The organism is Alteromonas sp. MMG017, from assembly GCF_018100795.1.
In the GTDB taxonomy this organism is placed as follows: Bacteria; Pseudomonadota; Gammaproteobacteria; order Enterobacterales; family Alteromonadaceae; genus Alteromonas.
This window is the reverse complement of sequence record NZ_JAGJDY010000011.1, coordinates 1-57,671: the sequence shown is the minus strand read 5'-3', so window position 1 is coordinate 57,671 and position 57,671 is coordinate 1. Positions and strand designations below refer to the sequence as shown.

The window sequence follows — 57,671 nt, the reverse complement described above, 5'->3', positions numbered from 1 at the left end:
GTTGGCATGAAGTGTTGCCACACATAAATGCCCCGTATCAGCAAAAGACATGGCGTATTCCATTGTCTCCATTGAACGAATTTCACCAATAAGGATGACATCAGGCGCTTGTCGCAACGAGCTTTTTAATGCGTCGTCAAATGAGTGGGTGTCTATGCCCACCTCACGTTGAGTTATCACGCAAGATTTATGCTCGTGCACAAATTCAATAGGATCTTCAATAGTTAAAATATGCCCAAAAGAGTTACTATTTCGATGGCCAATAAGTGCTGCCAAAGAGGTTGATTTACCGGTACCGGTACCACCTACAAAAAGCACCAAACCCCGTTTTGACATAATGATATCTTTTAGCACCGAAGGTAACCCCAGGTCATCGACCTTAGGAATTTCGGTCACAATACGACGTACCACCATTCCGGCTTGATCTCTTTGCCAAAATGCTGAACAACGAAAACGCCCTAGGCCTTCTCGTACAATGGCAAAATTACATTCCTTGGTAGTATGAAAAGCCTCTTTTTGCTTTTCATTCATGGCTTCATGAACAAGTGCTAATGCATCTTCATCATTAAAAGAATTTTCCGAAATTGGGGTAAGCTTACCGTGCACCTTCGCGCTGACGGGAAAGCCCGCGGTAACGAATAAGTCAGAAGCAGATTTCTCTACCATTTTTTCTAAAAAGCTATCTAACATTACCCGTCCTTAAAAATTACTCATCGATTGCTTGTCTTTCGATTTAGCAGCGGCGTCTTCTTTAGAAATTGCACCTAATGCCAACAAGCGCTGTAAACACTGATCCATAGTTTGCATACCCGTAGCTTGCCCCGTTTGAATAACGGAATACATTTGAGGCACTTTATCTTCACGGATAAGATTTCGAATTGCTGGAATACCTACCATGATTTCATGCGCTGCTATTCGCCCTCCCCCCACTTTTTTCAGCAGAGTTTGAGAAATTACCGCTCTTAGCGATTCAGATAACATCGAGCGCACCATCGCTTTTTCTTCGGCGGGGAACACATCAATAATTCGATCTATAGTTTTAGGTGCTGAATTAGTATGTAAGGTACCAAATACTAGATGCCCCGTTTCCGCAGCTGAAATGGCTAAGCGAATAGTTTCTAAATCACGTAATTCACCCACTAATATCACGTCCGGATCTTCACGTAATGCAGAGCGAAGTGCGTTACTAAAAGAGTGGGTGTCTCTATGCACTTCCCGTTGGTTTACTAAACTCAATTTATTTTCGTGCACAAACTCGATAGGATCTTCAATAGTGAGAATGTGCTCGCGCTTGTGCGAATTGATATGATCAACCATCGCGGCAAGAGTTGTACTCTTACCCGACCCCGTGGCGCCAGTGACTAGAACAATTCCGGTAGGTTGGTTGATTATTTCTTTGAATATTTCAGGCGCACCTAAATCATCAAGCGTAAGAACCGTGTTGGGGATAGTACGGAGCACAGCTGCTGCACCGCGATTTTGCACAAAAGCATTTACACGAAACCGCGACAAGCCACTAATTTCGAATGAGAAATCGGTTTCCAAGTTCTCTTCGTATTCTTTACGTTGCATGTCATTCATTATTTCATAAATAAGTGCATGCACTTGTTTATGATCTAATGCGGGTACATTAAGCTTACGCATTTCTCCGTCTACGCGGATAAGAGGTGGCAGACCTGCTGATAAGTGCAAATCTGACGCTTTATTTTTAACGCTGAAAGCCAAAAGTTCGGTAATATCCACAACAACTCCTCAAAAAGGTGAATAATGCAAACAATAGCAGAAAGACTCAATAGTGCACGACAGGATGTGAGCCTAGCTACTGCCAACGCTAATCGTCCACCAAATTCAGTTAAATTGCTAGCCGTGAGCAAAACTAAACCGGTATCGGATATTATGGCAGCGTATGAAGAGGGACAACGTACATTCGGCGAAAACTATATACAAGAAGGTGTAGATAAAATACAGCAACTGTCTGCACTTAGTGATATTGAGTGGCATATGATAGGCCCCATTCAATCGAACAAGACAAAAGTAGTCGCCGAGCATTTTGATTGGGTTCAATCCGTTGATAGGGAAAAAATAGCCCGTCGTTTGAATGACCAACGCCCGGCAGAGATGGCGCCTCTGAATGTGTGTATTCAAGTGAATATCGATGATGAAGCGAGCAAATCTGGTGTAAAACCTGAAGAGGTCGACGAACTAATACGCTTTATAAGCCAGCAAGACAAGCTTTGCTTACGTGGGCTAATGGCAATTCCAAAAGCGAACCCAGACAGCCATGAACAAGCGCAAAGCCTCGGAGCTTTAAAGGAATTGTTTGACCGATACCATACAAACTTGACCAATTTTGATACCCTGTCCGTAGGAATGAGCAGTGATATGCAAAGCGCCATCGCTCATGGGTCTACCATGGTAAGAATTGGCACTGCTATCTTTGCCTCACGAAACTAGTTCGTACTATTTTTACTGAACGCTGTTCGTTTTTTCAACTTACAATAGGATTCATATGCAACAAAAGAAATTGGCATTTATTGGCGCGGGCAACATGAGCCGCAGCATCATTAGTGGTTTAATTCAGTCTGGCTACGATAAGACACGCATCTTAGCGAGCAACCCGTCTACTCCGAAACTCGATAAGTTAAAAGAAGAATTCGGTATTCAAATTACCCAATCTAATGATGAAGCCTGCCAGTTTGCAGATGCTATTGTGCTAGCCGTGAAACCCCAAATGATGGGTGATATGTGCGCAGACCTTCAGCAAAAAAACGATTTATCTGGCAAGCTATTTCTTAGTATTGCAGCTGGGTTGCCCGTTTCTCGTTTACAAGAAATGCTAGGTGGTGAACATCCGGTTGTTCGTATTATGCCGAATACACCAAGCCTACTTGGTAAGGGAATGTCGGGCATGTACGCAGATAATACCGTGTCAGAAGACGACAGAACTTACGTTGATGATGTGATGAATAGCGTAGGTGAAACGGTATGGGTTGAAGAGGAAGATGGAATTAACGGCGTTATCGCCGCGGCTGGCAGCAGCCCAGCTTATTTCTTCTTGTTTTTACAAGCCATGCAAGAGGAAGCCATAAACATGGGCTTTGATAAAGCCCAATCCCGTTTGATGGTACAACAAGCTATGTTAGGCGCTGCTGAAATGGTTTGTCACAATCCTGACCTTGAATTAAGTGAGCTTCGTGCCCAAGTTACTTCTAAGGGCGGCACCACAGCGGCGGCAGTCAATACCTTAATTGATCAAGGCTTGAGTGATATCGTAAGTAACGCGATGCGCGCTGCGGTAGCTCGCGCTGAAGAAATGGCAAAACAGCTTTAACGTTTTTAGGAACATCAAAACATGAATGCAACGGTTTTTCTGGTAGATACACTATTTGGTTTGTATTTAATGGTGGTTATCTTACGCCTATGGTTGCAACTGGCTAGGGCTGATTTTTATAACCCTATGAGCCAGTTTATTGTAAAGGCCACGCACCCTATCGTGGGGCCGTTGCGCAGAATAATCCCTTCGATTGGCCGCTTTGACACGGCTACCTTCGTGCTAGCGATAGTTGTTGCGGCGTTGAAAATAATCACGCTTTCACTGATGGTTGGTGGGAGTTTGAATCCGGTAGGTATTGTAATTGTTGCACTGATTGAAGTGGTAAAAGAAACCCTTTCTATCATGTTCTGGGTGTTAATTTTACGCGCGATTCTAAGTTGGGTATCCCAAGGCCAAACGCCTATCGACTACCTGCTTTATCAACTCACTGAGCCATTCTTAGCCCCCATTAGAAAAGTTATACCGCCATTAGGTGGTCTAGACTTATCGGTTCTGATTGCCATTATTGGGCTACAGTTTTTACAATTGTTGCTTCAAGACACCTTTAGGTTGTTTTAAGCTGAAAATGTTGGGTGAAAACATGAAAAAAATCAGTACGTTATTTTTTGGTCTATTGGGTAGTTTATTACTTATTATAAGTAGTGCAGCGCACGCCGAGCAAAAACAGCAATTAGGCGAGTGGGATGTGCATTACATGGTAGTGAGTACTCCTTTTCTTACCCCAGAAGTTGCGGCCTCTTATGGCATAGTTCGTAGTAAGTTTAACGCCCTGGTCAATATTTCAGTGCTAGACGCCGTAACAGGAACCGCTCAACGCGTATCTGTTTCAGGTACTGCTAAGAACTTGATAGGCACCACTAAGACACTCGCCTTTAAGAAGGTAGAAGAAGGCGATGCTATTTATTACCTAGCTGTGCTGCCTTTTAGAGACAGAGAAAATTATCGGTTTAGTATTGATGTTCAACGCGGAAATACCATGCAAACCTTGAATTTTAAACAAGAAATGTTTGTTGATGGTTAAGGTTTAGCGTAAGTTTAAAAGCGTGAAACATGTGATGTGATTGTGTAAAAACACCAAAGGGCGAGTGAAAACTCGCCCTTTTTTATGCGCGCTAAAAGCTTGGACACCCACCCGAACTATCCTCTTGTTCAGTATATTTAACCTGAAAGATAGCTCAGTATCTTAATCACTATTTTGAGATTGAGCTCACTTATGCCAAGCCCTAGAAAGTCACTAATCTGTTTACAGAACACACCTTACTATCACTGCGTATCTCGGTGTGTGAGGCGAGCATTTTTATGTGGTGCAGACCGTTATTCGGGGAAAAGTTACGAGCATCGACGCCAGTGGGTTGAAGATAGGCTCATAGCGTTAACGAGCGTATTTTCAATTGATGTATGTGCCTATGCAGTAATGAGTAACCATACCCACTTAGTATTACATGTAGATAGAAACGAAGCGTTGTCGTGGACCACCGAGGAAGTATTAAGGCGTTGGCATTCACTGCATAAGGGCACTGTATTAACCCAGCAATATATGCAGCCCGCACAGCGAGCCTCACTTACAGAAGCTCAGATAACAACCATCATATCGACAGCAAATATATATCGACAACGGTTGTACGATATCAGTTGGTTTATGAGGTTACTTAATGAGTTTATTGCTCGTGAAGCTAACAAGGAGGATGAGTGCACTGGGCGTTTTTGGGAAGGAAGATTTAAATCGCAGGCTCTACTTGATGAAGCCGCATTGGCGGCGTGTATGGCCTACGTAGATTTAAATCCACTACGCGTGGGAATTTCAAAGACGCCAGAAACATCTGAATTCACCAGCATTAAGCATCGAATAGAGGCAGCGCAATTTGGGGTGCAACCAACGTTCCTCAAACCTTTAGTGGGAAACTCTTCGACAGCTTTAAGCGGGTTGCCGTTTAATTTAGCTGATTACTTAACTTTGGTCGATGAAACTGCTAGGCAAATTAGCACTGGCAAACCCGGTTACATGCTCCCCAATGCCTCGCCAATTATACAACGTACCGGTTTATCGCAAATAAACTGGAATCGTATGGTCATTGGAATTGAAGATATCTTTTCGAACTCTATTGGCCTTTCAATTGCCCAGCGAAAGCTAGCCCTCTCTAGAACGGGTTAATATCACCTAAATAGATCAAATTCATTAAAATAGCGTGCAGCCAGGTGCACTGAAATCAGATCAACCACAAGTTTTTCTTAATCTTTGCCACACCTAAAACTTTTAGTTTTAGGTGTGTATTCGCTGCATCCTTTTGCCTCACCAGTATTCGGCATCGATCCTGAAAACCTCAATTTATCTATGTCGTAGTGCTTAAATTTGTGCTTAAAACTATGGGTGTCTTAACAATATCTTCGATTTTTTATAGCTCAATCCTTTACCCTCAAAGCATACTGGTAAATAATCTTAAGATACTGGTCGGGCAAGTTTGTGGCTGTCCGAATAAAAATTATAACGAGAATAACCATGACCAACGCATACCCTCACTTACTTGAGCCCTTAGATCTTGGCTTCACCACGTTAAAAAATCGTACGTTAATGGGCTCTATGCATTTAGGCCTAGAAGAAGAAAAAGGCGGTTTCGACAAGCTTGCAGCCTTTTACGCAGAACGAGCTAAAGGCGGCGTCGCACTTATCGTAACAGGTGGGATTAGCCCCAACATTTCAGGCTGGGTAGCTCCTTTTGCTGGCAGAATGACAGCCAAACGTCATGCTAAGAAACACAAAGTAATTACTGAAGCCGTGCATGCTGAGGGTGGTAAAATTTGTATGCAAATTTTGCACTCTGGTCGTTACGGTTATCATCCGCTTGCAGTATCTGCTTCCCCTATGAAATCTCCAATTACGCCGTTTAAACCTCGCGCCTTATCCTCAAAAGCTGTGACATCCACAATTAAAGATTACATAAGCTGTGCGGCCCTTGCGAAAGAAGCAGGTTACGATGGCGTAGAAGTAATGGGTTCCGAAGGCTATTTAATTAACCAATTTCTAGTGAAGCGAACTAATCATCGAGATGATAAATGGGGTGGGTGTCTAGAAAACAGGGTGAAAATAGCAGTTGATATTGTCAAAGGTATCCGTGAAAAGGTGGGCACTGATTTCATCATTATTTATCGTCTATCAATGCTGGATTTGGTTGAAGGTGGCGCAAAATGGGATGATGTTGTTTATCTTGCAAAAGAGATAGAAAAAGCCGGTGCAACGCTTATCAATACAGGTATTGGTTGGCATGAAGCACGTGTGCCAACTATCTCTACTTCGGTGCCGCGCGCTGCATTCACATGGATAACCCAGCGGATGAAAAAAGAAGTATCACTACCGCTCGTTACCACTAACCGAATTAATACACCTGAAGTGGCGGAAAGTGTTTTAGCCGACGGCCATGCCGATATGGTATCTATGGCACGGCCTTTTTTAGCCGATTCTCAGTTTGTAGCTAAAGCGATGCGCAATGAGTCCCAGTTAATTAATACTTGTATTGCGTGCAACCAAGCATGTTTAGATCATGCGTTTGAACAAAAGCGTGCTAGTTGTTTAGTCAACCCTCAGGCCTGCTATGAAACAGAACTTACCTTTACTCCGGTAACGCATAGTAAACAGATTGCAGTGGTGGGGGCAGGCCCTGCAGGGCTTGCATTCGCTATGTATGCTGCTGATAGAGGCCATAAAGTCACCCTATTCGACAAAGCAAGAGAGCTTGGTGGGCAATTCAACTATGCGAAACAAGTACCTGGAAAAGAAGAGTTTTACGAGACTATTCGCTACTTCAGCAATCAACTCGAGCGCACCGGCGTTACAGTAGCACTTAATACCGATGTTACCTGTGAACTTCTCACTGAAAGTGGTTTTGACGAGGTTGTATTGGCTACGGGTATTAATCCTCGAAAGCTAACTATCGATGGTGCAGAGCATCCAAAAGTCATGAGTTATATCGATGTGCTGCGCGACCACAAACCTGTGGGGCAAAAAGTAGCTATCGTTGGTGCGGGCGGCATCGGGTTCGATGTAGCCGAGTATTTGGTTGAAGACAAAGAACTGTCGCTCAACACTGATAAGTGGCTGTCTCATTGGGGGATTGATAAAAACTATACCAATGAAGGCGCACTCACTGAGAAAAAATATACTCCATCAAGTCGAGAGGTATTTTTACTGCAACGCAAGACGTCTAAAGTTGGCAAGGGCTTAGGTAAAACGACAGGCTGGATCCATCGCCAATCATTGAAGCTTCATAATGTGCAAATGGTAAATGGTGTAAGTTACGAAAAGGTTGATGATGAAGGTTTGCATGTACTAATAAATGACAAACCTAAATGCTTAGCCGTAGACAACGTTATCGTGTGTGCGGGACAGGAACCGTTCAAGCCTTTGCAGGCTCCATTAGAAGCTGCCGGTGTGAGTGTCCACATTATAGGTGGGGCAGATGTTGCCGCTGAACTAGACGCGAAGCGAGCTATTCGCCAAGGTGCTGAGCTAGCTGCTAAAATTTAAAGATTGGTACTTAAGGGTGGGTGTCCCAGTTTAGTTTTATAAAAAAGAAGGGAAACTAATTAGCTTCCCTTCTTAATATTTCTCATATTTCTTAAATGTTTACTAAAATTGGTCGAACATAATAGTGTTCCCATCAGGATCTTTCACTACGCAATGCCCTGGCCCTTCTTCGCCTTTAACTGGCACATCTATTTCAATGCCTTTATCCATTAAGCGCTGCTCGAGTTCGCGCACGTCAGCGGGGTTGAAGGTTAAAATATTGCCTTCAAACATGCCCTCGAACAAACCAATCATGGTTTGCCCACTTTTCATGATCACCCATTTTTCTTCCACCGAACCGCATGACGGCATAGCCTCAAAACCAAGTGTTTCATAAAACGTCTTCGAGATGGCAATGTCACTGACCGCTAAACTTAACGAAAAAAGCCCAGGTTGCACTGTGTTCTCCTAAGAACCTAACAGAATGAATTACATACTGTAGATAAGTGCACGAGCAAGATCACTGTATTTGGTCGCAAAACGTTCAATTTTTACGCTTACTTAGTGCTGCCACTCTTTCGTCAGCACAACTGCTTCGCCGCCCTCTACCTTCACTTCTTTGCGAGACTCCTTCCCTTGGCTGTTTACAGCGTAAAACTCGTAAACAGTTATGCCAGTACCATGCTGAATACTTTCAATAATGCGTTTGGCTTCGAAATCAGGTGAAGATTGCTTTAATGCCCCACTAACATTCTCAGGCAACTGCGACCACACAATGTCTCTTTGTACTTCAACTACTTTCCATTCGTCAGCCACTTGTAGCATATCAAACTCAATTTCTCTGCCGTCGGCTAATACACCTTCAACATCAAGATAAGTCTTGCCATGTTTTAGCTCTTTTTCCACTTCATTTACTGTAAAAGATGGCTCAATAGCTTTGATAGCGGTTAATGCATTGGCTGGAACCTCACTAACACTCATACTTACTTTTTCGTTTAGCGTGGCACCAATTTTAGCTTGTTCACCATGATTAGCTTTTGGCGCAACGCTCTCCCCTACTTCTAATCGTGTGAACGTCACACTGGCGTAATCGCCATTTGCTTTATCTTCTTCCCAGTTGCCTGTACCTAAACACGCCGGATACCAGAAACCTGGATCGTCTTTAGTGCTACATTGGTTATAGGCACCCGCTTTAAAGTAATTCCAATCTAGAGTGTAACCGTATGGATGGTCGTGTTCATCGAGGTTACCGTAAGCATCTACAGCATTGGCGAGGTTGATTTTGTATTCAACGGTTTCGTGACCTTCAGCTTCGAAGGTTAAATACATCACATCACCGTGTACATTCACTACGTAGCTCAGTGCTTCGCCCAAAGCTAGTCCAGCTTCCCCTGGATCTTCAGGGTTTGTCCATAAGTTGCCCCACACTGGGTAAGCTATATCTCTTCGATTAGCATCATCTTTTGGAAGGTTTCTTTCGTAAGTCCAAAATACCGAGCCTTTTTCATGGTTAGGCCATTTTTTGTAATAAATTTTAAGCGGCTCGTTCCCCCAACCAAAGCCTGACACCTTTTTCTCCCATTTGCTGGCATGTATCTGACCAATAACTACGGAATAAGCAGGCGCTTTTTCAGGATATTTCGCACGTAGAGCAACATGATTTACTTTTAACGTAGCTTCCATCTTGCCCCCTACTCGTCCGAAGCGTTTCGCTATAGGGTTACTCGCTACAGTAAAGTTGTTCTTAGGAGACTTAGTTTTAATTCGTGTGCTTTTTCCGCGTAACATATGGCGCAGTTCACTTCGCGTATTACTTGAATTCGCGGTTGTCAGCGCTTTGTTTGGAGACGTGAAAACCATACCGCCCTTTTCGTCTACGTAAAAAAAGTCAGGATGGGAAAAATCTTGGATGTCTTTAACTGAAACACTATCCGGCTTCCCATCATTATTTTCATCAGTCGGCAACGTAATGTTCCACTCACTCAAATCAAATTTATCAGCGGGAACGTCATCCGCAATAGCACCAACACTGAATACTGAAAGTAGGAGCAACATAGCCGCATTGCTACGACTTACTCGTTGAGGAAAAGCTCTCATAAAAAACCTCTGTAATAATATGTTAAGCGTACTTCTTATGCGGTACTTGCTTGATACGTACCTCCTCCGTAAAAACAACCCATGGCATTACCAATAAACCATCACGAGCGCTGTTAGGGGCAGATTCAACATACCAGAAAACATTACCAACCAAGAATTAATGTAATACCAATTTAACATTCAAACAATTTAATTACAAAATACTTTCATTTCATTCATTTGATTGTGGAGAACGATTGCTCAATATGTAGTGGTGAAATGTAAAGGAGAGTTCGATATTAAAAATATGTGTGGGTGTCCATTTTTGAGCCCATTGGTGAGATTCTTAATGTGAGCCCTGTATTTGTAGATGTTTGGGAGTCAGCCACTAGCCAAAAAGAATGGGTGTCCGATTTCAGGACTATGAACGAACCTAGCTTAGGTAGACTCGTAGATCTTCCAAATATGTGGGTGTCTATACATTGAATTGCGAATCTGACAGCACGTAGGATGTCGAAAAGGTGGGTGTCCATGAACGAAACAATTTTGCAATTAGTGTCTATTTACCCACTAATTACGGCTTATCTGCAACTTAGTTGTTGGCGACAACCTTTATACTGGCTTGAACAAGCATTTATATAAGCACTTATATAAACACTTAGATAGAAACTAGGAGGATGTGATGGACACTATTCAGTGGCAAGACTTTGATATGGTTGAATTAAGAACAGGAACTATTGTTGAAGTCAGTGATTTTCCTGAGGCTCGTAAGCCGGCTTACAAACTACTTATTGATTTTGGAGAGGATATTGGAACCCGTAAATCCAGTGCTCAAATAACTGAACACTATTTAGCTGAAGAATTGTTGGGAAAGCAAATTGTGGCTGTCGTCAACTTTCCGCCCAAGCAAATAGGCCCATTTATGTCAGAATGCTTGGTGACAGGTTTCTATCGTGAAGATGGTGTGGTGTTAGTCAGCCCCGACAAACCTGTGCCTAATGGCGCAAAACTGGGCTGACTATTTAACCGCAGGCTAATTCGCTCTGCATTGATTATCAAAATGAGCGAACAACATCAAACTCATAAGGCAGTATTAAGCATCAGTCTTAGACAAATGTGCCATCTCATTGCGCCATGCTTTTTCATAAGCAGGGCGAGATAGCACCCTTTCAGCGTACGATTTCACATTGTCGAACTTAAGGTCAAGATCGCTACCTTTAGCCCATGACAACACTTGGGCTGTCACAATGTCAGCCATTGTGAACAAGCTTCCGCACACATACTCTTTGTCGTTGAGAAGTAGCGAGAAAGCCGTTAGCGCTCGGTCGAATTCCCATGCCGCTGTATCTTGCATTTGAGCAATACGATGCTGCTCAGGTAAAGCAAACGTATGTTTAGCTTTACTCCAAAGAGGCTGCTCTAATTCAGTAACAGCAAATACCATCATTTGCTCATACAGCCCGCGAGCGAAAGTACCGGGTGCAGGTATAAATTCTTCCATTGCATGCCTTTCAGCTAAGAAAGTGACAATAGCAGCCGACTCAGAAAGCGCACCTTCCTCAGTGACTAATACAGGAATTTTAGTGGCCGGATTAAGTGTTTTAAAAGCTGAGTTTAAGTGTTCACCGGCTTTTAAATTCACCACCTTGTACTCGTAAGGTAAGCCAATTTCTTCTAAAGCCCATGCCACCCTCACCGACCGAGTTTTCGGGTATCCATAAAGTGTATACATTGCGTGCTCCGCGTTTAAAAGTACTTCAATTTAACAGCATAAAGCCATATTGAAGCCAAAACGCGGTGCAAACAACTTATGCGTCTTGGCGACGTAAAAAGACTAACTCAGTGGCTGTGCTTTGTGACTCGCTATAAACATAACCTTCACTATCGAAAGCCTGCAACCCTTCCACATCACTCACTTCGTTTTCAAGAATATATCTTGCCATTAATCCACGAGCTTTTTTGGCAAAAAAGCTGATGATCTTATATTGATCGTTTTTATAGTCTTTAAAGACAGGTGTAATCACCATACCTTCAAGTTCTTTTTTCTTAACGGCCTTGAAGTACTCATTAGAAGCAAGGTTCACTAAAACGTTATCACCCTGCGCTTGCATGGCGTCATTTAGAACCTGTGTAATGCGACTACCCCAAAACGCATAAAGATCTTTACCTTCAGGGTTAGCTAGCTTGGTACCCATTTCTAAACGGTATGCTTGCATTAAATCTAATGGGCGTAACAACCCATAAAGGCCTGACAAAATTCGCAAGTGGTCTTGCGCATAGCTCACTGCTTTATTACTTAATGTATTAGCGTCTAGCCCTGTGTATACATCGCCATTGAATGCGTACATGGCTTGTCGCGCATTATCAGCAGTGAAAGGGGTAGAAAACTCAGCAAATCGATTAGCATTAAGTGTGGCTAACTTGTCACTAATTTTCATCAACGAAGAAAGGTCGGCTGGCGAAAGGGTACGACACACTTCCATCAAACGCTCAGTGTCTTGAAGCATGGTAGGCTGCGTGAAATCATCCACTTTAATAGGGGTTTCAAAATCTAGGTTTTTCGCTGGGGATACTACAACTAACATCTTCGACTCCTTATCTTTTTCAGGCTTCATTATACCACTGTGAAAAAGTTGAGGTTGAATTTACCGTTAAAAACCCATAAATCAAGTTAACAGAGAAATCCGATTAGCCAGTATTTCCCGTGTCTGCGCTATAAATTGTCACACGGGTTTGGTATAACTATACCCAAATACGCAAACGTTTGAATCTATCAAACTGTTACGCCCTACATACGCAAAAGCGAACCGCTTTACACGACTTGCCTTTCAGGCAATTCGTCCGAGTTTTTTAATTTAAGATTAGAGAGAATTATGAGCAACCAGCTAGCTTCGTTACGTGAGATCACCACGGTCGTTGCCGACACCGGCGATATTGACGCAATTAAAAAATACCAGCCAGTAGACGCAACAACAAACCCTTCTTTGTTGTTAAAAGCCGCCAGCTTGCCTCAGTATGCCAGCCTAATCGACGACTCAGTAGCATGGGCCAAACTACAATCATCAGATAACGACCAACAACTTATCGATGCATCTGACAAACTTGCCGTTGCTATTGGTAAAGAGATTTCAGACTCTATTCCAGGTCGTATTTCTACCGAAGTAGATGCCCGTTTATCTTTCGACAAAAATGCCACAGTTGAAAAAGCGGAGCGTCTTGTTCAGCTTTATCAAGATGCCGGTATCGATAAGTCACGTATTCTTATTAAAATGGCATCGACTTGGGAAGGCATTCAAGCAGCTGAAATACTTGAGAAAAAAGGCATTCAGTGCAACCTAACTTTATTGTTTAGTTTCGCCCAAGCACGTGCTTGTGCCGAAGCTGGCGCATACCTAATTTCACCGTTTGTAGGCCGTATTCTAGATTGGTACAAAAAGTCGACCGGTAAAACTGAATATGCTGCTGATGAAGATCCAGGTGTAGTGTCGGTTACCAGTATTTATAACTACTACAAAGAACATGGTTACAACACGGTAGTGATGGGCGCAAGCTTCCGCAACATTGGCGAAATTCAATCGCTAGCGGGCTGCGATCGCCTAACGATCAGCCCAGCCTTATTAGAAGAACTTGCCAATGAACCGGGCGAGCTTACTGTGAAGCTTAAAGATAACGGCGCGACAAAAACTCCCGGCGATCGTTTGACCGAGTCTGAATTCCGCTGGGAAATGAACCAAGATGCTATGGCAACAGAGAAACTATCTGAAGGTATCCGCAACTTCGCAGCAGACCAAGACAAGCTTGAAGTAATGCTTCGTGAAAAATTAAGTGCATAAACCATAGGGAATGAGTAAATGAGTACACTGACATCTTTGCCACAATGGCAAGCACTTAATCAAATTGCAGCGTCGATAAAAGACGCACACATGCGTGATTGGTTTATCGCCGATCCTAAACGTGCTGAAAAAATGCAGTTAGAAGCGTGCGGCATTTTTCTTGATTACTCTAAGAACCGCGTAAACGAACACGCGTTAGGTGCACTGTTTGATTTAGCCCGTGCGTGTAAGCTAGATGAAGCCCGCGACGCCATGTTTAACGGCGAGCAAATCAACAGCACTGAAGGACGAGCGGTTCTTCACACGGCACTACGTAACTTTTCTGATTCACCTGTCATGGTTGATGGCGAAGACGTTATGCCAGAAGTACGTGCCACCCTTGATAAAATTCGCGACTTCACTGCATCAGTTCACAGTGGCGAGCACAAAGGCTACACAGGCAAATCTGTGAAGCATATTGTTGCTATTGGTATTGGGGGTTCTTTCCTTGGTCCTAAGATCATGACAGAAGCACTAAAACCTCATACGGTTGAGACGGTTAAGGTTCATTTTGTCGCGAACGTTGATGGCTGCCATATTCATGATGTGTTAACTAAACTCGACCATGAAGAAACCCTTGTTGTGATGTCTTCTAAGTCATTCACTACGCAAGAAACTTTGCAGAATACGCTTTCTGCCAAGGCTTGGTTCTTGAAATCTGGCGGTACGCAAGAAGATATCGCGAAGCACTTTGTTGCCGTATCTTCAAACGTAAAAGCAGCCACTGAGTTCGGAATAGCAGAAGATAACATTTTCCCTATGTGGGATTGGGTTGGCGGTCGCTATTCGTTGTGGTCAGCAATTGGGTTACCTATTTCATTAGCTTTAGGTTTTGATAACTTTAAAGGCTTGCTTGAAGGCGCGTTCGATATGGACACCCACTTCAAAACAGCACCTTTAGAGCAAAACCTACCTGTCTTACTTGGCCTATTGGGTGTGTGGTATCGCAATTTCTTCGATGCGCAATCTCAGGTGCTATTGCCTTATTATCATTATCTTCGCGGCTTACCAGCTTACGTACAGCAGCTTGATATGGAAAGTAATGGTAAACAGGTCACTCAAGGCGGCGAAGCGGTAGATTACGCTACAGGCCCTATTATCTGGGGTAGTGAAGGCACTAACGGCCAACACAGCTTCCATCAGCTTATCCACCAAGGTTCTGGGGTTATTCCGGCCGACTTTATGTTGCCATTGAATGTGCCTAACCAAGATGACACACACCATGCGATGTTAGCATCAAACTGCTTTGGGCAAGCGCAAGCGCTTATGCAAGGCAAAACCTTTGATGAGTGTTATGCAGACTTAGAAGGTAAAGGCTTAGACGAAGCGCAGCGCACTCGTTTGGCGGCGCACAAGACCATGCCGGGTAATAAGCCTAGTAACACCTTAATGTTTGATAGCCTTACGCCTAAGACACTTGGCGCACTAGTTGCAATGTATGAACATAAGGTATTCGTTCAGGGTGTTATCTGGAACCTTAACTCATTCGACCAATGGGGCGTAGAGTTAGGAAAAGTACTGGGCAACCAAGTACTGGCAGGCATTCAGGGAAATGCGGAAGAAGAAAGTTTTGACGCATCTACCCAACAATTGATTGCCCGTTTCAGAGCAGCGAATGCACCAAAATAAGGAAGTCCGAGTGATGTAATCACTCAAATTTGGTGCAAATAATAACTGAACGGCCGGCTTACCCCCGGCCGTTTTTATTGGCAGAAAATAAGAACGTACAAGCTAATGTGCTACTAAGTATGTAACCTGCCAACTGTTTTGCTAAACACGCTGACGATATCTCCCTGTGTCATCATACTGTCACAATTTGTTAATAAAAAGTAAATTTACTTGTTTTATTTTAATTGTGGCTGTGATACAAAATTATACAGAGGGAATAAAAACAAAACTCTGTATTGTTGTAGTGGTAATAAAAAGGAGAATCCCAGTGGACAAATCAGACTTATTTGCCATGCTAGATATTGAAGCAAGCCCAGCGAAAACAAAAAGTAAAAAACGCAAGTGGAGAGAGATTGAAGCGCTTCAAGATCGCTTCAAACTGGAAAAGGAGCTCTCTGAACTCGATTGTGGTTTCGAATACGAGTTAGAAACACTGGAAAGATAATATAAAGGCCGCCTGCTAATAACAGGCGGCCTTTTTACTTTCAGGTTTCTTAACTTTCGACGCTGCATAAGTACTATGGCTGACGCTGGCTTTTAGTCACTCGCTGTGCTTTCCAGAGGCAATAACTGCCAGAGGCTGCCATACACTATACCTGCCAATGAATGGGTGAGAGCCCTTTGCTTGTTAGGTAGGCATTGGTGTCGCTAAAATGTTTGCAGCCAAAGAAGCCTCTGTAAGCTGATAATGGTGACGGATGCGGCGCATGCAGCACACAGTGCTTAGTGCGATCGATATGCTTGCCTTTTTTCTGTGCGTGACTGCCCCACAATAAAAACACCACGTTTTCTGCGTGCGTGTTAACCGCCTCTATTACCGCATCGGTATAGGTTTCCCAGCCCCACTTAGCATGACTATGCGCCTTGCCCTGCTCTACCGTTAATACCGTATTAAGCAGCAGTACGCCTTGCTTTGCCCAAGGGGTAAGGGTGCCATGATTTGGAATTGAGAAGTCGCTAATATCGTTGGCCAATTCTTTATAAATATTAACCAGCGAGGGGGGTGTTTTAATATTTGGTAAAACTGAGAAGCATAAGCCGTGGGCTTGATGTGGCCCGTGATAAGGGTCTTGCCCTAATATCACTACCTTAACCTTTTCAAGCGGTGTTATGTTCAGTGCGTTGAATACATCTTCCGAAGGCGGGTAAATAATTTTACCCGCTTCACGTTCAGATGCTACTTTTTGCATTAAGGCTTTGAAGTAAGGTTTGTCTTCTTCACCGCCCAATGCTTGTGCCCATGTGGTCACGCTTTTAGTAAATCCAACATATGCTGTTTTAAAGCATCGTAAGAGGCAGGCAAATCAACCGCCAGGCTGTCTTCACCGGCTACATCAGCTAACGGCTTAGGTAAGCTGATAGGTGTACCCAGCACGTTTTCTACCGTCTCACGGAATTTTGCAGGGTGTGCAGTTCCCAAGAATAGACCGATTTCGCCGTCTTCTAGGTCGTGGCTTACTGCACGGTAAGCAATAGCCGCATGAGGCTCACTGGTGTAGCCCAGCTGTGCTAATTGGCGCATGGCTAACTGAGTGTACTCTTCATCTACCATTTCGCCTTTTAAGCAGCTTTTATCTACATAGCCTTGCTCAATTAGGGCTTCAATGCGCGGCCAGTTGTTAGGTTGGCTAACATCCATTGCATTCGACATGGTAGCGACTGTCTTCTTCGGCGCCCACTCGCCGGTTTTTAAATAGCGAGGCACAGTATCGTTGGCGTTAGTAGCAGCGATAAAGCGTTTAATCGGCAAGCCCATTGATTTAGCAATCATACCGGCAGTTAGGTTACCAAAGTTACCACTTGGTACCGAGATAACCAGTTGGTCGCGCTTTTCTTTAGGTAGCTGACTTACCGCTTCAAAGTAATAACACACTTGAGCTAGCAAGCGACTGATATTAATTGAGTTAGCTGAGTTAAGGTGTAAACCTTCACGAATATCCGGGTCGTCGAATGAGGCCTTCACTAGCGACTGACATTCATCAAAGTCAGACTCAACGGCAACTGTGTGAATATTGCCACCAAGGGTGGTAAACAGCTTTTCTTGCAGTGCGCTAATTTTCCCTTTAGGGAACAAAATAACCACATTGATATTATCAATACCGTGGAACGCATGCGCTACCGCAGCCCCTGTATCTCCAGAGGTGGCAGTAAGAATAGTGACCGGTTTACCTTCACTAATTCTTGATAAGGTCTGCGCCATAAAGCGACCGCCAAAATCTTTAAACGCCAACGTGGGCCCGTGGAAAAGCTCCAAGGTATAAACATTGTCGCTTACTTGCTCTACCGGCGCGCCAAAGGCAAACGCAGTATTTATGATTTCTTCTAGTTCGCCATTGTTAAGCTCATCACCAATAATGGCACGAAGTACCGCTATGCTGCGCTCTGCGAACGGCATTTCAAGCAGTTCATCAATGTTTTCTAGTTTCGGAATATGAGTAGGGAAATACAAACCTTGTTGTTTACCCAACCCTCTTTTAACTGCTTCAGAGAATGAGGCAGTGTCCTGTGCATCTTTTAAATTAACCAATTCCACGTTTTAATACCTTTTTTCGTTGTGCCGTAACATCTAGCTGCTGTATCACTTCATTGAGCGATAGGGCCAACCGTGGTTCCCTGCTCAGGGATTTGGCACACATGGCTAAAGCCATCTTCATTTTGAATATAATGTTCGTCTAAATAGGCAACGATACGCTGCGCTTTTTCTTTACTGTCACACACGGCAAATACCGTTGGACCTGAACCCGAAATACCAAAGGCTAACGCGCCTTCTTGCTCGCTGAAGGCTCTTGCGTCATCGAAACCCGGTAATAGCTGTTTACGATAGGGTTCAGCAATCACATCTTTCATCACCGACGCAGCGAGCTCATTTTCACCTGCATGTAAGGCGTGTACAAACACCCCTAACTGGCGACCAAACGTTAGCGCTGTGGCCATGTCAACTTGCTTGGGTAATATGTCGCGGGCGGCCGCCGTAGATACGCTAATACCAGAATAACAAATAGCATAATACCAGTCTTTCACTAAAGGTAGCGACAAGGTAACTGGCGACGTAGCGCCTGTCATCAATGTCATACCGCCAACAAAACATGGCGCTACGTTATCGTAGTGAATACTACCGCTGATTTGCCCTTCCAATTCGCCCATCATGGTCAACAAAGTGTCTTCATCAAAGGGATAATCGAAAAAAGCATTTAGCGCAACGAAGGCAGCAACAATTGAGCTTGCGCTCGACCCCAATCCACTGCCGATAGGCAAGTTTTTAGATAAGGTCATCGCCACTGGTGTGGTGGTTTTACCCACCTTTTCCATTTGCGCACAAAAGTAGTGATAGCATTGCGTCACAATATTGCTATCGGCGTCGCCAGGCAATTTGTGTGCGAAAGGGCCAACCGTGTTTAACGAAAAGGTATCGGCACTTTCAATATCGACTTCGTCGCCTAAGCGCGTGCCATCAATAGGGGCAAGTGCGGCGCCTAGTACATCAAACCCTAAACTTACATTGCCAATAGATGCTGGCGCATATGCTCGTAATGCTTTCATAATACTTTTCTTTAATTACTCTTTTAACTTCAGTGGCTCTTTTGTTCTAAAAGCAGCGCCAATTAGTGTGCCATTTGCTTCCATGGCATAGTACGTAGTATATCTGCAAATACACCTGCAGCCGTTACCGTACCACCTGCCCCATAGCCTCGAATAACATAAGGAATAGGCTGGTAATAATCACTGTTGATGGCCAACGCGTTTTCGCCGTCTTTTACTTGCGATAATGGGTTAGACGCAGGCACTGCTTGAATAGTTACCTTGCACTTATCGCCTTCAATGCTGCCAATATAGCGAAGTACTTTTCCTTCGGCTTTTGCAGCATCTACACGCTTAGCAAATTCAGCATCAAGTTCAGGTAACTGTGTCATGAATTCATCAATGGAGCAGTCTTCGGCAAAACCTGCTGGTAATACTGATTCAATTTCAATATCAGAAAGCTCAAGATCTAAGTCTGCTTCACGGGCCATAATAAGCAGTTTACGCGCAACGTCCATACCACTTAAGTCATCACGGGGATCTGGCTCGGTATACCCATTGTCTTTAGCTGAGCCTGTAGCTTGCGACAAAGACATGCCTTCTTCTAACTTACCAAATACGTAAGATAAACTGCCTGACAATATACCTTCGAAACGATGCAATACATCACCGGCACTAAATAGCTTTTGAAGGTTATCGATAACCGGCAAGCCCGCACCTACCGTAGTTTCGTACAAGTATTGACGGTTGGTAGATAATGCCGTCTTTTTCAATTTGCGGTAGTACTCTATTGAGCTGGTGTTGGCTTTCTTGTTCGGTGTCACTACGTGAAAACCATTTTCCATCATGTCTACATATTGCTGAGCAATAGCATCGTGACTAGTGCAATCTACAATAACTGGGTTTACTAAGCTGTTATCGTTCACAAACTGCTGCAAACGTTCAACAGAAAGCCCTTCGCTGGCCGCATCTAATGCAGGTTTCCAGTCTTGGTTTAGGTCAATACCTTGGCTGTTGAGTAACAACTTACGGCTATTGGCAATACCGTACACGCGCAACTGAATATTACGATTAAGTAAAGCTGGCTGCTGTTTTGCAATTTGGCTTAATAACTCAGTTCCCACGTTGCCACACCCTACTAAAAATACATCAATGGTATGGCGATCTGAGAAAAAATTCTGATGAATAACCTTAACGGCTTTTTTAGCCCGTTTATTTTCAATAACTGTTGAAATAGAACGCTCTGAAGAGCCTTGTGCTATCGCCACGTTATTAACGCGAGCCTGCGCCAACGAGTTAAAGAAGCGCGCTGCCAAGCCTTTCGCATGACGCATACCGTCACCCACTAAGGTAACAATCGCTAAGTCGTGGCGCACTTCGATAGGATCTAACAATTGGTTTTGCAGCTCTAACGCAAACGCATCTTCTAACAAGCTTAATGCGCGATCAGCATCTTTGCTTTGAATACAGAAGCTTATTGAGTATTCAGAAGACGACTGAGTGATTAGGCTTATAGAAATATTGGCATTCGACATCACCTCAAACACACGGCTCGCCATGCCAACCATGCCTTTAAGGCCAGGGCCTGCCACGTTGAACATAGTGACATTTTCAAGTTGAGAGATGCCTTTAACCGAGGTCCATTTTTCACTGGCTTCATTACTAATTAACGTGCCAGGTGCCGCAGGATTAAGCGTATTACGAATTAGGCATGGAATGTGATGCTGTGCAATTGGCCCAATAGTTTTAGGGTGAAGTACTTTCGCACCAAAGTAAGAAAGCTCCATGGCTTCTTGATAAGTAAGCTTATCAAGAAGCACTGCGCCTTCGACCTGATTCGGATCGGCATTATAAACACCGTCTACATCAGTCCAGATTTCACAACAACTCGCGTCGATACAAGCCGCTAAGATAGCCGCTGAGTAGTCAGAACCATTACGACCCAGTGTTACTTTTTCACCGGCCTCGTTCGCAGCAACAAAACCAGGCATGACTAATAATTCACTACCATCGACAGGCACATCAGTAAAACGGGCTTTACTTAATGAAACATCGGCAATGCTGTCTAGGTACTCACCTTCTGCAAGAATGTAAGTCACAGGGTCAATGATACGGTTTTTCACGCCTTTGGCCGTTAAGATACCGCTAAATAGTGTTACCGAGATGTACTCACCAATACTTAATATACCGGCTGCAATATTGTCAGGTGCGACACCTAACAATTTAATGCCATCAAGGTGCTGATTAAGTACACGCAGTTGCGCATGAATAAAGTCGGTAACATCGGCGTGGGCGAAGCCGCTGAGCTCTTCATTTAGTGCATCAGCAATACCGGTCACGGTAGACGTCAATTTTTCAAATAGAGGGTGGAAATCTTCGCCAGCGGCTGCTTGCTCACATAAAAGTGACAATGCATTCGTCACCCCTTTAGGGGCAGAAAGTACCACTGCAGCGCCATCTGTTTGGTGGGTGGCCGTGCTAATGTCGTTCACGCGCAAGTAGCGCGGTGCGTCGGCAAGTGATGAGCCCCCAAACTTTAAGACTTTCATGTGCTGCTCCTATATCGGTTACGCCAGGTTACTGCTTTTAACGGTTACTATGACGTGAGTAAAAAAAAGCCCGCTCTCTGTGAGGGCGGGCTTTCGTTGTCTTATGCTTACTTGCACTAGCCAGCGACCGCCCGTTTTAAGGTGGTAATCATAATGCCGGTGGTGCCAATAAGAAGAATCGTTTTCATAGGGTCAATTTGCCGTATAGACGTCTATCTGTCAACCGCAGTTTTCACCATACTGTATTGCAAAAAGTGAAACACAAACCATTTCACGTTTCGATTTCAGCGATAATCCATTATAAGTGGCAGATAATATAGCGAAACCCACTATTCATCATCAATTAACTTCGCCGATAAAAAATCAACTAACAAGCGTATTTTTGGCACTAAATGCCTATTTGATGGGAACAATGCCCATACCGCCTCTCGCTTGTCTCGATAGGGCGATAGCACTTCAATTAACTTGCCTGTTGCTAGCGAGTCACGCACATAAAAACCAGGCAGTTGTACTAAGCCCAGCCCGGCTAAGGCAGCATGATGTAGCGCATTACCACTGTTATATTTCACTCGCCCCTTTACCCGTACTGTCTGCACTTGCCCATTATAATGAAAGCGCCAATGAGGCTGTGAACCTACTAAGCACTGATGTTCGCTTAGCTTGTCGGTACTCTTCGGTGCAGGAAAAGCATGTAAATATTCAGGGCTGGCGCAAACATATAGCTGCCGAGTAGCCAGCTTTTTGGCCACCATTGTCGAGTCTTCTAAATTGCCAATGCGAATAGCAAGGTCAAAGCCCTCGTCGATAATATCCATAGTGTCGTTAGTAAAACGGCACTCTACTTCTATGCCTTCGTATTTTTTTAAGAATTGATTAATTAGCGGCGCAATGAAGGCCTCGCCAAAGGCGACGGGCACAGTAAGCTTAATCAGTCCTTGGGGCACTTTCTGAAGTTGGCTCACGTTCAGTTCAGCATCTTCTAAAGCTTTCAGTGCGGGTTGGCATTGCTCAAAATAAATATGCCCAGCTTGGGTTAAAGACACACTTCGAGTAGTGCGGTTAAATAACTTCACCCCCAAACGCTTTTCCACGTTGGCGACTTTTCTACTGATTTGCGCACCAGACGTGTCTAACTTAGCCGCTGCGGCAGTAAAACTGCCGGTACTAGCCACAGCGCAAAATTCAACAATACCTTCCCACGACATGGCGTTAACCTTTATTGACTCTAGCGTTTCTAGCTTGGCGCTATGGTTAGTAAAAAATATCAGAAGACCCATTTAGCTAATCATTAAACACCAACAAACTATTACACTCAAGTAATAATGAATTACCAAATCTGTATTTATAAAACCAGACCTCAGGTCTATAATCTATCTCATAACGTAGACATTACAGGTAGCGGCATCGTGCTGTTTACCCACGCTGTATTATATTAGGAGCATGCCATGACATTAGCATTGAAAGAAGGTCAGACTCATATTAAGTCTAAAGCAGCTGTTGCTTGGGGCCCAGGTGAAGCATTAAAAATGGAAGAGCTAGACGTAGAGCTTCCAAAGAAAGGCGAAGTGCTAGTACGTATTGTTGCCACTGGCGTGTGTCATACCGATGCATTTACCCTTTCAGGTGACGATCCAGAAGGTGTTTTCCCCTCAGTACTTGGCCACGAAGGTGGCGGTATTGTTGAAATGGTTGGTGAAGGCGTGACTTCTGTTGAAGTCGGCGACCATGTTATTCCTTTATACACAGCAGAATGCGGTGTATGTAAATTCTGTACGTCTGGCAAAACTAACTTATGCCAAGCAGTACGTGAAACCCAAGGTAAAGGCTTAATGCCAGACGGTACCAGCCGTTTCTCGAAAGACGGTGAGCCAATTTATCATTACATGGGTTGTTCTACCTTCTCTGAGTACACTGTTTTACCTGAAATTTCATTGGCGAAAGTAAATAAATCAGCGCCCCTTGAAGAAGTCTGCTTGTTAGGCTGCGGTGTTACTACCGGTATGGGCGCAGTACTTAATACTGCAAAAGTGAAAGAAGGCGATACCGTTGCTATCTTCGGTTTAGGTGGCATTGGGCTTTCAGCCATTATTGGTGCCCGTATGGCTGGCGCTAGCCGCATTATTGGTATTGATATTAACGAAAGTAAGTTTGACTTAGCCAAACAACTTGGCGCGACTGACGTTATAAACCCTAAAAATTTCGACAAGCCTATTCAGGAAGTCATTGTTGAAATGACTGACGGCGGTGTTGATTTCTCATTTGAGTGTATTGGTAATGTGAACGTAATGCGTTCGGCGTTAGAGTGCTGCCATAAAGGTTGGGGCGAATCGGTGATTATCGGTGTTGCCGGTGCGGGTCAGGAAATCTCTACTCGCCCATTCCAGCTTGTAACTGGCCGAGTATGGCGTGGTTCAGCGTTCGGCGGTGTTAAAGGTCGTTCTGAGCTACCAGGCATTGTTGAGCGTTATCTAGATGGCGAATTTGGATTGCAAGAATTCATCACCCACACCATGGGGCTTGATGAAATTAACGATGCATTCGATTTAATGCACAAAGGTGAAAGTATTCGCTCTGTTGTTCATATGAATAAATAGCACGTAGCTGTCACCATGACCGTTAAGTGGAAAAAAGCCTGCATTGAGTAACTCATGCGGGCTCTTTTGTGTTTATAGCCACCCCAATTCTAGCGCTTTAAGTACGGCTCTGGTTCTGTCTCGCACCCCCATTTTCGCCATAATCGCAGACACTTGATTTTTAACTGTACCGGTTGATTTGAACATCGCTTCAGATATTTCTTTATTGCTGTAACCGGCGGCAACTAAGCGTAGAATTTCTATTTCTTTAGGACTTAGGGTTTCTGGCTGCTCAAACGACTCGAAATTAACCTCTAGCCCTTGCAAGCCTTTGAGTACTTTCTCTGTCACGCTTGGTTGAATCAGCGTTTCTCCCGCAACGACGGATTTAATAGCGTTAACCAGGGTCTCAAGTGACACATCTTTAAGTAAATACCCCTTCGCTCCCGACTGCATCGCTTGGGTAACCAGTTCATGATCGTCAAATGTGGTCAGCATGATAACGGGGATATCAAGGTTAAGATTACGCATAGCACGTAAAGCATCAATACCTGTCATTTCAGGCATACGAATATCCATCAACACTATATCTGCGCTATTTGCGTTAAGTGTATCAATAACATGAGCGCCGTCATCACACTCGGCTACCACGTCAACGCTGCTATCAAGTGCTAACAACGACCGAATGCCTTGGCGCACTAACATTTGATCTTCTACTAACACAACCCGAATACTCATGAATGCTCCGGCAATAAAATATCAATGAGAAAACCTTGGCTATTAAAACCATATTTCATCACTCCGCCTGATTGCACTACGCGCTCGGCCATACCTGTTAACCCATTACCCTGCTTTATGGTTTTCTCTGTCACTGATTGTTCGTCTTGTAGTGTCAATAGATAGCTATTTTTGTGCTTAGATAAACTGACATAAAATTGCGCTGATTGAGAGTGCTTAATAGTATTGGTTAGGCTTTCTTGAACGCACCGAAGTAAAATATCTGCGGTTCTAACATCTTCCACTTTAACGTTATCTGCAATAGATAATTGCAAGCGTGGCCGAGGCAGGCCGTTAAACAAAGCGCTAACTGCTTGTTGCCAATCCAACGCGGCGTTTTCACGAATTTCAGAAACGGCTTCTCTTACATCAGAAAGCAATAGCTTTGCTAAGCTATGACACTGATCTACATGTGCCTTTACCTCATCTTGACCAGCGCCTTTGGCTTTTAGGGAAGCCACCTGCAAATTAATAGTAAGTGCGGTTAAGTGATGGCCTAACACGTCGTGGATATTTCTAGCAATTCTCAGCCTTTCATCTTGCTGCCCGGCTTGTCGAACAAGTTGCTGAGTACTCGTTAGTTGACGGTTCAGTTCGTCAGATTTTTCTCGCGCTAATTTTTCGTTAATGGCAACATTTGACATCATCATGGCGAAAAAATTAAACGTCCAAAATAGAGCAGCTAAAAGCCATGCGTCGCTATCTTGCCAGTAAAAGGTGTGAATGAGCCCTAGGGGTAAAGCTGCCAATACAGACACTGGCAAGCATTTTCTCCATGCTAAATAGTAAGGCAATAATGCCGACCATATCACCAGGAAAATAGCGAGATAGGTGTACGGCTGTAAAAACAGGCTTGCCACTGCCAGTAAATACATTGTGACCAACAGTGGAATTCGCCATTGAGGAAGTGACATATCACGCCGTGTCACGACACTAAAACACAGCGCTATTCCCACCACTACACTACTCGTTAGCCAAGGTCTAATTGATGAGGCACCGTAGTATGAAAAAGAATAATAGAGTGCAGAGCTGCTTACGAACACCCACGTTATGAATGCACTTATTCGCTCTAAATTAAAAAAGTTTAGTATTTTCATGCGCCTATTATTAACGTAAGCGGGAATAAATACATAGGCCAAAAGTCATTTTTTATCTTGTGACTTTCAGCACTAATACTCAAAAGAAGTTATTGGCAAACTGACTACATCAAACGTTTAAGGTGTAAGTCATGCAAAACATTCACAGTGCTATCGTTATATTTCACATTATTTGCGGTGCAATTTCACTGCTACTCTTTTGGGGCCCCTGCCTCAGTAAAAAAGGCGGAAAATATCATAACAAGATAGGTAATATTTATTTGGCTACGATGACACTGACATCCGTCAGTGGTGTAGTTAGCTCGTCATTAGTACTGCTAGCGCCGCTTCTTATCTTCCCGACTATGCCAGCACATTTTGAATCTGTAGCGTATTTTCTTGCTTACCTTCAGGGCCAATACATATTTTTACTGATGCTAAGCCTGCTGGTTTGGAACAACGTTCGGCACGCAAAACGGGTGCTTGAAGTCAAAGCGAACCGTGCTGAACTTCGTAAGGTTCAATATCTATGGCTTCCCACCGCACTATTTGTTGTAGCCAGTATCGCCTTGTACCAAGGCATAAAATACAATATTACTTTGACGCAAATTTTTGCCCCCCTTGCTCTTTTTAACTGTATTGGTATTGCCCGTTATGCATTTAAAAAAGACATTGCCAAAGGAGAGTGGGTTATTCAACACATAGGGCATATTATTGGTTCAGGTATTGGAGCATACACAGCATTTTTCGCCTTCGGTGGCCGTTCACTATTTCAGCACGCGGTCTTTGAAAACCTCCCCTTACTTCAAATAGGAAGCTGGGTATTACCAAGTTTAATCGGCGTCCCTTTTATTGTTTGGCTAAGTAGGAAGTATTTTACGTTGTTTAATCCAGTGGTTTCTTCAACTTCGTTAACAAAAGATGTATAACAAAGAGAGTGAACTTGCGAACAACCCAAATAACGTATTAGTGTATACCTTTGACAAAGAGAGTGTCTAACATTGTGAAAAAAGAGATAAAGGTATTAGCCGTTTTGGCATCAGTTTTATCTATCGCTTTTACCCTAAATAATGCATTTGCGACCTCAACAGCTAAAAGCACAGAGCCTAATAACGCAAGTGCAACAACTGGCGCAGAAACCAAAACAAGCTCTGACACTACGCCTAACATTGAAATCACTCTCGACTCGTTAACCAATTACCAAGTCAATAACGACCACATGGTAAGCTCTGGCTTGCCATCGGCTGCACACTTACAATTATTAAAAGACGAAGGCGTAAATCGGGTTATCGATTTAATACCCGGCGATAGACTGCAAGAACAGCAAGTGGTCCAGGGGTTATCGCTTAACTATCACAATGTTCAGGTTGAGTGGGAAAACCCCACCCTAGCCAACTTCAACGATTATGTAGGCTACATGGCGCTAGGAAGTTCAAATGGCGATAAAGTGCTTACACATTGTAAATTGAATTGGCGGGGCGCTGTCTTTACCTATCTTTATAGTATTACAGTACTTGGTGTATCAGAACTATCTGCCAAGCAAGACCTACTGGCAATTTGGCAACCTAATCAGACATGGTTTGCGTTTATGAATACGGTTATCGACGACTTTAATGCCGAAAATAACGCACGCATTGTCACTACCGTAACCCCACAGATAGAACCCGCCCCCCCAGTAACCTGAATTTAATATTCCTTGTCTCATAAAATTTATACGGCTACTCGCTATTGTTTAGCGACTGTTCGTTTAGTAGCGAGGCACTTAGCACTTTAAGTGCTTTCCCACTGTGTACTAGCACGTATGGTGGGTGACTCATTTTTGCGTTTGACACATACGAAATTTCATATACGATATAAGACATATATGATTTAACGTATTTGATATAAGTAATGACTGCATCAGTATCTCCAACATGTGTTTCACTTTCACCGCTTTCATTATTTAAATGTCTAGCGGAAGAAACTCGGCTAAAAACCTTATTAATGCTTTGTGCGAAAGATGAACTTTGCGTATGCGATCTCACCGAAGCGCTTAATCTTAGCCAACCTAAAATTTCTCGTCACCTAGCGGATTTACGCAAGTGCGAGCTAGTGGCTGACGAACGCCGTGGTAAGTGGGTTTATTATCGTTTAAATCCAGCCCTTCCAGCATGGGCAAAAGAGGTTCTTCATTTATCGGCCACCAGCAATGCTGATTACATCAAAGACGCATTGAATAACCTTAAATGTGACTCGGGCTGTTAAGCGACCTTCCTACTTTATTCAAATATGTGACATAAAACACCAGGATTTTTGTAATGAAAATATTGTATATCTGCACGCACAACCGTTGCCGTAGCATCCTTTGCGAAGCCATTACTAATGCTTCAAACAATGCATCTTTAGAAGCGCGCAGTGCGGGAAGCCAACCTGTGGGTGAAGTCCATCCTTTGTCAGTAAAGTACCTAGCCGAGCGAGGCTATAGTACTGATGGGCTTAAAAGCCAGTCTTGGGATGACTTTGAAGACTACCAACCTGACATCGTTATTACTGTATGTGATTCTGCAGCCGGTGAAGCCTGCCCTGTATACTTCGGCAATTCGCTAAAGCTACACTGGGGCCTTGAAGATCCATCAAAAATAGAAGGTAGTGAAGCAGAGAAAGCTCAAGCGTTTTATAACACCATCGATATTATCGAGAAACGCGTTGACGCACTTAGTGATATCGTTTCTCGCAAAATGCCCATGATAGACGTTAAAAAAGCCCTGCAAGAAAAAGGAGCGCAATAATGTCTGAACAAGCATCACCATCCAGCAATTTAGTGACAAGCATTGCGCCTGCACCAAGTGCTGAAGATTTCGCAAAAACGTACTCTGAACACAAGCCGCGCATATTATTACTTTACGGATCGTTACGAGCGCGTTCTTACAGCCGACTCGTGATTGAAGAAAGCGCTAGACTGCTTGAATACTATGGCTGTGAAGCCAAAATTTTCGATCCAACAGGCTTACCTCAGCCGGATACCGAAGATGAAACCCACCCCAAGGTAAAAGAGCTTCGTGAATTAATGATGTGGTCTGAAGGGCAAATTTGGTGCTCTCCTGAGCGTCACGGCAGCATGACTGGCATTATTAAAAGTATTATCGATTGGGTGCCATTAAGTATTGGCGCAGTTCGTCCAACTCAAGGCAAGACGCTAGCGGTAATGCAAGTAAGCGGTGGTTCCCAGTCGTTTAACGCAGTGAACCAAATGCGAGTGCTTGGTCGGTGGATGCGCATGTTGACCATTCCAAATCAGTCGTCAGTAGCAAAAGCCTTTTTAGAATTTGAAGACAATGGCCGCATGAAGCCGTCTTCTTATTACAACCGCATTGTTGATGTGGTAGAGGAACTGGTGAAATTTACCCTGCTGACTCGCGACAACAAAGATCATCTTGTTAATCGCTATTCTGAGCGTGTTGAAAGCGCAGAGGAATTAAGCAAGCGAGTTAACCAAAAAACGATTTAGTCGACGCGATACTAGTTATCACTATAAACACGAAAGACATTAAAACCATTAAGGACGCTGTCTCATGGGATTTTTTGAACGATACCTCTCTGTATGGGTAGGGCTTTGTATTGTTGCTGGCGTAACCGTCGGGAGCCTTTTCCCTGACTTTTTTGCGCTTATTGCAAGCCTTGAATACGCCCATGTAAATTTAGTCATTGCGGTACTGATTTGGCTCATGATTTATCCCATGATGATTCAAATCGATTTTTCATCTATCAAAGATGTCGGTAAAAAGCCCAAAGGGCTAGTGCTAACCTTAATAGTAAACTGGCTTATCAAACCTTTCACTATGGCACTGCTTGGTTGGTTATTCTTTAAAGGCATTTTTGCCGACTGGGTAGACCCACAAACGGCTACAGAATATATCGCGGGTATGATTTTACTTGGCGTAGCGCCTTGTACGGCCATGGTTTTTGTATGGAGTCATTTAACTAAGGGCGATGCCAACTACACCTTGGTACAGGTCTCTATTAATGACTTAATCATGATCATCTTGTTTGCCCCTATTACCGCGATGCTTCTAGGTGTTACTGACATTACAGTACCTTGGGATACCTTACTTCTCTCGGTTGTCCTTTACGTAGTACTGCCTTTAATTGCAGGGGTTGTGACCCGTAAAAAGATTGAGAAAAAAGGCGAGCAAGCCGTTACCGCAATTATCGAACGCTTAAAGCCATTCTCGGTACTTGGGCTGTTAATTACCATTGTATTGCTGTTTGGCTTTCAAGCAGAAACAATATTAGCCCAACCTCAAGATATAGTGCTTATCGCGATTCCGCTTCTTATTCAAACCTACGGAATTTTTGCGGTAGCGTATTTTGCGGCGAAAAAAATGAAACTACCTCATAATGTAGCCGCGCCCGCTTGTATGATTGGTACGTCTAACTTTTTCGAACTGGCCGTGGCCGTTGCCATTTCATTATTTGGCTTACACAGTGGTGCCGCGTTGGCGACTGTAGTTGGTGTGTTGGTTGAAGTGCCTGTAATGTTGTCGCTGGTTTGGTTTGCCAATAGAACCCGCCACTGGTTCGATTAAAGCTCATATCAGTTTGCGCTAGAAAGATTAAAAGCAAAAAGGAGCTCATTGAGCTCCTTTTTTAATGTTCTTTATTTTTAGCTTTTCTTTATTACGTATTCTTTAGCACGCCATGGTTTCTGGCAGAATAAACCCGTAGCGTTTTAAAGTAGTCTCTAAAGGCAGTCGTTTAAGCGGCTTTTCAATAAACGCTAGCGCACCTAGCTCCATCACGCGATTTTGCATGACCGGCTGAATATCGCCTGAAATCACTACAACAAATACTTCAATTTTACGGCGCTTTATTTCTTCAAGCACGCCTACCCCGTCGAGTATCGGCATGGTTAAATCTAGCAGCACTAAGTCGATGCGATGATGCCCCATTATTTCGAGCGCATCCACACCATTAGATGCTTCATAAATTTCACTCGCTAATCCATCGGGCAAGTTACGGCGCGCCATTTTTCTCGCTAGCGCCGAATCATCACAAATCAGAATGTTGAAGCTCATGGTCTACTCTTAGTAATCTAGAAGTACTTATATCGCCACATAGAATTGGTAGCAGCGAAAGTATTGTCGAATACGTGGATGAAGAAAGTAAGGTCAAGACTATATTAAACGAAAGTATAAAAAAACACTTTTAGGCTAATTTTCCAGTAGCTTATCGAAAATTTTTGTTACTTTAGTAAAGTACATGCAGCCAAACTTAAAAATAAAACTCACTGCGCTGCATGGAAAATCACTTATTGTTAAAGGCTAAATTATGCTGGATGTCACCCTTTCTAAAAAAGTTGCTTATCAAATTCTTTCTCATTTTGATAAAAGCTACCGCTGGTTTACTCGAATTACGAGAGGTGCCCAATCGCGGTTTGAACAAGGCCAATGGAAAGAAATTCAGTTAGCGTCAAAAGAGCGTATTACTATTTACGAACAAAGCCTTTCAGATGCCGTTGCCGATGTTTACCATTTAACTGAAGTACACAAAAAAAATGACGAATTTTGGCAAGACCTAAAGAAGACCTTCGCACGACAACTTGAAGGCCACCCGCAATTTGAGCTAGCCGAAACCTTTTACAATTCTGTGATTGGACGTTTATTCAAGCACCGCAAAATAGACAACAGCATGATGTTTGTATTGCCAAGTCGCTGCTTTTTACCCGGCCAAGACCGAGATAAAGTCATTCACAGCTTCGACACCACTACCACGGTACGTGAGATGTACGTGTCTATTTTCAAAATCTATCGCTACGGCATCCCTTTTGAAGACTACGAACGTGACATGCAAAACCTTGAAGAAGCACTTAGAAAGCGATTAACCACACAGCAATTGGCCAGCGTTCATACCGTCGAACTTCTAAAGCCCACGTTTTTTAGAGGAAAATCAGCGTATCTTATTGGCAGAATATGCATGCCAGAAGAAACCCTTCCTTTTGTTATCTCATTGCAACGTAGTGATGAGCATACCTTGTTTGTAGACGCATTGCTTACACACAGAAGTGATTTAAGCGTTATCTTCGGTTTTGCCAGAAGTTACTTCATGGCTGATACCCAAAACCCAGCAGAAGTGGCTGCGTTTCTGCAAGAACTCCTACCCAATAAAAAACACTTTGAGCTTTACATGGCACTGGGCCATTACAAGCACGGGAAAACAGTGTTTTATCGTAACTTCCTCGATCATATGGATACCACTAACGATCACTTCGAGGCCGCGCCTGGTATTAGAGGATTGGTAATGATGGTTTTCCACCTGCCCTCTTACGGTGTGGTGTTTAAAATCATCAAAGATGAGTTTGCTGAAAGTAAGAAAATTACTCGTGAGCATGTTAAAGACTGCTACCGGTTAGTAAAAATGTCAGATCGTGTCGGCCGCATGGCAGACACCCATGAATACGTTAACTTTCGCTTTCCTCTGTCTCGTATCGACCCATTACTCATTGATGAGTTAAAGGAAACCTGCGCCTCTAGCCTAGAATTTACTGAAGACGAACTGGTCATAAGGCATTTATACATAGAACGCAAAATGACGCCGCTTAACTTGTACCTTCAACAAGAAGAAGATGAAGATAAAGTGCGCAGTGCATTAAACGAATTAGGGCTATGTATTAAACAAATAGCCATGGCGAATATTTTCCCTGGCGACATGCTGCATAAAAATTTCGGTATTACGCGACATGGCAGAGTTATCTTTTACGACTATGATGAAATATGTTTAATGAACGAACGTCATTTTAGGGCGCTACCCAAATCAGATGACCCTTACGCGATGGACATGTTGTCGGTTGGGCCAACCGATGTTTTCCCTGAGCAGTTTGAGCACTTTATTGTTGGAAAACGGATACTTAAGGATATTTTAAAGTCGTTACATGGTGACCTAATGACCCCTGAATACTGGCATGAAGTACAGATGAAATGTGCCCGTGGGGACATTCAACATTTTACGCCATACAACGCAAATGTCCGTTTTAATAGGGGTGCTGATAGCATCTCAAAGTGATCGCAACACGATAGATTGTATGTATAAACGTTGATATTTAACTCCATTAATTAGAAGTACCAAAATCATGAATGTGCTACTTGTTGAAGATGATCCCAAGGTTGCCGCTCACATTGAAAAAGGATTTATTGGTGAAGGGCACAGCTGCGTTGCAGCGCGTGATGGCGAAAGAGGTTTAGCTGAAGCCTTGTCCGATGATGTAGATGTTATTGTACTAGATGTAATGCTTCCTTTATTAGACGGCTTTACTATCTTGGAACGTTTACGAAATGACAACGTGCTTACCCCTGTACTACTGCTTAGTGCGAAAAGCCAGGTGGAAGACAAAGTGCGCGGCCTGCGCTCTGGTGCCAATGATTACTTAACTAAACCTTTTGCGTTTGAAGAGCTGCTTGCTCGGGTTGAAGGGTTGGCAGGAAGAGAACGTGAAAGCGGTGACAAAACACTTATTAAAGTGGGCGACCTCACGCTTGACCTTGTTAATAGGAAAGTGCAACGGGGTGATACTGAGATAGACTTACAGTCCAAAGAGTTTCAACTGTTAGAGTGTTTATTGCGCCATCAAGGAAAAGTGGTAACGCGTAGTATGCTGTTGGAACAAGTTTGGAATTATCATTTCGACCCGCAAACTAACGTTATCGATGTGCATATCAGCCGTTTGCGACAAAAGGTTGATAAAGCATTTAACGTTCCTCTGATTGAAACCGTGAGAGGCACGGGATACAGAATTGCGGACCCTGTTGTGTGTTAGCAATAGGTAATTTCACCCGCAGTTCTAGTTTCCGTGTTGGGGTATTACTTACCTCATTAGCGCTTGTTGCTATTTTATTTATCGTTTACTTCTGGCGTCTTGCCAGTAGTGACGTATTTATTCGTGAGGCAAGCGCTGCGGTTGATGCAGAAACGTATGCGTTTACCCTACTACATGAACAAGCAGGTATTGAAGTCGTAATCAGCAATATTCAGACAAGAGCCACACCAAGTCTTTTGCCAGATTCGAACGAAACCGACACCTCCCACTCCTTTACGCCATCTCGATTAATTGTGGTACTTCGCGACAGCGAAAACCAGATAGTAGCAGGCAATTATCCAACGTGGCCTATTGCCATGGGTACAAGTGTTGACTCTGGCACTTCCTTCACTAGCATTATCAACTTACCAGCGTTCACTGGTGGGGAAGTCAGCACTGCGCAAGACAGCAACAGCTATTCGTTTTCTGACTCCATCAACAGCATTCTTTACGAAGAAGTAAACCTTGCGGGTTATTCTTTATTTGTTGGCCGCAATATCGATGATTTATACAGTGCACAGTGGTTAGGAAAAACGTTTGGTTGGATAATTATTGCCTTGCTGTGTGTATTGGGCGCCATAAGCTTTGCGGTCGCACTTTACGTGGTTAAACGCATAAACCGTATGGCACAAACTGCTGATTACATTATTCGAACCGGTAATTTGGAAGAGCGATTAGAAATAGACAGCAGTTGGGATGACTTAAGTCGATTGGCGGTCGTGTTCAATCATATGCTCGATACCATTGAGAGTGCGGTAAATAACATAAAGTCGGTAAGCGACAGCATTGCCCACGATTTACGTACACCGCTGGCTCGCTTACGCAATAATTTAGAACATATTGATGATGAAAAGCTACGACACGATACGACCTACGAAGCTGACAAACTGTTAAACATGTTCAACAGTCTTTTGCGTATTAGCAAACTAGAAACAGTTCACAAAAAAGAAGGGTTTTGTGAAACTGAGCTTAGCGATATGGTAACCGATGTGGAGGATTTATATCAGCCATTGGCCGAAGACCGCGATATTAAGCTTATTAGCCAACTGTCTAACATTCAGTTCTATGGCGATCCTAACTTGCTGTTTCAAGCAGTGGCAAATGTATTGGACAACGCCATAAAATACACCCCTGATGGCGGAACCGTAACGCTACAACTCACCGCCACATCTTCGCATGTGATTATTAGCGTAAACGATAATGGTAAGGGTGTTGATGAACATGAACTTGATAGCTTAGAACGCCGCTTCTTTCAGGCTGATAAAAGCAGAACCTGTGAAGGAAATGGATTGGGGTTATCGCTCGTTTCGGCAATCATAAAGCTGCATAAAGGTAAGCTGTGGTTTGTGCACGACCCGCTTATGCAAGGGCACGGGTTGGGTGTTGTTTTCACCTTCCCCCGTTACCATAGGTAAACTATTTATTAAGGTTGTTTCTGCATAAAGATGGTCACCTCTGCCATCACCACGCCAAACTTTCTAATGTATGAGCGGTTCATCATGGCACTATCGTCAAATGCCCAAAACCAGTCATCGAAGGTAACGGCGTAAGTTGTGTCATCAACCGGTAAATCCATATTGTAGTGAAAGTTAAATGCGTTACCGTATGAAGTGCCTGTTGCAGGGCCATCGATGTCACCCGCATTGCCCACATAGGTGCCATCGGCTTGTTTTACAATTTTCCACGTACGAGTTTTTGGCCCTTCGCCTACTCCGTAGGTGAATGTCTCATCTAGCGTTAATGTGCCGCCCTCGTTTTTACCCTCAATATCTACTACAAAGCGCTGAACCACTTCGCCGGAACGATTTTGCACTATTCCCCATGCTCGAACATTGCCCGCAAAGAATTCCTCAATATTAAACGTGGGTGAAACTTGCTTGTATGTATTGCCATCTACCGATGTAGAACATCCGGCTATAAGAGTAAGGCAAGATAAAAGCCCGACTAACACCGTGCGTTGTATAAATTTCATTATGACCTCGATTTTTGATTTACATATCTGTCTGCTTAGCTACTGGCTGCTTAGCGACTTACTTTTTCAATAAGCCTTTCGCTAAAGAAGTACAATTCACTGCGCTTGTTAATGCGCTTTAATTTTTTATAAGCTGATCGTTTTAGCTAATTTTATAGTTAATTTTTGTGTTTATAGCCTTTATTTATGGGCCTTGTTGGGAAGCTTATTTGATAAACTTTGTTAATAAGCGTCGAGCGCTGCCCATGCTCCATAAAGAATATGCTTATTACTTTTGTAACAAGGCTTTACGCAATTTAGGCTCAGAGGTTTTTTCTGATAACCAAATATCGAAAAAAGACTGCGTGAAGTTTGTATCCTCAATAGTGCCAGCTAGCTCGCCATTAATATAAAACTCACTGGCTCGGTTTGCGGTAGCCACGCCGGTTATAACATCACCGTCTTCAACATCGGGGAAAAGCGCGACCATTTTGTCTTCCCATTCACTTAACATTGCTTCGTCGCTAATACCTTGCTTGCGCATTTCATCTACAGAACGCTGTGCTATTTTTTTACCGTCTAGCCCTCGTTGGTAATCTAGCTTTAACGCAAATGGCGCGTCAGACTGCCACTTTCCTTTAGGGGCATAGAGCGTAGCGTCATATACGTCCCAAAAAAGATACGTAAACATAGCATTACCCACCACTTTCGCCTCAGGCACCTGTTTGGTTACATAATCAGGTACGCTTTGCGCCAGCACATTTTTCGATAGAACCAAAAGTGATATTCCTAATGCGATAACAAGGTTTAAAGAGGTAAAACGGCATTGAAACATGTTTATGTACCTTCTATATATGTCGTTTAAAATCTGAGCCACTGCGTTTATGCTCCAGATACTTCAACCCCAACATTGAAGTGAAAAACCAAAAACGACGAGGCCAAAAAGCGATACACTTTTTATTTTACGGTGTGCTCTAGTTATACTGTTGTGATTGCCACATTGATCATTTGAACAGCGCATTTTGAATTTAGAACGTTTTGCCGACACACTGTGCTTACCCTCGCCGCTCGAGCCCTTCACGCCAGACTGGGAAGGTGCTGAACATGTTTCAATGTTTGTAAAGCGTGACGATAGAATACACCCCGTCATTTCAGGCAATAAATGGCGCAAATTAAAGCACGCGTTTAATCTTACCCCCCCGCACACAGTGGATTTAGATACCGGATCGGGCTTGAGTGTAAATTCGGGTTTGTACAGCCAGCCCCCCTCCTCAGTAGTCAGTTTTGGCGGAGGGTTTTCCAACCATTTGCACGCATTAGGTTATTTGTGTAATCAGCTGAATATTCCTTTTCACGCTATTATTCGCGGCGATTACACAAAACACCCCAGCCCCATGATTCAGGATTTACTAAAATGGGGCGCTCAAATTCTCTACGTGAATAAAGGAACCTACCAACAAAGAGATAACCCGGCTTATTTAACAGGCCTACAAAAAAAGTTTCCTGATGCGTTAATCATTCCTGAAGGCGGAAGCCAAATGGCAGCGATAAAAGGCGTTCAGGAAGTTGTAAACGAAATAGACATCCCCTTTGACCGTATTATTGCCCCTGTGGCTAGTGGCGCGACTTTGGCAGGATTAACCTCTGCTCTCTCACCTCATCAACACGCTATTGGCATCGGGGTGTTAAAAGGAGAAGGATATTTAGAAGGGCTTGTCGAGCAATTTCTAACGCCGGGGCTTGCACTTAATCTTGCTCATACTTCAATTCCCGCTCAAGCATCTGCTTCGGCCGCTAACAAAACAAACCAATTCAGCATTAATCATGATTTTCATTGCGGTGGATACGGGAAAATTCCTCCTTACCTGCAAACATTCTGTGAAAACTTCAATCAAACCATGCCGTTTGAAATTGAAGGGGTTTACTCTGGAAAGGTGTTTTGGGCACTTAAACACTTACTAGCAACGTTTACGTCAACGAATGCCTCCCCGAGTGCCTTTGAAAAAGGACAGACACTTATCATCCTTCACACTGGCGGTATGCAAGGCGCCAGAAAAAATAAAAACCCTTGATCTTATAGACCCACACATTCGTTTAACCTAATATCAAGGCTGTGGAAAGTATTTATCTTAAAGCTCAGCCTGGTTGTATCTAGCTTCGCGTTACTCATAGCTACCGCTCAAACGCAATAATCGTTAGGAGATGCACCATGATAAAAGGAACAAGTAGCTTACCCCCCCCTTTAAACATACTGGTTTCTAGGGCACTTAAATTATGCGAGCTGGTACTGTCTACCAGTTCAGTTTTCTATCCCTTTGCCGCTATTTATGAAAATGGCAAAGTTGGCTGTTTATTCAGCGAAGAGACTAATTACCGTATCGATGAAAGTCAGCTAATAGAGTGCTTGCAGTGGCGAATAATCGACACCACTACAGACTCTGACAGTTACAGTATTCTCGTATATGCCGCGACGGTTGAAACGCAAAAGCATACCCGCTTAGATGCTATTGCGATCAGTGCGGCATGCCCTAACGACGAGGAACAGCTGTTGCTCTATCCTTATTATCGCGTAGGCGACAAAATTGTGGTTTCCCCTCCAATCAATACAATGCCAGAATAGACGTTATCGCGTATAAATTATGCTTATTCGTTTTCCTTGTGTTTACGATGACTATTTTTTGTCGAACCTATGCTGTCTTTGCTTGCCAATTTGGTATCGTCTGCTAGCATTCAGCCCAAAATTCATTAGCTTATTTAGGGATTAATTATTATGTCTCGCGTTTTAATAATTGGTGCTGGTGGCGTTGCCTCAGTAACCGTAAAAAAGTGTGCACGTTTACCACAGCACTTTGACGAAATCTTTCTTGCCAGCCGCACAGTGTCTAAGTGTGAAGCTTTGCAACAAGAAGTAGGTGCAGACCGCGTTAAAGGTGTATTTGCCCTTGATGCCGATAACGCCAAAGAAGTAGAAGCGCTTATTAACGATGTTAAGCCTGACCTAGTAATTAACCTTGCGTTGCCTTACCAAGACTTGCCTATTATGGACGCGTGTTTAGCGACTAACACCGACTACTTAGACACCGCAAACTACGAGCCAAAAGACGAAGCTAAATTCGAATACTCTTGGCAGTGGGCTTACCAGCAGAAATTTAAAGACGCAGGCATCATGGCCTTGTTAGGCAGTGGTTTCGATCCAGGTGTAACCAACGTGTACACAGCTTACGCGGCTAAACACTATTTTGACGAAATTCACTATTTGGATATTGTTGATTGTAATGGTGGTGATCACGGTCAAGCGTTCGCAACCAACTTCAACCCTGAAATCAATATTCGTGAAATTACTCAACGTGGTCGTTTCTGGGAAAATGGCGAGTGGAAAGAAACCGATCCACTGAGCGTGCGTGAAGATTTAGATTACCAAAACATTGGCGTGCGCGCGTCTTACCTAATGTTCCATGAAGAATTGGAATCTTTGGTGAAGCATTTTCCTACCCTTAAACGTGCTCGTTTTTGGATGACCTTTGGTGATGAATACCTTACACACCTTCGCGTATTAGAAGGCGTAGGCATGACCAGTATTGAACCGGTAGAATTCCAAGGCCAAAAAGTCGTGCCGCTGGAGTTCTTAAAGGCAGTACTGCCTAACCCAGGTTCACTGGCTGAAGGCTATACCGGCATGACCTGTATTGGTACTTACATTACGGGCATGAAAGATGGCAAAGAAAAAACCATCTTCATCTACAACAACTGTGAACATGCTAAGTGTAATGATGAAGTGGGTGCACAAGCGGTATCTTACACCACAGGTGTTCCGGCCATGATTGGCGCAGCACTAATGCTAAACGGCACTTGGAAAGAAAACGGTGTTTGGAACATGGAACAATTTGATCCAGATCCATTCATGGATATGCTTAACGAGCACGGCCTACCGTGGCACGTACTTGAATGTGATAGCAGCCCATTCACTAAGTAATATTATACTGTAACTGGAGCAAATAAAGGTTGGCAGACTTAACGCAACGAACAGATATCCCTTCTCCTTGCTATGTGCTTGAAGAGGAAAAACTCATCCGAAATCTTGAGTTGATGAAACATGTACAAGATGAGTCAGGCGTTAGAATAATCCTGGCTTTAAAGGGGTTTTCAATGTGGTCGAGCTTCGACATCATTAAGCCTTATTTACATGGTGCAACAGCAAGTTCGGTGTGGGAAGCCAAATTAGCCGCTGAAATGGGTAAAGAAGTCCACGCCTATTCTCCTGCGTATAAAAAGGCGGATATAGAAGAGCTGGCTACGCTGGTGAATCACTTGTCGTTTAATAGTCTGTCACAGTGGCAAGCTCACAAAGATGCGCTTGCGGGCGTATCTTTGGGTTTGCGCATTAATCCAGAACATCAAGAAGCAGATACCCCGCTTTACGATCCCGCAGCGCCTGGTTCGCGATTAGGGCTTCGTGTCAGCGAATTAGAAGGCGTAGATTTATCGGGTATTGACGGTTTCCATTGTCATAATCTTTGTGAGTGCGACTCATTCGCTACCGAACGTACGCTTAACGCGATAGAGGCACGCTTTGGCGATTACTTAGGTCAGTTAAAGTGGCTAAACTTAGGTGGCGGCCACTTGATGACTCGCGAAGGTTACGATGTAGAACATCTAATCAAAACTCTTAGCGATTTTAAACAGCGTTATCCGCATTTAGATGTAATTCTGGAACCCGGTTCTGCCGTTGCATGGCAAACCGGACCATTGATTGCTGAAGTCGTGGACGTGGTGACCAACGATGGCGACATTGCCATTTTAGATATTTCAGCCACCGCACACATGCCGGATGTACTTGAAATGCCTTATCGACCTACTATTTTAAATGCTGACCTCCCCGGTGTGAGAGCGTGTGATTACCGATTAGGTGGAAACTCCTGCTTAGCGGGCGATGTCATTGATACTTACTCTTTCGATGCGCCATTAAAAGCGGGTGACCGAGTGCAGTTTGAAGACATGATGCACTACACCATGGTGAAAACGTCATTTTTTAACGGCGTTGAACACCCCACCATTGGTATATTGCGCAAAAACGGTGAGTTTGAAATCGTTCGACAGTTTACTTACGAAGATTTTAAAGGCCGCTTGTCATAAACAATAGATAGCGACTTTTAAAAACAAATGCCCGCAGCGCTGAACGCTAGCGGGCATTTTTATTTGTGGCGCTTGAATAAAGCGTAGTTGATAAGCACCTATTCTATAAAATACCAGTACCGTTAAGGTTTTGGCTTTTATCTACCGTACCTTCCGCGATAACCGTATCATCAAGATAAATGGCAAATGGGGTACCTTCAGGGCCTGTTAGATTGTACCGAAAGCCATGCATTTCATCGGCTAAGGCTATCTTCACCTGAGTTTTGGGATGAATCAAATCATACTCACCTGAATCGCCGGCTTTACCAAAAATATCGACGACCCACTTACCCTCCGGCATCTCAATTCTTAAGAGTTGCTGACTCATAACTATCCTCCAACCTTACACTTAACGCGATAAGCAATAGTGCAAAATGCGCTAAACCTACCTCGTATTAACTATATTGTTAGATAGGTACCCTCAACCCCCAGGTATGAGATCAATCAGTCTCTTCTGCTTCTTTTGCACCTTTTGCTTCAAGCCCAGCTTGGTACAAGGCATTCTTTTTCAAGTCATAGTGATCGGCCACAACGGCTGCCGCTTTTTTCAATGGCATGTGATCACATAACGTGGTTAAAAGCGACATGGCTTCAGCCGATATTTCAGATAAATTCACTTGGGCTGGCGACACCATTACCACGAACTCACCTTTTTGGTGGGCGGCATCAGCTTCCAAATATTCAATAACATCACCCGGAGTACCACTCACATAGGTTTCAAAGGTTTTGCTCAGCTCTTTGGCTACCACAATGTGCCTGTCTCCTAGCACACGGGCAATGTCTCTTACTGTGGCTAAAATACGGCGCGGGGCTTCATAAAATACGCTCGTGCAGGTGCGCTCTTTTAATTCAGCAAGTTGGTTGTCTTTGGCTTGAGTTTTTACCGGTAAAAAACCTTCAAAAATGAATCGGTCTGTTGGCAGCCCTGAAGCACTTAACGCGGTAATAGCGGCACATGGGCCTGGCAATGCAGTAACAGGAATACCTTCTTCGCGACAGCGCCTCACAAATACAAAACCTGGGTCGCTAATTAACGGCGTACCCGCATCACTGATTAACGCCACCGATTCGCCGTCTTTCAAGCGCTGCACTAGCATTGCGGTACGTTTGTCTTCATTGTGATCATGCAGCGATAAGGTACGGGTAGAAATACTGAAGTGCTGTAACAATCGCGAGCTGTGTCGTGTATCTTCCGCAGCAATCCAATTAACCTGTTTTAATACCTCGATAGCTCTGGCGCTAATATCATCAAGGTTGCCGATAGGTGTAGGAACGATATACAAGGTGGCGAAATGGGTCATAGAAACAATAAAAATAACGAATAATAAAGAAAGTGTACCACGCCATTGGGCTAGTTTACGTCGGCAAACGTAGATTTTCATCGTGGTTAGGATAAACTTGCCGCTACTTGCCGTTAAACGAAGTGAAAGGAAACAGACTGTGGGTCACATTGGACATTTTACAAAGCGCATTACCTTTGCAATGGTGACAGCCACCAGCGTGCTATATTTAGCAGGCTGCGGGAGCACACCTGAACCCACCTCGGCACCTAAAGTTATCAATACTGAACCAGTAGCAGCACCAGTAGAGCAGCACATTACGCCTGAACACAAGCTGGTGGAAGCCAAAAAAGTATGGCTTCAAACCAGGGATAAAGTGAAGCGAGATACCTTACTGCTAGATGCAGTGGGTCTTTATCTCGCGCAAGGCGATACCATTTTAGCGCAGCAAATCTTGTTTGAAATGAAACAAGACGGTGTAGCTACCTCGCTACAAGACAGCTACGCCATACATGTTGCAATGGCGTACCAGAACGACCCTTCTTCATCGCCAGCACAACTTACGGCAATGTTAGAAGACGTAAAAACTAGCCCTGCCCTTATTGCCAAACTGGCAGCCCTACAAGCAGACCTTTATGCCAAGCAAGGGTTGTGGGCTAAGGCGGCCAATAGCGTATTGTCTACCGAGCTAGAAGATGAGCAAAAAGTGGCGCAGGTGTGGACATTTCTGAATCAAATACCTGCCGATGCACTTACGCAAAGTGAAAACGAATACCCTAAGTTGCAGCCCTTCTTTGCCCTTCGTCAATTAACCATTGAAAGCGCACGAAACTCGCAGCAGTTGAATCAGTCAATTGCGCAATACCAACAGGTTTATGCAGGCCATATGTTGGCACAGCATTTACCTAAAGAGGTTGCCTTAGCTCAAGAACTCACCGCCCCTCAAATTCGCGAACTCGTCGTGCTATTGCCGTTAAGCGGAAGACTTGCAGCTACCGGTGAAGCAGTGAAAGACGGCATTATGGCGGGCTATTACCAACAGCTTCAACGAAGCAGCAACCCAAATAGCTTGCCTGCCATTCGGTTTGTAGATACCACCAACGCCGATACACAAACCATGGTCGCCGCCATTGGCGACGCTAAATTTATAGTGGGTCCGCTACTAAAAGAAACCGTCGAGCAATTAATACCAGCGTTACCACCTGGCGTGAACATGCTAGCGTTAAACCGACCAGACGAAATGCCGACAATGTTAGATAGCTCAGCCTCAGTAAACTCAGAGCCTTTAGACCCAGAAGCAGTTAACGCTGAATCTGAGATGCCTTCAAGCGCTGCACCGGCCGTTAATTATTTCGCCCTTGCGCCGGAAGATGAAGCAAACCAGCTTGCAGAGTTTATTTATAGCAAAGGTTTTAGAGCCCCTATCGTTATTGCGGCACAAAGTAACTTGTACCAGCGTATGAACGATGCGTTTAAATCCCGTTGGAACACCTTGCACGAACAAGAAGCGCAAGCCCGAAAGGCCAATATTACCTCAGTAACATTTAATGATAGTGAATCGTTACGAGAAGGCATCACCCAAGCTTTAGATGTAGCGCAAAGTAATCAGCGCATTAACCAAATTGAATACATGACGAACGAAGAAGTCTACAACATGCCCCGTAGCAGGCGAGACATCGATGCCATTGTCGCGTTCGCATCGCCGCAAGATACCGAGCTTCTTAACCCCATTATTGAAGCGAGTTTAAACCCGTACGATGGAAAACAAGTGCCTGTTTATGCGACCTCTCGCTCAATGGATTACAACAGCGGCAAGAACCAATGGCGTGATTTACAAAACGTACGCTTTATCGATATGCCTTGGATGATGCCAGATCATAAATGGCAGCAACTTGCTCAAGAAACTAAGCAAACCTGGCCCGATCGCAGCACGTTGCAAAATAGACTGTTCGCCTTCGGTGTAGATGCTTACGAGTTACTTCCTCAATTAGGGATGCTTAATACCCTGTCGTACATAACATTCGACGGGTTAACCGGCACACTTACGCTGAATAAAAACAATGAAGTAGAACGAAATTTACCTCAAGCCGTTATTCGTAACGAGCGCGTGCAAATGCTAATGGAGTAAACTACATTGTCCGTATTGCAAGGGAATGCAGCAGAAAAGAAGGCCGTTGATTACTTAGAGGAACAAGGGCTTACATTACGTTGTCGTAATTACCGAACTAGACGTGGTGAACTCGATATTGTTATGCAAGATGGCGACACCATTGTTTGCGTAGAAGTGAAGTTTCGCAAAAAATCGCAGTATGGTCACGCTGCCGAATTTGTCACAATGAAGAAACTTCAACGAATTCAGGCTGCGTTTGCGTTCTATTTGTTAGATAATGAGCTTAATCCCGCGTCTACCCCATTACGCATAGACGTTATCGCCATTGACGGAAGCGACCTTCAGTGGCTTAAAAATATCGGATAAAAAGCGCGTAGCTGTTAGGTGTGCTAGTGAATAGGTGTAGGTAGTACTTAGGCTGTAGTAAACCCTCCGCCGCATGGATGCGGCGGCGGAGCTCCCATGGATGGGTTTACAGCGTGTTTACGGAAGCCTAAGTACTGCCTGAGCCAAATTCTCAAGCCCTACCTCCTACAGCGTGAAGAGCACTCATTATTGAGATTGCTTGATATCCTGACATGCAGAGAATAGAAGTATGATTGAACAAATTAAAGCGAATTTTACTGAAAGTATTCAAACCAAAATTGCTGCATCTGAAATTTTGCCTGAATCAATTGAAAAAGCAGCCATGATGATGGTTGAAGCGCTAATTCGCGGCAATAAGATTTTAAGCTGTGGTAATGGTGGTTCAGCAGGTGATGCACAGCATTTTTCTTCTGAAATGCTTAACCGCTATGAACGCGATCGCCCTAGCCTTCCTGCTATTGCGTTAAGTACTGATACTTCTACTATTACGTCAATTGCTAACGACTATAGCTACGATGAGATTTTTGCTAAGCAAGTGCGTGCATTAGGTCAGTCTGGCGATATTTTGTTTGCTATATCAACCAGCGGTAACTCACGCAATGTAATAGCCGCCATGGAAGCAGCCCTATCTCGCGATATGACCATTGTTGCTTTAACCGGCAAAGACGGTGGTGAGATGGCAGGTTTCTTAAGCGAGCACGATGTTGAAGTGCGTGTGCCTTCTAACCGCACTGCCCGTATTCAGGAAGTTCACTTGTTGGTTATTCACAACTTATGTGAATGCATTGATGACAGCCTATTCCCAGCCGATCATGGAGACGAATAACGTTTACCCACTTATGAAACGAGTTAAAACGTTAAGTATTATTCTTGCATCACTGCTTTTTGTGATGCAATTACAGGGCTGCGTGGTAGCCGTTGGCGCCGCTGGTGCAATGGCAGCGAAAGTGGCAAACGACAGACGCACCGTTGGCACTCAACTTGACGATCAAAACGCTGGTCGTGCTGTGGCTTATCAGTGGTCTAAAAGTGAAGCGCTAAAAGAGCAAACCAATCTTCAGGTCGATATGTACAACGGCATTGCTTTGCTTACCGGCCAAGCCCCCACGCAAGCGTTGATTGATGAGGCGGTTAGACGGGCGCAGGAAGTCGATTACCTAAAGAAGATTCATAATCAAATTCGCATCGGTGAGCCTATTGGCGCGGGTACCCAAGCTAATGATATTTGGCTTGCATCAAAAGTCCGTACCAAAATAGTGGCCGACGAACGTGTGCCAGCGTTACAGGTAAGTGTAGTAGTGCAAGACTCTGAAGTGTTCTTAATGGGTCGGCTAACCAATGCGGAAGCTAACGCTGCTGTAGATATTGCAAGGAACATAACGGGCGTAGCCCGCGTAGTGCGCGCATTTGAGATCATTTAGTCGCGATACCGCAACGGCCCTACTTGTTGCTGGGGCCTTGTTTATGGAAATTCTGGATGCCACGGTGATCACCACCGCGCTTCCCGTTATTGCCGCTGATTTCGGCGTGCCAGCAACCCAGCTTTCTATTGGCGTTTCTGCCTACCTTGTTGCCGTTACCTTTTTTATTCCGCTAAGCGGTTATGTGGCCGACAAATTCGGTGCCCGTAATGTGTTTATGGCTGCCATTGTTATTTTTGTGGTGGCATCGATACTGTGCGGTGTTAGCACTAACCTAACTAGCTTTACTTTGTCTCGTATTATGCAGGGTATTGGCGGTGCGCTAATGGTGCCCGTAGGTCGCTTAGTGGTGCTGCGAGACTTACCCAAAGAAAAGTTGGTTAAAACCGTGGCCATTATTACGTGGCCCGCATTAAGTGCGCCTATTCTTGGTCCTGTCCTTGGCGGTTGGATTGCCACCCACCTAAGTTGGCAATGGATATTCTTTATGAATGTGCCACTAGGCATATTCGCCCTTATCGCTTCCGCTTATTTGCTTGAGAACTTCACCGCGAATGTAGGTAAGTTTGATGTGGTAGGTTTTCTGCTTACCGGTATAGGCTTCGCCTCTTTCATGGCTGGTATAGAGCTATTTGCTGGTCACAACACCTCTACCCTACTGGGCGGCGGGGTGACCGTGTTTGGGCTTTCATTATTGTTAACTGCAGTGCTTCATATTCGCCGTGCAAACAAACCTTTGTTTTCCTTTGAAGCCATGCAATATCGAACCTTTCGACTATCAATGTATGGCGGCTCGGTGGTACGTATTGCCCTAGGCAGTGCGCCATTTTTGGTGCCGCTTATGCTGCAGTTGGGTATGGGTTACTCGCCAGTAGAAGCAGGAACATTATTGCTATGGCTGTTTGTAGGTAATATTGCCATTAAGCCAGCGACGACATGGATAATGAATACCTTTGGTTTTAAGCGGGTGCTTATCGTAAATGGCATTATGATTTCGCTGGGATTTGTAGCGCTATCGTTAATTACCCAACAAAGCTCATCGTTGATTATTGCTGTTATTTTGTTTGTTAGCGGTGTGAATAGGTCGATGCATTTAACCTTGTTAAACACAATTGCCTTTGCGGATGTGCCAAAAGATAAAATGCGCGATGCAAATACGCTTGGGGCTATATTGATGCAAATGAACCGTGGCATGGGGATCACCATTTCTGCGCTTATGCTCGCCGTTGCTTCACTAATGGTAGGCAACTCAAGTAGTGACCCGTCGCTTATCAACTTCAAAATTGCCATGGCCATGATGGCGGTTGTTGCTCTGCTTAGTATTACTGACAGCCTATTGTTATCGAAAACCGATGGCGATTCGGTTTTGAAAAAGCGACTAAAAAAACAGGTAAGCTGAGGCAGTACAGGCAGGTGCTGTTGTTCAGATAAAGTGAATTAGGGTGATTACCAAAGGTGTGATTACCTCAGGATTATCTCGATCTAAAACGAAATATCAGCAACCGACTCAATTATATCTGACAGGCCGTACTGTACGTATTACAGACATTGGCTCATTCAGAGCTTAATGACACCGATGAGTGTTAAGCGGACCTTTGAAGTTACTGATTCGCTTGTCTGCTGTAGTCTCTAAGCAGACTGGTATAGTAAGGAGACGCTCCGTTCTCTCGCTACAATTCCAGTCAGCAAAGTACTACTCAATACCATTTTCTGACCTACATAAATATATGAGCAAAATAACACTATAGAGTTAATTTTTGGTTTTTATTGAGCCTTTTTAACACTATAACGTTTACACTGCTTTACAGTAACAGTCTAGTGTTATATGTTGCCTATATAGGTGTATAAAATAACACTAGGATGTAAAATGAGTGATCAAACCAGAGCAACTCGTGTATCAGAGCGTTTAGTTCAGATATCAGATGAATTGCGTCAGCTAAGCAAAGCTTCTGAACCAGAAAGTCAGAAATATCTCTCTCTTGAAGAGACATTTACTTGCGTAAATGCACTTTATACAAATTCCATAGATGTAGAACTCATAGCTATGCAGAGCGGCCTACATACCAACACAGTACGCAAACTTTTCAAAGATAAAGATGCATTTTTTAATGCTAAATTATCCACCATTGAAAGCTTTCTAGATACATTAGGAATGTCGCTGTGGGCGAGCTGAGAGCAGATGTTTTTTTGTACAACAAGCGCGTAGGTGTGTTAGAAAAGCACGTAAAAGGGTATACGTTTAGCTATCGGAGAGACTATTTTGGACCTTCCTTATCATTGTCACTGCCTTTGAATGAATTTCCGTACAATTCTGAAACACTCTTTCCATTCTTTAAGTCTTTGTTACCCGAGGGATGGCTACTAAAGCAGTATGCACGTGCACAAAAAATAGATGAGCGGGATGAATTTGGCCTACTTGTTAATAATGGTGAAGATTTGCTCGGAGCGGTTGCTATTAAGCCAATTATAGAAAATGAATAACTGTAGAATTACGCTTAAAACATTACCCAAGAGAACAAAGTACGAAGGTTTTTCTGATGTCGGAGTGCGCCATTTGTTTGGTACATTGAAAGTATCTCCAATGGTAAATTTCGATAGGCAGGACTTGGAGTCCTATCCGACGTCACACAATGGCAAAATGAGCATTTCTGGGTTTCAGCCTAAAATGTCTGCGACGGTCATTGACGACGAATTGGTCTTGGTCAAAGAAAATGGTACGTTCATCATTAAGCCATCACCAGCGCAATTTCCACACTTGGCAGAAAATGAACACGCTATCATGACGATAGCGAGCACCTGTAAGTTTCAAGTGCCCCCCTTTGGTCTTATTCAACTAAGCAATGGTGAGTTGGCGTTTATTATACAGCGCTATGATCGTGAAAGTGGTACCAAGCTGCACCAAGAGCAACTTGATAGCGCCATGGGAGTCAATGATAAGTTCGGCAACATAAACGGTTTTCAAACGATAAGTTACTCTAAAGCAGGTGCTTTCATTGCACAAAACCTAAAGGCAGTGCAACAGTATGCAGACTTCTATCGACGTGTAATATTCAGTTATGTCGTTGGCAATAATGACCATCATTTAAGAAACTTTTCGCTTTTATATTCGAATAGAGGTGCAATACCGACGTTATCACCCGTTTATGACGTCGTTTCTGTGCAACCTTACAGTGAGTACTTCCGTGGTTCCTATATGGCACTTCCACTTTTGACGACAGAAGAGCATGAGAGTGTATTGGATATTGAGACAGGATTTGACCGTAAATATGGTCAATACGATAGACAAGATTTCATCAAACTAGGTGAAGAGATTGGCCTTAAAAAGCAAGCAGCAGTCAAGTTACTCGATGACCTATTAAAGTCTATTGAAAAAGCAGTATCAACTGTATCAGACTCCTTTATGAATGAGAGTCACAAACAAGGTATAGAACAGTTAATTAGGCACCGTATTATGATCCTAAGAGATGAAAATGCCACCCTATAACAAGCAAATCAATAGGACTAAACACTGCGAGCCTAACGCGAGCCTAGCTAGTTTAGCTCACAACTTTAAGCCTATTATTTGGGCATTGAATGTCCGTTTCTTGCCCACAACCGACTGCCTAACGGTGCCCGACCTCACAATTTATTCATGACAAATGTCACATTACTTTGCTTACCTTTGTGACTAACTAAAACCCGCCGCGCATTACATACTTTCATCACTGCTTACGCACTTTTACTTATTAACTAAAAAGGCTTCGTGATGAACACACAAACACTAACGCTAGAACAGCAACGCGACATTATGAAACAACGCCGCTTTATCGCGATGCCACTGGCTGGCACTCTGGTTTGGGCGGCCATTGGTTGTACAGCGCCTTTTTTCGATGAAGTGATTCAAACCTGGATGCTTTACCTTGGTACGGGCGCTATTTTCTATATTGGTTCAGGATTTTCTTACTTAACTGGCGAACGGTTCTTTTCGAAAGACCGCCAAAATACGGAGTTCGATACCTTGTTTTTTATTGGCATGGCCATGGCATTACTGGTATTTGCCATCGCCCTGCCCGTTGCCGCTATCGACCATACTACGCTTCCACTCAGTATTGGCATATTAACCGGACTCATGTGGATGCCGCTATCATGGGCTATTCAACACTGGGTTGGCTACTTTCACACTATTGCCCGTACCTTGGGTATTCTCATTGCTTGGTATGTGTTTCCAGAAGCCCGTATTGAAGCCATATCAGCAGTTATTGTTGCGGTGTATGTAGTCTCACTCTTTACGCTAGAGTCCAGATACCAAAACATTAAACTTGCCACTTCGAACGCCGTTGACGGTGCTGCAACTAATGCTACTAATACCTCTGCTACTGACACTGGCTGTACTTCACAGGCCAATCCGAAAGTTGCCACTAAAACGTCACTAGCTACTTTTTGATAAGAAGCGGTTCTGAAGAAAGTCGTCTTAATCTACGGCTTTTTCAAACTATGGCTTTTCAAAGTAGGGCAGGTTTAGTCAAAGCCAAACTTAAATAACCGAAACAGCTAAACGACCTAAGACTTATACCGGAGAAAAACATGACTTATTTATTACTCGCCCTAGCCATTGTGACAGAAGTAGCAGCGACACTTTCATTGAAAGCCTCGGATGGCTGGGGAAAATGGTACTTCGGCTATGGCGCCATCGCGCTTTATACCGTATCTGGTATTTTATTTGCCGCTGTGCTCAAGCATATGGGGGTAGGTGTTGCTTATGCGATATGGTCTGGAATGGGTATCGCTCTTATCACCGCAGCCTCTGTAGTCTTATGGAAACAAACTTTCGACTTCTATGCTGCAATGGGTATTATATTAATTGTTTCAGGTACTTTGCTTATCACCAGCAAGTCTGCCGTTGTATTTCAATAAGGACGAAATACCTAGATGAATAGCAATTCAATTAAAAACGACGCTCAGGCACCCGCCTTACCCTTACTGGCACATGGGCGTAAAAAGAAGTGGTCTTACAGCTCGTTAATCTTTTCGCTGTTTTATTTTGTGCCACCGCTATTCATGCAAGAAACGCCAACCAGCTGGGTTATGGCGCTTATTGTTATGGGCTTTGTCACCTTTGTTATTCTTTACGTACTGAGTGTAAATCAACCCCTAAATCGCCTGCCTTATTACCTAACCGCAATGCTTTTTTTAGCCTATACCACCAGCTTGGTTAACCCGGGTGGCACGGTGTTTTTTGGCTTTGTTAACTTTATTGTTGGCTACTATTATCGCTTCAGTATCGGCATTATCTTGTTACTGGCAGTATCTGCTTCGCTTATTTTTTTGAAAGTGTATCTGTACCCTACCGGTTTGTTTTTCTTCCTCGCCGCAGGGGCAAACATCGCTGTACTATTTGGCTTTGGCGTAATGGAACGCAAAGAAACCCTTTTCCAACAAAAGGAAGCGAAACACGCTGCCGCATTAGGCACTTTAAGTGCCATTGCCGAACGAGAGCGCATAGGTCGTGATCTTCATGATGTAGCTGGCCATGCATTAAGTAGTATTTCATTGAAAGCTCAAGTGGCCGACAAGCTACTAACTAAAGGCCGCACTGCTGAAGCCCAAGCAGAAGTAAAAGCATTGGCTCAGCTTTCTCAGCAATTACTCAGTGAGATTAGGCAAACGGTAAGTGGCATTAAACACCTATCGTTGCGCGAAGAAATAGCTAAAAACATGGCTAAATTGTCTGAGCAAGGTTTTAATGTGGTGAATGATGCAGTGAGCGATGCAGACAAGAGCAGCTTCACTCACCTTACTCCCCTGCAAGAAACCCAATTGTCGTTAATAGTAAAAGAAGCGACCACGAATATTCTGCGCCACAGCAAGGGCAATCAAGTAACGCTTACCCTTCAACGTACAAACCATATGTTGAATCTCGTTATTGCAGACAATGGAAACAGCCACTGCCAAACAGAGGGCAACGGCGTTAAAGGTATTCGTGAGCGGGCTGAACTAATTAATGCCTCAGTGGTGTTTCAGTGGGGCTCACCAACGGTGCTTACACTTCAATTACCGCTACTTGCTAAGCATAATAGTAGCGAGCCGAGCGCATAGTGCATGTGCATGTGCACATAGATAAAATGACTAATTTCATATCGAGCAAGCAGCAATGAATCGAATCTTAGTAGTAGAAGATCAATCTTTAGTGCGTGATGCTATTGCCACTTTATTGTCGTTAGAGGACGACTTTGAAATAAGTGGAAAATGCGCTAATGGACAAGAAGCACTAGATTGGCTTGGCAAGAACGATGCACCCGATATTATTCTTACCGACATTGAAATGCCCTTAGTATCGGGGCTAGATTTGGCAGAAAAGCTAAACGCTTTATCTATCAGCAGCAAAGTGGTGGTAATGACCACATTCTCTAAACCTGGCTATATAAAGCGAGCGCTGGCATTGGGCGCTAAAGGGTTTGTTCTAAAAGAGGCCGACAGTGAATACCTAGTGAATGCGCTACAAAAAATAGCAAAAGGTGAGAGGGTTATTAGCCCTGAACTTGCGTTGATGGCACTGGATGACAGTAACCCGCTTTCGGCAAAAGAAAGTAAAGCGTTGAAGCTCGCGGGAGATGGATTAAAAACTCAAGATATCGCGAAAACGCTATTTTTGTCAGAAGGTACTGTGCGTAATTATTTATCTGAAGCTATAGCAAAACTAGATGCAACAAACCGTGTCGATGCCGCCAGAATCGCAAAACAAAAAGGCTGGTTATAAACCAGCCTTTGTTTGTCTATATCCGCTGCATTTAGTACAAATGCAGCGGTTATTTTTTTGCTCTTAAGCTTTTTAGCTTACTCAATTCGTTAATTAAAACTCTGTTGAGAAACGTACGCCAAACTCGCTAGCGTCGTTGCTTAATACTTGCAGAATATAATCGCCCGTATTCAAGCGAGCATTGTCATAACGCTCGTCAAAAATGTTACGACCATACAATGCAACTGTGTAAGCCTCATCAGCTGGCGTGTACGCCACATCAAAGTTAACTAATTCACGGCTTTCAATTTCTGTCATGCGAGCAGGCTCTGAGCTAGGCTCACCGTACATATCTGCGCGGTATGAATAGTCGATACGTGCGCGAATTTTGTCGCCACCTTCAAGATCGAAGGTATATGACGGGCCAATCGCAAACGTTAAATCAGGCGTTAATGGCGCAACAGGATTAAAGCCGTCTTGCTCATCTACTTCAACATCCATGTAACCAATGCTGGTTAGCATGCTGAAGTTGCCTACGTTCAAGGTAGTGTCTAGTTCGATACCGCGAGAGGTTTGTTCAACCACTAAGTTTGCTGTATCAAAACCACCTTCGCTTACTCGGCTAACTTGGTACGGTAGGTCTTCAAACTCAGTATTAAATACTGCAACACTCATATCGAAGTATTCATTGATACGGCCTTTAACACCCACTTCGTAGTTCACAGCAGTGATGTTATCAGAAGCAACGAAACAGTTGCTTGCATTAACTGCCGCTACTGCATTGTCTAAATCATCAAAACCACCAGCGCCAAAGAACTCGCCAATCAAGCAATAAGGGCGTGCTGGATATTGACCAGACTGATACCCGTTTTGAATAGTGGCATAACCTGTCATGCCATTTTCAAAGGTGTAGTTAGTCGCTAATTCCCACGTTACTTCGTCCCACTCATTTGAGTCGAAAACAGTACCAAGGGCATCAAATACGTTTGCAGACGCGTCTTTTTCATCTTCAGTGTAACGAATACCACCAGACACGCTAAGCTCGTCAGTTACATCATGACGAAGGTTTAGGTATACCGCTTTACTTGTGGTTTCTTGATCAAGTTGAAGGGTGTTGCCACCGCCATCGAAACTTGAATCGCTACCTTGGCGGTTGCTACCTTCTTCATTGAAGTAATAAAGGCCAGCAACGAAGTCAGTGTACTCATTGATGTAACCATTCAATTGAACTTCAATTGATGTTTGGTCTGCTTCACCGCGCTCTGGGTATTGGTCTAACGAGTAAATAGTACCATCATCATCAAGACCTGCTTTGTACTTAGATGTACGGCGGCTAGCAACTACTTTCGCGGTGTAATCGTCGCTAATATCCCACTCGGTAGTTAGAGACACACCGCGGGCTTCATTCGATACGCTAGTCACTTCAGGTGTGCCAGTAGCGTTATCGTAAATGTCAGCACCTTCTGGGGTAACATCGGTATTTCTAAGCTCTAGCCCTAAGCTGTTTGTGCCAGCATAAAAGCGCCCTTCAGGCATTTCATCAATAAGCACAGTGTAAGGACGTAAACCGCCATCACCATTGTTGGCATCGGCAGTTAATACCATACGAAAATCATCAGACGGCTCAAATTTTACCGAGATACGACCTGAAATATCTTCTGTTTCACCAACATCATATTCTGCATTAGGTACGTTAATGAACTCGCCCAAACCATCACGGGTGTTGTAAGCAAGGTTCATGTTAAATGCGAGGGTGTCAGACAATGCATGGTTCACGAACAAGTCAGTTTTAACACGACCGCGAGTACCGAATTCTGCATTTACTTTGGTAACATCGCCTTGATCTGGCTCTTTGGTAATGATGTTAATTGCACCACCAATCGAGTTACGACCATAAAGCGTACCTTGAGGACCACGAAGTACCTCAATACGCTCGATGTTGTTCAAGCTCCAGTTTTGACCTACTTGGCGGCCTAAATACACGCCATCCACATACACACTCACACCCGGATCAGTGGTGATAAGATGATCTTGAAGACCAATACCACGAATGAAAGGGTTTACTGAGGAAGTGTGACCCGCTGAGAAGCCGGTTACGTTTAAGTTTGGAACAAACTTACCAACATCCGTTAAGTCAGTAATGCCTTGTTCAGCTAGCATATCACCGTCAAATGCACTGATTGCAATTGGTACTTCATAAATAACTTGAGGACGCTTAGTCGCAGTAACGGTAATTGCTTCGTACTGTTGCTCTTCAGTTGCTTCAACTTCTTGAGCAAATGCAGAGTGAGAAATAGCAGGTACAGTTAGTGCTACTGCCAAAGCGACAGGCGAAAGCTTACTGGCTAGTGTCTTAGACACGTCAGTATTGGTGATCATGTGTAACCCCTTTGCGAGAGTGTTTAGTGTCGAAAATTTATTGTTTTTAGGCTGCTTCCCGTTCTCTACGGAACGTTGAAAACCAATTGACTCACAAATAGAGGGCGTTACGAACCGTAACATTTAGCTGATTTATGGATATCCTGATGAAAGTGGCGTGTATCCCTACTGGTTTTAATGTCACTTTCTCTACCCTACCAGCCCCCATCTACTCACGACTGGAGTTTTGGCTTGAAGACTGGAAAAATATAATACTGACTTCCGTTTAGCTTGCATAGCGAAATATTGCACTTTTATTAAATTGAGACTTTAAAATTAGACCAATTGGTTAGGCTATTTACTACTCAGTTCACCCACCAATAAATTAAACTTTATCGTAAATAATCATACCGTTATATAGTGGCATGAGTTTAAACAGATCGCTATTTACGTTAGATTCACTAGACCATTTAGACAATAATTACTTCGCTTGTCTCTGACTCCCCCAAACAACCAGGGTTGCCGTTGGTCAATGCTAAAGCTACCGATGAACGATTAATACCTCATTAAACGGTCATTTTTAGTAATAACTATACGTAGCAATGATTGCATTAGGCGATGTTAGCTAAATGCATTAAAACTCGCATTAACCAACCCTATAAAACCACTTTGTACACTTTCTTTATATTTATCACTTTGTCGACAATATAAGGCAGTTTGTTTGACTAAATGGCTATTGGCGCCTATATTGTCGACATATCATTGATTTCATGGTGCCTAACTTGTCGGTGCAAATAGAGCTAGAAAAGCCCGTAACTAATGCGGATAGAACCTTCTTTCAATTGCGAAAAGATATTGTGGAAGGGGTTATTCCTGCGGGTTCCAAACTCAGTGAAACTGAGTTGTCGACAAAATACGAAGTCAGCCGCGCGGTTATTCGCGAAGGTATTAACCGACTTGCCGCCTGCCACCTTGTAGAACGAAAAGCTAACGTAGGAGCTAAAGTTGTCTCCCTCACGCCAGAAGGGCTTATTCAGCTTTATCAAGTGCGAGAAGCGTTAGAAGGTATGGCAGCACGCCTTGCCGCTAGACATATGAGCGATGAAGAAGTTGGCTCACTGCAAGGCTTATTAGATTCCCATTTCAACACAGTAAAAGATGCACAGCTTTATTACCAAGAAGCGGGTGATGTGGATTTTCATTACCGCATTGTTACTGGTAGTAAAAATAGCCACCTGATTAGCGTGTTAATAGATGGACTTTATCATCTTGTACGCATGTATCGCGTGCAACTTGGTATGGCTGGCCCACGGGTAAGCACTGCTTTTGATGAACACAGACACATTGTGAATGCCATTGCGAATCGCGATGAAGAGCTAGCCGAAATGCTAATGCGCCGCCATATTCTTTATTCAAAGAACAATATTGAAAACAAACTTAGCCCCACACCAACCTAATTTGAAACCAGAGAGTGTTATTTATGAGTGCAGGAAAGAAATTCAGACAAGCACTGGCCGACAATAAGCCACTGCAAATATTAGGCACCATTAATGCCTATACCGCCATGATGGCAAAATCTATCGGCCACAAAGCAATATACCTCTCCGGTGGCGGCGTTGCCAATGCTTCATACGGTTTACCCGATTTGGGCATGACATCACTTAACGACGTGATTGTTGATGTACAACGCATCACATCAGCCTGCGATTTACCGTTATTGGTAGACATAGACACGGGCTGGGGCGGCGCATTTAATATTGCAAAAACCATTCGCGATATGGAAAAAGCAGGCGCAGCGGCTGTACATATGGAAGATCAGGTAGCGCAAAAGCGCTGCGGCCATCGCCCCAATAAAGAAATTGTAAGCACTGAAGAAATGGTCGACCGTATCAAAGCCGCAGTAGATGCTAGAACCGACCCCGACTTTTTCATTATGGCCCGTACCGATTCCTTCGCACAAGAAGGGTTAGAAAAAGCCATTGAACGAGCCAAAGCTTATGTAGCCGCTGGTGCTGACGGCATTTTTGCAGAAGCAGTAAAAACTGAAGAGCATTACCGCGCATTCTCAGAAGCGTTAGACGTACCTATTCTTGCCAACATAACCGAATTCGGACAAACCGAATTATGGAACAAAGCGCAACTTGGCGAATGGGGTGCCGCGATGGTGCTTTATCCACTAAGCGCATTTCGCGCCATGAACAAGGCGGCTGAAAACGTCTACCAATCAATACTTGATAATGGCGATCAAAAAGCCGTTGTCGACACCATGCAAACCCGCATGGAGTTATACGATTACCTTGGCTATCACGACTACGAGCAAAAGCTCGACGAACTGTTCGCCAAAGGCAAAGGCTAACGGCTGAGGTCGCTTTGGCTGAGGAGGCAGGGATACGGCGCTGCCACGCTGTTTGCCTTTGCAGTAAATATGCGCGGCGTGGCAGAGACGCACTTTATACCTCTGCAGCAGAGCGACTTCACTTGGGCCGCTGATGTAGAGGTAGAGAGTGCGAGCGCTGCCCCTCTGAGGC

General features: G+C 43.9%; 56 protein-coding genes and 1 pseudogene (1 of these 57 running past the window's edge). 38 read left to right on the top strand and 19 right to left on the bottom strand.

Annotated elements, in window-relative coordinates; genetic code table 11:
• Together J8L84_RS16540 and J8L84_RS16535 are read right to left on the bottom strand one after the other, a co-directional pair.
• On the bottom strand, positions 1 to 690 hold the 5' portion of the coding sequence (locus J8L84_RS16540) for a PilT/PilU family type 4a pilus ATPase (protein WP_211071657.1). It extends 423 nt beyond the left edge of the window; only the first 690 of its 1,113 coding nucleotides appear in the window; the start codon lies at positions 688 to 690; its stop codon lies beyond the left edge, outside the window.
• A 9-nt stretch (positions 691 to 699) separates the two neighbouring features.
• Positions 700 to 1,743 carry a type IV pilus twitching motility protein PilT gene (locus J8L84_RS16535; protein ID WP_057789891.1) on the bottom strand — a complete coding sequence of 348 codons (1,044 nt, stop codon included), beginning with the start codon at positions 1,741 to 1,743 and terminating at the stop codon, positions 700 to 702.
• 24 nt (positions 1,744 to 1,767) lie between these two features.
• Between J8L84_RS16535 and J8L84_RS16530 the strand changes: the two genes are divergently transcribed.
• The 6 genes from J8L84_RS16530 to J8L84_RS16505 all read left to right on the top strand — a co-directional run bounded on the left by J8L84_RS16530 (position 1,768) and on the right by J8L84_RS16505 (position 7,853).
• A complete protein-coding gene (locus J8L84_RS16530) occupies positions 1,768 to 2,454 on the top strand; it encodes a YggS family pyridoxal phosphate-dependent enzyme (RefSeq protein ID WP_211071656.1) in 687 nt (228 codons plus the stop codon).
• Positions 2,455 to 2,509: 55 nt separating this feature from the next.
• Complete coding sequence (gene proC / locus J8L84_RS16525; RefSeq protein ID WP_211071655.1) at positions 2,510 to 3,331, top strand: pyrroline-5-carboxylate reductase; 822 nt, start codon at positions 2,510 to 2,512, stop codon at positions 3,329 to 3,331.
• A 21-nt stretch (positions 3,332 to 3,352) separates the two neighbouring features.
• A complete protein-coding gene (locus J8L84_RS16520; protein ID WP_211071654.1) occupies positions 3,353 to 3,892 on the top strand; it encodes a YggT family protein in 540 nt (179 codons plus the stop codon).
• A 22-nt stretch (positions 3,893 to 3,914) separates the two neighbouring features.
• A complete protein-coding gene (locus J8L84_RS16515) occupies positions 3,915 to 4,355 on the top strand; it encodes a DUF4426 domain-containing protein (protein WP_211071653.1) in 441 nt (146 codons plus the stop codon).
• Between the two features lie 192 nt (positions 4,356 to 4,547).
• Positions 4,548 to 5,486 (top strand): transposase, encoded by a 939-nt coding sequence (locus J8L84_RS16510; protein WP_211071652.1) that lies wholly within the window; start codon positions 4,548 to 4,550, stop codon positions 5,484 to 5,486.
• A gap of 345 nt (positions 5,487 to 5,831) precedes the next feature.
• The gene (locus J8L84_RS16505; RefSeq protein ID WP_211071651.1) at positions 5,832 to 7,853 is read left to right on the top strand and encodes an NADPH-dependent 2,4-dienoyl-CoA reductase; all 2,022 of its coding nucleotides are present in this window, start codon (positions 5,832 to 5,834) and stop codon (positions 7,851 to 7,853) included.
• Between the two features lie 102 nt (positions 7,854 to 7,955).
• Here J8L84_RS16505 and J8L84_RS16500 read toward each other — a convergent pair whose 3' ends face one another.
• Together J8L84_RS16500 and J8L84_RS16495 are read right to left on the bottom strand one after the other, a co-directional pair.
• Complete coding sequence (locus J8L84_RS16500; protein WP_057789876.1) at positions 7,956 to 8,291, bottom strand: VOC family protein; 336 nt, start codon at positions 8,289 to 8,291, stop codon at positions 7,956 to 7,958.
• Positions 8,292 to 8,888: 597 nt separating this feature from the next.
• A pseudogene (locus J8L84_RS16495) lies at positions 8,889 to 9,887 on the bottom strand (polysaccharide lyase family 7 protein); the annotation flags it as partial.
• A 703-nt stretch (positions 9,888 to 10,590) separates the two neighbouring features.
• Here J8L84_RS16495 and J8L84_RS16490 point away from each other — a divergent pair.
• Positions 10,591 to 10,926, top strand: coding sequence for a tRNA-binding protein (locus J8L84_RS16490; RefSeq protein ID WP_211071649.1), 336 nt, complete (start codon positions 10,591 to 10,593; stop codon positions 10,924 to 10,926).
• A 75-nt stretch (positions 10,927 to 11,001) separates the two neighbouring features.
• Here the strand turns inward: J8L84_RS16490 and J8L84_RS16485 are convergent, their stop codons facing one another.
• Both J8L84_RS16485 and yaaA read right to left on the bottom strand, forming a co-directional pair.
• The gene (locus J8L84_RS16485; protein ID WP_211071648.1) at positions 11,002 to 11,640 is read right to left on the bottom strand and encodes a glutathione S-transferase family protein; all 639 of its coding nucleotides are present in this window, start codon (positions 11,638 to 11,640) and stop codon (positions 11,002 to 11,004) included.
• Between the two features lie 76 nt (positions 11,641 to 11,716).
• Positions 11,717 to 12,493, bottom strand: coding sequence for a peroxide stress protein YaaA (yaaA, locus tag J8L84_RS16480; protein ID WP_061997874.1), 777 nt, complete (start codon positions 12,491 to 12,493; stop codon positions 11,717 to 11,719).
• Positions 12,494 to 12,781: 288 nt separating this feature from the next.
• Here yaaA and tal point away from each other — a divergent pair, with 288 nt between their 5' ends.
• The 3 genes from tal (at position 12,782) to J8L84_RS16465 (ending at position 15,893) form a co-directional block, all read left to right on the top strand.
• Positions 12,782 to 13,741, top strand: coding sequence for a transaldolase (gene tal, locus J8L84_RS16475; protein WP_211071647.1), 960 nt, complete (start codon positions 12,782 to 12,784; stop codon positions 13,739 to 13,741).
• Between the two features lie 18 nt (positions 13,742 to 13,759).
• Entirely contained in the window at positions 13,760 to 15,409 is a 1,650-nt protein-coding gene (gene pgi / locus J8L84_RS16470) for a glucose-6-phosphate isomerase (RefSeq protein WP_211071646.1), read from the top strand.
• A 307-nt stretch (positions 15,410 to 15,716) separates the two neighbouring features.
• Positions 15,717 to 15,893 carry a DUF3545 family protein gene (locus J8L84_RS16465; protein WP_013782890.1) on the top strand — a complete coding sequence of 59 codons (177 nt, stop codon included), beginning with the start codon at positions 15,717 to 15,719 and terminating at the stop codon, positions 15,891 to 15,893.
• A gap of 145 nt (positions 15,894 to 16,038) precedes the next feature.
• Here the strand turns inward: J8L84_RS16465 and ung are convergent, their stop codons facing one another.
• From ung to J8L84_RS16440, 5 genes are all read right to left on the bottom strand, one after another.
• The gene (ung, locus tag J8L84_RS16460; RefSeq protein WP_211071645.1) at positions 16,039 to 16,698 is read right to left on the bottom strand and encodes a uracil-DNA glycosylase; all 660 of its coding nucleotides are present in this window, start codon (positions 16,696 to 16,698) and stop codon (positions 16,039 to 16,041) included.
• Positions 16,695 to 17,981, bottom strand: a complete 1,287-nt coding sequence (gene thrC, locus J8L84_RS16455; protein WP_211071644.1) for a threonine synthase — start codon at positions 17,979 to 17,981, stop codon at positions 16,695 to 16,697. The genes ung and thrC overlap by 4 nt, the downstream gene beginning before the upstream one ends.
• Positions 17,982 to 18,031: 50 nt before the next feature.
• Positions 18,032 to 18,988: a homoserine kinase gene (gene thrB, locus J8L84_RS16450; protein WP_211071643.1), complete on the bottom strand. Its 957-nt coding sequence runs from the start codon at positions 18,986 to 18,988 to the stop codon at positions 18,032 to 18,034.
• 62 nt (positions 18,989 to 19,050) lie between these two features.
• Complete coding sequence (gene thrA / locus J8L84_RS16445; protein WP_211071642.1) at positions 19,051 to 21,516, bottom strand: bifunctional aspartate kinase/homoserine dehydrogenase I; 2,466 nt, start codon at positions 21,514 to 21,516, stop codon at positions 19,051 to 19,053.
• Positions 21,517 to 21,845: 329 nt separating this feature from the next.
• Positions 21,846 to 22,721, bottom strand: coding sequence for a LysR substrate-binding domain-containing protein (locus J8L84_RS16440; protein ID WP_211071727.1), 876 nt, complete (start codon positions 22,719 to 22,721; stop codon positions 21,846 to 21,848).
• A gap of 240 nt (positions 22,722 to 22,961) precedes the next feature.
• On the opposite strand from J8L84_RS16440, the gene J8L84_RS16435 reads away from it, so the two are divergent.
• The gene (locus tag J8L84_RS16435; RefSeq protein ID WP_057789854.1) at positions 22,962 to 24,110 is read left to right on the top strand and encodes an S-(hydroxymethyl)glutathione dehydrogenase/class III alcohol dehydrogenase; all 1,149 of its coding nucleotides are present in this window, start codon (positions 22,962 to 22,964) and stop codon (positions 24,108 to 24,110) included.
• A gap of 72 nt (positions 24,111 to 24,182) precedes the next feature.
• Here the strand turns inward: J8L84_RS16435 and J8L84_RS16430 are convergent, their stop codons facing one another.
• Positions 24,183 to 24,827, bottom strand: a complete 645-nt coding sequence (locus J8L84_RS16430) for a response regulator transcription factor (RefSeq protein WP_211071641.1) — start codon at positions 24,825 to 24,827, stop codon at positions 24,183 to 24,185.
• Positions 24,824 to 25,963 (bottom strand): histidine kinase, encoded by a 1,140-nt coding sequence (locus J8L84_RS16425; protein WP_211071640.1) that lies wholly within the window; start codon positions 25,961 to 25,963, stop codon positions 24,824 to 24,826. The genes J8L84_RS16430 and J8L84_RS16425 overlap by 4 nt, the downstream gene beginning before the upstream one ends.
• 131 nt (positions 25,964 to 26,094) lie before the next feature.
• Here J8L84_RS16425 and J8L84_RS16420 point away from each other — a divergent pair, with 131 nt between their 5' ends.
• The 6 genes from J8L84_RS16420 to arsB all read left to right on the top strand — a co-directional run bounded on the left by J8L84_RS16420 (position 26,095) and on the right by arsB (position 30,507).
• Positions 26,095 to 26,871 (top strand): hypothetical protein, encoded by a 777-nt coding sequence (locus J8L84_RS16420; RefSeq protein ID WP_211071639.1) that lies wholly within the window; start codon positions 26,095 to 26,097, stop codon positions 26,869 to 26,871.
• A 74-nt stretch (positions 26,872 to 26,945) separates the two neighbouring features.
• On the top strand, positions 26,946 to 27,626 hold the full coding sequence (locus tag J8L84_RS16415; RefSeq protein WP_211071638.1) for a protein tyrosine phosphatase family protein: 681 nt from the start codon (positions 26,946 to 26,948) through the stop codon (positions 27,624 to 27,626).
• A 206-nt stretch (positions 27,627 to 27,832) separates the two neighbouring features.
• Positions 27,833 to 28,186, top strand: a complete 354-nt coding sequence (locus J8L84_RS16410; RefSeq protein ID WP_211071637.1) for a metalloregulator ArsR/SmtB family transcription factor — start codon at positions 27,833 to 27,835, stop codon at positions 28,184 to 28,186.
• A 53-nt stretch (positions 28,187 to 28,239) separates the two neighbouring features.
• Positions 28,240 to 28,710 (top strand): arsenate reductase ArsC, encoded by a 471-nt coding sequence (locus tag J8L84_RS16405; RefSeq protein ID WP_211071636.1) that lies wholly within the window; start codon positions 28,240 to 28,242, stop codon positions 28,708 to 28,710.
• Positions 28,710 to 29,429, top strand: coding sequence for an arsenical resistance protein ArsH (gene arsH, locus J8L84_RS16400; RefSeq protein WP_211071635.1), 720 nt, complete (start codon positions 28,710 to 28,712; stop codon positions 29,427 to 29,429). The genes J8L84_RS16405 and arsH overlap by 1 nt, the downstream gene beginning before the upstream one ends.
• Before the next feature lie 64 nt (positions 29,430 to 29,493).
• Positions 29,494 to 30,507: an ACR3 family arsenite efflux transporter gene (arsB, locus tag J8L84_RS16395; protein ID WP_211071634.1), complete on the top strand. Its 1,014-nt coding sequence runs from the start codon at positions 29,494 to 29,496 to the stop codon at positions 30,505 to 30,507.
• A gap of 102 nt (positions 30,508 to 30,609) precedes the next feature.
• On the opposite strand, the gene J8L84_RS16390 is transcribed toward arsB, so the two are convergent.
• Positions 30,610 to 30,996 (bottom strand): response regulator, encoded by a 387-nt coding sequence (locus J8L84_RS16390; RefSeq protein ID WP_013782875.1) that lies wholly within the window; start codon positions 30,994 to 30,996, stop codon positions 30,610 to 30,612.
• Between the two features lie 253 nt (positions 30,997 to 31,249).
• Here J8L84_RS16390 and aceK point away from each other — a divergent pair, with 253 nt between their 5' ends.
• From aceK to J8L84_RS20490, 3 genes are all read left to right on the top strand, one after another.
• The gene (aceK, locus tag J8L84_RS16385) at positions 31,250 to 32,980 is read left to right on the top strand and encodes a bifunctional isocitrate dehydrogenase kinase/phosphatase (RefSeq protein ID WP_211071633.1); all 1,731 of its coding nucleotides are present in this window, start codon (positions 31,250 to 31,252) and stop codon (positions 32,978 to 32,980) included.
• A gap of 67 nt (positions 32,981 to 33,047) precedes the next feature.
• Positions 33,048 to 33,731 (top strand): response regulator transcription factor, encoded by a 684-nt coding sequence (locus J8L84_RS16380; protein ID WP_057789835.1) that lies wholly within the window; start codon positions 33,048 to 33,050, stop codon positions 33,729 to 33,731.
• Positions 33,725 to 35,185 carry a HAMP domain-containing sensor histidine kinase gene (locus tag J8L84_RS20490; RefSeq protein WP_211071632.1) on the top strand — a complete coding sequence of 487 codons (1,461 nt, stop codon included), beginning with the start codon at positions 33,725 to 33,727 and terminating at the stop codon, positions 35,183 to 35,185. The genes J8L84_RS16380 and J8L84_RS20490 overlap by 7 nt, the downstream gene beginning before the upstream one ends.
• An 8-nt stretch (positions 35,186 to 35,193) precedes the next feature.
• Here J8L84_RS20490 and J8L84_RS16370 read toward each other — a convergent pair whose 3' ends face one another.
• Positions 35,194 to 35,742 carry a DUF3833 domain-containing protein gene (locus J8L84_RS16370; RefSeq protein WP_211071631.1) on the bottom strand — a complete coding sequence of 183 codons (549 nt, stop codon included), beginning with the start codon at positions 35,740 to 35,742 and terminating at the stop codon, positions 35,194 to 35,196.
• Positions 35,743 to 36,010: 268 nt separating this feature from the next.
• Positions 36,011 to 36,556: a chalcone isomerase family protein gene (locus J8L84_RS16365; RefSeq protein ID WP_211071630.1), complete on the bottom strand. Its 546-nt coding sequence runs from the start codon at positions 36,554 to 36,556 to the stop codon at positions 36,011 to 36,013.
• A gap of 187 nt (positions 36,557 to 36,743) precedes the next feature.
• Between J8L84_RS16365 and J8L84_RS16360 the strand changes: the two genes are divergently transcribed.
• The 4 genes from J8L84_RS16360 (at position 36,744) to nspC (ending at position 40,854) form a co-directional block, all read left to right on the top strand.
• Positions 36,744 to 37,793, top strand: coding sequence for a pyridoxal-phosphate dependent enzyme (locus J8L84_RS16360; RefSeq protein WP_247670836.1), 1,050 nt, complete (start codon positions 36,744 to 36,746; stop codon positions 37,791 to 37,793).
• A gap of 137 nt (positions 37,794 to 37,930) precedes the next feature.
• Positions 37,931 to 38,341 carry a hypothetical protein gene (locus J8L84_RS16355; RefSeq protein WP_211071629.1) on the top strand — a complete coding sequence of 137 codons (411 nt, stop codon included), beginning with the start codon at positions 37,931 to 37,933 and terminating at the stop codon, positions 38,339 to 38,341.
• Between the two features lie 150 nt (positions 38,342 to 38,491).
• Complete coding sequence (locus J8L84_RS16350; protein ID WP_057789823.1) at positions 38,492 to 39,694, top strand: saccharopine dehydrogenase family protein; 1,203 nt, start codon at positions 38,492 to 38,494, stop codon at positions 39,692 to 39,694.
• A gap of 29 nt (positions 39,695 to 39,723) precedes the next feature.
• The gene (gene nspC / locus J8L84_RS16345; protein WP_211071628.1) at positions 39,724 to 40,854 is read left to right on the top strand and encodes a carboxynorspermidine decarboxylase; all 1,131 of its coding nucleotides are present in this window, start codon (positions 39,724 to 39,726) and stop codon (positions 40,852 to 40,854) included.
• A gap of 103 nt (positions 40,855 to 40,957) precedes the next feature.
• Here nspC and J8L84_RS16340 read toward each other — a convergent pair whose 3' ends face one another.
• Together J8L84_RS16340 and rsmI are read right to left on the bottom strand one after the other, a co-directional pair.
• On the bottom strand, positions 40,958 to 41,221 hold the full coding sequence (locus J8L84_RS16340) for a hypothetical protein (RefSeq protein ID WP_211071627.1): 264 nt from the start codon (positions 41,219 to 41,221) through the stop codon (positions 40,958 to 40,960).
• Positions 41,222 to 41,333: 112 nt separating this feature from the next.
• A complete protein-coding gene (gene rsmI, locus J8L84_RS16335; RefSeq protein WP_211071725.1) occupies positions 41,334 to 42,194 on the bottom strand; it encodes a 16S rRNA (cytidine(1402)-2'-O)-methyltransferase in 861 nt (286 codons plus the stop codon).
• Positions 42,195 to 42,333: 139 nt separating this feature from the next.
• On the opposite strand from rsmI, the gene J8L84_RS16330 reads away from it, so the two are divergent.
• The 12 genes from J8L84_RS16330 (at position 42,334) to J8L84_RS16275 (ending at position 52,806) form a co-directional block, all read left to right on the top strand.
• Positions 42,334 to 44,301, top strand: coding sequence for a penicillin-binding protein activator (locus J8L84_RS16330; protein ID WP_348771846.1), 1,968 nt, complete (start codon positions 42,334 to 42,336; stop codon positions 44,299 to 44,301).
• Positions 44,302 to 44,307: 6 nt separating this feature from the next.
• Positions 44,308 to 44,649, top strand: a complete 342-nt coding sequence (locus J8L84_RS16325) for a YraN family protein (protein ID WP_211071626.1) — start codon at positions 44,308 to 44,310, stop codon at positions 44,647 to 44,649.
• Positions 44,650 to 44,878: 229 nt separating this feature from the next.
• Positions 44,879 to 45,475 (top strand): phosphoheptose isomerase, encoded by a 597-nt coding sequence (locus J8L84_RS16320; protein WP_211071625.1) that lies wholly within the window; start codon positions 44,879 to 44,881, stop codon positions 45,473 to 45,475.
• A gap of 13 nt (positions 45,476 to 45,488) precedes the next feature.
• Positions 45,489 to 46,070 (top strand): BON domain-containing protein, encoded by a 582-nt coding sequence (locus J8L84_RS16315; protein ID WP_211071624.1) that lies wholly within the window; start codon positions 45,489 to 45,491, stop codon positions 46,068 to 46,070.
• A complete protein-coding gene (locus J8L84_RS16310) occupies positions 46,057 to 47,469 on the top strand; it encodes an MFS transporter (RefSeq protein WP_247670835.1) in 1,413 nt (470 codons plus the stop codon). Before J8L84_RS16315 ends, J8L84_RS16310 begins: the two co-directional genes overlap by 14 nt.
• 468 nt (positions 47,470 to 47,937) lie before the next feature.
• Positions 47,938 to 48,243: a hypothetical protein gene (locus J8L84_RS16305; RefSeq protein WP_211071623.1), complete on the top strand. Its 306-nt coding sequence runs from the start codon at positions 47,938 to 47,940 to the stop codon at positions 48,241 to 48,243.
• Positions 48,231 to 48,551, top strand: a complete 321-nt coding sequence (locus tag J8L84_RS16300; protein ID WP_211071622.1) for a HipA N-terminal domain-containing protein — start codon at positions 48,231 to 48,233, stop codon at positions 48,549 to 48,551. Before J8L84_RS16305 ends, J8L84_RS16300 begins: the two co-directional genes overlap by 13 nt.
• A gap of 100 nt (positions 48,552 to 48,651) precedes the next feature.
• Positions 48,652 to 49,554: a HipA domain-containing protein gene (locus J8L84_RS16295; protein ID WP_211071621.1), complete on the top strand. Its 903-nt coding sequence runs from the start codon at positions 48,652 to 48,654 to the stop codon at positions 49,552 to 49,554.
• A gap of 261 nt (positions 49,555 to 49,815) precedes the next feature.
• A complete protein-coding gene (locus J8L84_RS16290) occupies positions 49,816 to 50,493 on the top strand; it encodes a hypothetical protein (protein WP_247670834.1) in 678 nt (225 codons plus the stop codon).
• Between the two features lie 140 nt (positions 50,494 to 50,633).
• Positions 50,634 to 50,963, top strand: a complete 330-nt coding sequence (locus J8L84_RS16285) for an SMR family transporter (RefSeq protein ID WP_211071620.1) — start codon at positions 50,634 to 50,636, stop codon at positions 50,961 to 50,963.
• Positions 50,964 to 50,978: 15 nt separating this feature from the next.
• Positions 50,979 to 52,145, top strand: a complete 1,167-nt coding sequence (locus J8L84_RS16280; RefSeq protein WP_211071619.1) for a sensor histidine kinase — start codon at positions 50,979 to 50,981, stop codon at positions 52,143 to 52,145.
• Positions 52,146 to 52,200: 55 nt separating this feature from the next.
• Positions 52,201 to 52,806, top strand: a complete 606-nt coding sequence (locus J8L84_RS16275; protein ID WP_211071618.1) for a response regulator transcription factor — start codon at positions 52,201 to 52,203, stop codon at positions 52,804 to 52,806.
• Positions 52,807 to 52,899: 93 nt separating this feature from the next.
• Here J8L84_RS16275 and J8L84_RS16270 read toward each other — a convergent pair whose 3' ends face one another.
• On the bottom strand, positions 52,900 to 55,164 hold the full coding sequence (locus J8L84_RS16270; protein WP_211071617.1) for a TonB-dependent receptor: 2,265 nt from the start codon (positions 55,162 to 55,164) through the stop codon (positions 52,900 to 52,902).
• Positions 55,165 to 55,931: 767 nt separating this feature from the next.
• Between J8L84_RS16270 and J8L84_RS16265 the strand changes: the two genes are divergently transcribed.
• Together J8L84_RS16265 and prpB are read left to right on the top strand one after the other, a co-directional pair.
• Positions 55,932 to 56,600, top strand: coding sequence for a GntR family transcriptional regulator (locus J8L84_RS16265; protein WP_211071722.1), 669 nt, complete (start codon positions 55,932 to 55,934; stop codon positions 56,598 to 56,600).
• A gap of 23 nt (positions 56,601 to 56,623) precedes the next feature.
• Complete coding sequence (gene prpB / locus J8L84_RS16260) at positions 56,624 to 57,499, top strand: methylisocitrate lyase (protein WP_211071616.1); 876 nt, start codon at positions 56,624 to 56,626, stop codon at positions 57,497 to 57,499.
• The last annotated feature ends 172 nt before the right edge of the window (positions 57,500 to 57,671 follow it).

Excerpts from the sequence above, each read along its gene's own strand:
- J8L84_RS16530 (WP_211071656.1), top strand. The coding sequence starts at position 1,768 with ATGCAAACAATAGCAGAAAGACTCAATAGTGCACGACAGGATGTGAGC.
- proC (WP_211071655.1), top strand. The coding sequence starts at position 2,510 with ATGCAACAAAAGAAATTGGCATTTATTGGCGCGGGCAACATGAGCCGC.
- J8L84_RS16520 (WP_211071654.1), top strand. The coding sequence starts at position 3,353 with ATGAATGCAACGGTTTTTCTGGTAGATACACTATTTGGTTTGTATTTA.
- J8L84_RS16515 (WP_211071653.1), top strand. The coding sequence starts at position 3,915 with ATGAAAAAAATCAGTACGTTATTTTTTGGTCTATTGGGTAGTTTATTA.
- J8L84_RS16510 (WP_211071652.1), top strand. The coding sequence starts at position 4,548 with ATGCCAAGCCCTAGAAAGTCACTAATCTGTTTACAGAACACACCTTAC.
- J8L84_RS16505 (WP_211071651.1), top strand. The coding sequence starts at position 5,832 with ATGACCAACGCATACCCTCACTTACTTGAGCCCTTAGATCTTGGCTTC.
- J8L84_RS16490 (WP_211071649.1), top strand. The coding sequence starts at position 10,591 with ATGGACACTATTCAGTGGCAAGACTTTGATATGGTTGAATTAAGAACA.
- J8L84_RS16485 (WP_211071648.1), bottom strand. The coding sequence starts at position 11,640 with ATGTATACACTTTATGGATACCCGAAAACTCGGTCGGTGAGGGTGGCA.
- yaaA (WP_061997874.1), bottom strand. The coding sequence starts at position 12,493 with ATGTTAGTTGTAGTATCCCCAGCGAAAAACCTAGATTTTGAAACCCCT.
- tal (WP_211071647.1), top strand. The coding sequence starts at position 12,782 with ATGAGCAACCAGCTAGCTTCGTTACGTGAGATCACCACGGTCGTTGCC.
- pgi (WP_211071646.1), top strand. The coding sequence starts at position 13,760 with ATGAGTACACTGACATCTTTGCCACAATGGCAAGCACTTAATCAAATT.
- thrB (WP_211071643.1), bottom strand. The coding sequence starts at position 18,988 with ATGAAAGCATTACGAGCATATGCGCCAGCATCTATTGGCAATGTAAGT.
- thrA (WP_211071642.1), bottom strand. The coding sequence starts at position 21,516 with ATGAAAGTCTTAAAGTTTGGGGGCTCATCACTTGCCGACGCACCGCGC.
- J8L84_RS16440 (WP_211071727.1), bottom strand. The coding sequence starts at position 22,721 with ATGTCGTGGGAAGGTATTGTTGAATTTTGCGCTGTGGCTAGTACCGGC.
- J8L84_RS16435 (WP_057789854.1), top strand. The coding sequence starts at position 22,962 with ATGACATTAGCATTGAAAGAAGGTCAGACTCATATTAAGTCTAAAGCA.
- J8L84_RS16430 (WP_211071641.1), bottom strand. The coding sequence starts at position 24,827 with ATGAGTATTCGGGTTGTGTTAGTAGAAGATCAAATGTTAGTGCGCCAA.
- J8L84_RS16425 (WP_211071640.1), bottom strand. The coding sequence starts at position 25,963 with ATGAAAATACTAAACTTTTTTAATTTAGAGCGAATAAGTGCATTCATA.
- J8L84_RS16420 (WP_211071639.1), top strand. The coding sequence starts at position 26,095 with ATGCAAAACATTCACAGTGCTATCGTTATATTTCACATTATTTGCGGT.
- J8L84_RS16410 (WP_211071637.1), top strand. The coding sequence starts at position 27,833 with ATGACTGCATCAGTATCTCCAACATGTGTTTCACTTTCACCGCTTTCA.
- J8L84_RS16405 (WP_211071636.1), top strand. The coding sequence starts at position 28,240 with ATGAAAATATTGTATATCTGCACGCACAACCGTTGCCGTAGCATCCTT.
- arsH (WP_211071635.1), top strand. The coding sequence starts at position 28,710 with ATGTCTGAACAAGCATCACCATCCAGCAATTTAGTGACAAGCATTGCG.
- arsB (WP_211071634.1), top strand. The coding sequence starts at position 29,494 with ATGGGATTTTTTGAACGATACCTCTCTGTATGGGTAGGGCTTTGTATT.
- J8L84_RS16390 (WP_013782875.1), bottom strand. The coding sequence starts at position 30,996 with ATGAGCTTCAACATTCTGATTTGTGATGATTCGGCGCTAGCGAGAAAA.
- aceK (WP_211071633.1), top strand. The coding sequence starts at position 31,250 with ATGCTGGATGTCACCCTTTCTAAAAAAGTTGCTTATCAAATTCTTTCT.
- J8L84_RS16380 (WP_057789835.1), top strand. The coding sequence starts at position 33,048 with ATGAATGTGCTACTTGTTGAAGATGATCCCAAGGTTGCCGCTCACATT.
- J8L84_RS16370 (WP_211071631.1), bottom strand. The coding sequence starts at position 35,742 with ATGAAATTTATACAACGCACGGTGTTAGTCGGGCTTTTATCTTGCCTT.
- J8L84_RS16365 (WP_211071630.1), bottom strand. The coding sequence starts at position 36,556 with ATGTTTCAATGCCGTTTTACCTCTTTAAACCTTGTTATCGCATTAGGA.
- J8L84_RS16355 (WP_211071629.1), top strand. The coding sequence starts at position 37,931 with ATGATAAAAGGAACAAGTAGCTTACCCCCCCCTTTAAACATACTGGTT.
- J8L84_RS16350 (WP_057789823.1), top strand. The coding sequence starts at position 38,492 with ATGTCTCGCGTTTTAATAATTGGTGCTGGTGGCGTTGCCTCAGTAACC.
- J8L84_RS16340 (WP_211071627.1), bottom strand. The coding sequence starts at position 41,221 with ATGAGTCAGCAACTCTTAAGAATTGAGATGCCGGAGGGTAAGTGGGTC.
- rsmI (WP_211071725.1), bottom strand. The coding sequence starts at position 42,194 with ATGACCCATTTCGCCACCTTGTATATCGTTCCTACACCTATCGGCAAC.
- J8L84_RS16320 (WP_211071625.1), top strand. The coding sequence starts at position 44,879 with ATGATTGAACAAATTAAAGCGAATTTTACTGAAAGTATTCAAACCAAA.
- J8L84_RS16315 (WP_211071624.1), top strand. The coding sequence starts at position 45,489 with ATGAAACGAGTTAAAACGTTAAGTATTATTCTTGCATCACTGCTTTTT.
- J8L84_RS16305 (WP_211071623.1), top strand. The coding sequence starts at position 47,938 with ATGAGTGATCAAACCAGAGCAACTCGTGTATCAGAGCGTTTAGTTCAG.
- J8L84_RS16295 (WP_211071621.1), top strand. The coding sequence starts at position 48,652 with ATGGTAAATTTCGATAGGCAGGACTTGGAGTCCTATCCGACGTCACAC.
- J8L84_RS16290 (WP_247670834.1), top strand. The coding sequence starts at position 49,816 with ATGAACACACAAACACTAACGCTAGAACAGCAACGCGACATTATGAAA.
- J8L84_RS16285 (WP_211071620.1), top strand. The coding sequence starts at position 50,634 with ATGACTTATTTATTACTCGCCCTAGCCATTGTGACAGAAGTAGCAGCG.
- J8L84_RS16280 (WP_211071619.1), top strand. The coding sequence starts at position 50,979 with ATGAATAGCAATTCAATTAAAAACGACGCTCAGGCACCCGCCTTACCC.
- J8L84_RS16275 (WP_211071618.1), top strand. The coding sequence starts at position 52,201 with ATGAATCGAATCTTAGTAGTAGAAGATCAATCTTTAGTGCGTGATGCT.
- J8L84_RS16270 (WP_211071617.1), bottom strand. The coding sequence starts at position 55,164 with ATGATCACCAATACTGACGTGTCTAAGACACTAGCCAGTAAGCTTTCG.
- prpB (WP_211071616.1), top strand. The coding sequence starts at position 56,624 with ATGAGTGCAGGAAAGAAATTCAGACAAGCACTGGCCGACAATAAGCCA.